Source organism: Deltaproteobacteria bacterium HGW-Deltaproteobacteria-6, from assembly GCA_002840435.1.
Taxonomy (GTDB): domain Bacteria; phylum Desulfobacterota; class Syntrophia; order Syntrophales; family Smithellaceae; genus UBA8904.
This window is the reverse complement of record PHAT01000005.1, coordinates 1-57,671: the sequence shown is the minus strand read 5'-3', so window position 1 is coordinate 57,671 and position 57,671 is coordinate 1. Positions and strand designations below refer to the sequence as shown.

The window sequence follows — 57,671 nt, the reverse complement described above, 5'->3', positions numbered from 1 at the left end:
GGATCGTTTTGACAGAGTCCTTTTGGAATCATGGTCGGATGATTTTGTGAACTTCAACAATGCGGTCGCTTCAATTATATCTGCTCAAGACGGCATCAGTCTGGAAGATGCCATGAATAATATTAAGAAGGGGTATCGAAAATATATTGCCCCCGTCTTAATAAATGACTTGTTGAAAGAAGTTGACAATAATTATGTGTTTGCTTCGGGTGCGGATCTTGTGCTGACAAAGCAGCATTACCCGTCTTACGCCTACAGAAGGATTAAATCGTATCTTGAACGGAAATGGAGGCAGAAAAAACTATATTCCGAGTTAATGAAAAATCAAGAGGTGCTGCGAGTTCGAGATTTCTTAATAAAAGGAAGGCCGGACTAATCATGTCCGGTTTGAAATGAAAGAAATAATGTCTTTTCAAATTCAAAAGAAAGAAATAAAGTATCCCTTCATCGGTATTTACGATTTTTCTTATGCGCCTTACGCGCTGGGAGATGCGTTTACCTGGCAGGTTAATGTGGCGATTGGAGCGCTGGATAAAGGCATCGATACTGTGATTCACAGCCTGGTTGTTGATCCGCGAAGGCCCTCCGGTCGTCTTCAACCACACATTAACCGGGAAAACTACAGGGACTATATATCCAATTTATTCCCGGCTTTTTTATGCAATCCGCTGGAGATGTCGTTGAAGCTGTTTGCCAACAGACACGCTTTTGACTATTATTTGTTGAAGAAAGTTTTAAGCGGGTTTCACACGTGGCCAAACCTGTTAATCCATACCATGGAGCAGCTGGATTACTATTCCCATAAAAAAATCGATAAATTCTTTCAGGAAAATCATTATATTCCCCGATTAAAAACACCGCGGGGTTATGAAAACAGCATGGATGATTTTCTGAAGGAGCACTGCAGCGGACGCTTTCTGGTCTCTGTAAACATCAGGCAGCGGGCAAATTATGCCGATTTAGGCTTTGCAGGGCAGGCGTCAGGGGTTATCCGCCGGGATTCGCCATTGCACGAATGGTATCGTTTCTTTAAAGTGGTCCGTAAAAAATATCCGGATGTGTTGTTCCTTGCTTTCGGTGGGTATGCGGAATGGGAAAAGGAATTATATACATTTGAAAATGTGTTGATTCCCAGAGCGATGGGATATAATCTCGCTCATGAAATTACGCTGTTTCATCAGACGGATCTTTTTATGGGCACATCCAGCGGCTTTTCCGCCCTGGCAACTTTCAGTGAAATTCCCTATATCATCACCAATTTTGACCATGCTGCGGCCAAGTATGTCGATCTGCCCATCGGAGCTCTGTCCTACCCATTTGCACTGGACAATCAGATTATCAGTTGGGAAAAAGAAACAGTTGAATTACTGCTGTCTTTATTTGAACCCACGTATCAGATGCTGAAAACACAATGAATATCTTTACAACAATAGTAACTACGAGCCGGAAATGGTGGCATCGGTTGCTGCAGACAGCCCGGGTAATCTATGTCGTTAGGCCGGGGGCTCTTCTGATAAAAAATTCCATCAGAACGGTTATTTCTATGATTTTGAGATTTGATGAAATCTCGAATCACCCGCTCCATACCGGAGAAATTTACATCATAAAGGACTCTCCGCAATGTGTCAGAGACGCAATGATCGCCTTAGACCAGATGATCGGCAGCCTTGGGTCTCCCGAAGCCATTCTGGATCAACTTCACATTTACCTTGGCGAGGAGAATCAATATCAGCAGTTTGCTGAGCTTTTTTCATGTCTACAGTTGTACCCGTCAGTCAGAGATATAGAATTTCACCGGATGCCGCTGCTGCTGATGCGTGAGCATGCGGAAAAGTTTATTCGAAAAGATAATATGAATGTTTCAGATGAATTACTGGTTGTCTTTGATCAAAAATTTCTTTATCGGCAGGACATAAAACGTATCCACGGGAACTGCACACGGCTTCATGTGAATTTGCGGGTCTGGGCGAAAAATATTATCAAAATGCATTCGCCCCTGACGTTCTTGGTGGCAATGGACATGGGTGGTTTCTCTGCTTTTTCATCATCTCAGTGGCGGGATTTTTTTCTGAAGGCGTGGCAGGACTTCCCTTGGATTCACTTTATCCTGTTTGACAAGGCAATTGCGGCTAAAGAAGATTTTCAAACCGGGCTGCCGAATATCACGGTGACAAAAAGCTTAGGATACAATTTCATTGAAGAGTACGCGCTTTGTCAATTATCCGACATGTATATGGGCTCTTTTAGCAAGTATGCCATGGCAGTGATCGGCCGCGAAAAACCTTTTTATATAACCGGAGAGAATGATCATGAAGCTGGTGCTGAGTATTGGAAGTCCGGTGCCATGATACGGATCGGGCAAAAAAATGATCCGCCTGGCCGTGTTCATGTGCCGGCGTCGGCGGATTTATATGAACAGTTCCGTCATTTTTATACATGTGTAAGAGCCTATGATCAAGAGCGTTCTTCGTAAGGTTGCAGGCCCCCTGGCGCGCCGCTCCGGGCGCCTGATGCGTTTTTGGGTATGGGCTGTTTCATCATGGCGGCTGTTTCGTTTCGTTGCCTGGGTCCTTCCCACGTCTCAGGAAGGCGAACGGAGATTATTGGTCGTTTATGATTTGTCCTACCAGCCATACAGCATCGGCGACATCATCCATGTCCAGGAAGCCGCGCTGGCGCTTCGCGAAACGCACGGCGTTGGGATGATCGATTTCGCGATGGTCTATGACCATCATAATCCGTCACCCGTTGATGAGGCTTACGCCGGCATCAACCGGGACAATGTCCATCACTATCTTTCTTCCCTGCTGCCGGTCCTTCAGGTCAATTCATTTCTCGGATCCGTCATGATTTTTAATTCACATGCGCAACTGGAAAAATATGTAGCGGACAATGAAAGTCGTTATGTGGTCTGGCCTTCGGCAGGGAAATACGCGTCCGGCATTTACTTGAATTACGTCATTTTTAATGAAGTGTTGTATGACTACTATCAAATCCATGGTTCTATCCCGCGGTTGGAGTGCCGACCCTTTTTGCGGGATGCGGCCCTTGATTTTTTCTATCATCACGTGTGGCCGGATATTCCGGTTACCGTCCAGATGCGCAATAATCCATCTTATGGTACCCATCGGAACGCGCACATAGACAGCTGGATAGAATTTTTTAACGGATGCCGGAACAGATATCCTGTAAAATTCGTTGTAATCTGTGCTCTTTCTGAAGTAGACAGCAGACTCCGCGAATGCTCAAATGTGATCATCGCCAAAGATCGGTACACGAATCTTGAACTGGAACTGGCCATGATTCACGAGTCGGCTCTGCACATGGGATCATCCTCCGGTATGGCCACGATGGCGGAATTCAACGACAAGCCCTATCTGATTGTGAATACGGACATCAATCTCGAACGATACAAAGAGATGGTCAGGGACGATAATTTTGTGCGGTTCTTTTTCGCCAGCCCCTTTCAACGGTTTTCTTTCGGGCAGGAGACATCGGAACTTCTTGCCGGGCAGTTTGAAAGGATGATGTCAACAATAGACACAGGGGAATGGTGGTCGCCGGAAACGATCGCGAAGCACAAAAAGCAAAATGTTTTGACATGATTAAAGGACGAAGTGTTTTGAATAATGGGGATAGGATGAAGGCTGCAAAATTAACGGTTGATTTTTATGGCGCAGTGTTTTTTCACGATTTCTCAGGGACCAGGCGCTGTTGGAACAGTAAGAAGCGCTGATTTTGCTTTTAGGAGATGAAAGATGTTTAAAGGTAAAAACATTCTGATCACCGGCGGCACCGGTTCATTTGGCAATGCTGTCTTAAAACGATTTCTCAACACCGATATTAAGGAAATCCGTGTTTTCAGTCGGGATGAGAAAAAACAGGAAGACATGCGTATTGAACTGAATAATCCGAAGGTGAAGTTTTATATCGGGGATGTCCGCCATTACGACAGCTTGAATTTTGCTATGGATGGCGTCGATTTTATTTTTCATGCCGCTGCCTTGAAGCAGGTTCCGTCCTGTGAATTTTATCCGATGGAAGCGGTCAGAACCAATATTCTGGGTGCGGAGAACGTTTTAAATGCCGCGCTGGCTAATCACGTAAAAAAAGTAATTGTGTTGAGCACGGATAAAGCGGTTTATCCGATTAATGCCATGGGGATCTCGAAAGCCATGATGGAAAAACTGATGGTGGCGAAAACCAGAACAATAGGCAACAACAAAACGGTATTTTGCGGCACGCGTTATGGAAATGTCATGGCATCCCGGGGGTCCATTATTCCGCTGTTCATCAAGCAAATCAAGGAGGGAAAGCCGCTGACCGTAACAGATCCTAAGATGACGAGATTTCTGATGTCTTTGGATGATGCGGTGGATTTGGTGGTATATGCTTTTCAGCATGCCCGGCAGGGTGATATATTTGTTCAAAAAGCCCCTGCCTGTACGATTCATGATCTGGCGATGGCGTTAAAAAAGATATTTAAAAGCGATAATGACATAAAGATTATCGGAACGCGGCATGGCGAAAAGCTTTATGAGACGCTGCTGACCCGGGAAGAGCTTGCCAAGGCCGAAGAACTTGAACATTATTTCAGAATTATTCCAGATGACCGCGATCTGAATTACAACAAATATTTTACCGAAGGTACGGAACAGATATCCAGGATGGACGATTATAATTCACATAATACGCACAGGCTTGCCGTTGATGAGGTGACGGAAAAATTGCTGAGATTAGATTATATTCAACAGGAACTTGCCTCATGGGATATCAAGTGAATAAGGCCGAACGCATACTGATTACAGGCGGGGGGGGGGCGCTCGGTCACAAGCTTTGGCAAAGACTGCCGGAAAAATTCCCCGATACCTATGTTTCCATACGAAAAGCAAAAACCTATTACGAAAATTGCAATTTGTTTTACGGGACCAATGTTATTGAATGTCTTGATCTTCGCGATTTTAAACAACTGGCAGCCGTCCTCAAAGACATTCGCCCCTCGGTCATTATAAATTGTGCCGGCGTAACGCTGCGGAGCCAAGAGGCGGATGATAAACTCTCTAATATTGCCGTCAACGCCTTGCTTCCGCATGTGCTGGCCAAATGGTGTGCTGAAAATGCCGCCCGGCTCATTCATTTCAGCACCGTCTGTGTTTTTGAAGGCAAGTCGGGAAATTATGACGAGAATAGTCCTCCGGATGCGCGGGATCTTTACGGGATGACAAAGGCGCTCGGTGACGTCCAATCACCTAACGCCCTGACGATCAGATCTTCTTTTATCGGCCGCGAAATCTTCGGCGGCACGGAACTTCTTGAATGGTTCCTGGCCAGGGAGGGCCAGCGGGTGAGCGGCTACAGTAAAGCGTTGTTTACCGGTCTTACCACGAACCGCCTTGCCGAGCTGGTGAGCGAACTGATAGAGAAATTTCCGGATCTGCATGGATTGTACCACGTTTCCAGCGAAACAGTTTCCAAATATGACCTGCTTCATCTGATGAAAGAAGCCTATAAAATTGACATTGAAATAGATCGTGACGATCAATTTGAATGCAAACGTAATCTCAACGGTGAAAAATTTGTCAGGGCCACGGGTTTTAAATGCCCATCCTGGCGCCGGATGATGTTGGACATGGCCGCCGATCAAACGCCCTACGAGCAATGGCAGTCTCACAACAAAAATGAAGTCCTGCCGGGATAATCAGGACGGCAGAATGCAAGGAGAATTTATATGGCTTTAAAAGTGATGACGATAGTCGGTACCCGGCCTGAGATCATAAAACTGAGCCGCGTGGTGTATGAATTGGAAAAACATCTGGAGCATATGCTGGTGCATACGGGGCAGAATTATGACTACGAATTAAACGAGATATTTTTCAAGGAGATGGGGATTCGCAAGCCCGACCATTTCCTTAATTCGGTAGGTAAAACGCTGGCACAGACGATCGGTAATATTATAGCGAAATCTGATGAGGTCATGGGAAAAGAAAAACCGGATGCCGTTTTGCTTTACGGTGATACCAACAGCTGCCTCTCAGTTATATCGGCCAAACGGCGCAAGATACCTATTTTCCATATGGAGGCGGGAAACCGATCCTTTGATCTGAGGGTGCCGGAAGAAATCAACCGGAAAATTGTTGACCACACCAGTGATATCAATATGACCAATACCGAGCATGCCCGCCGTTATCTGCTGGCGGAGGGGATAAAGCCGGAAACGGTGATTAAGAGCGGTTCCCCGATGAAGGAGGTGCTGGATTATTACCTGCCTCAAATTGAGTCCTCTGACGCGTTGAACAGACTCCAGGTAAAAAAAGGAGAATACTTTGTCGTAAGTGCACATCGCGAAGAAAACGTGGATAGCAAAGATAATTTTGCCAATCTTCTCGCCTCCCTGAATGCCATTGCGGCGAAATATGGCCGTCCCATCATCTTTTCCACTCATCCCCGTACGAGAAAGCGGCTGGAGGATATGGGTTCCGGCGGTTTTAACCCGCATATTCATTTTCTGAAACCGCTTGGATTCTTCGATTACGTGAAGTTGCAGATGAACGCCGCCTGCGTCATTTCCGACAGCGGCACCATTACCGAGGAGTCGACCATTCTTAATTTCCCGGCGGTTACCATTCGTCAGGCCCATGAGCGGCCCGAAGGGATGGATGAGGGGACCCTGATCATGTGCGGGTTGCAGGCTGAGTCGGTTATCGATGCGATTGATGTCGTAACCTGCCAGCAGGCGTTATCGTCCCGGCCATTCAGACTGGTGTCGGATTACGATACGGATAATGTCTCCCGGAAAGTTCTGCGGATCATCCTGAGCTATACCGACTATGTCAACCGGACGGTATGGAAGAAGCAGTGAATATGTAGTTGATGAAAATTCTGATAATATCCCAGTATTTCTGGCCGGAAAACTTTCGCATCAATGACTTGGGTGCCGGTCTGGTGGAAAGGGGCCACGAGGTGACGGTTCTTACCGGGATACCGAACTATCCTGACGGACACTTTTTCCCCGGCTACAGCCTGTTCAGGAACCTTCGACAGGATTACTGCGGTGTAAGAATAATACGCGTTCCATTAATAGCGCGCGGCGCAGGCGGCCGATTACGTTTGATGCTCAATTATGCGTCATTTGCTTTTTTCGCAAGCATGATGGCGCCTTTTTTTTGCCGCGGGAACTTCGATGTAATATTGGTTTATGAGCCTTCACCGGTAACCGTCGGTATTCCGGCGGTGGTACTGAAAAAGCTGAAGGGGATTCCCCTCTTTTTCTGGGTGCAGGATTTATGGCCGGAAAGTCTATCCGCTACGGGCGCTGTCCATTCGCGGACAATTCTTGATGGCGTCAAGAGGCTGGTAAGATTTATTTATGAACGCTGCGACAGGATATTGGTGCAATCCACTGCCTTTATCCCCATGATAGAAGAATATCGGGTTGCCCCCGGGAGGATTATCTACTTCCCCAACAGCGTTGAAAAAATATACAAACCGATGCCTGCAGAATCGGGTTTTGAGGGGCTGCAGCGATTACCTTCCGGCTTTCGAATCATGTTTGCCGGCAATATCGGCGCCGCTCAGGATTTTGAATCCATTCTTGCTGCTGCAGTAAAACTTCGGGAGTATAAAGACATCCAGTGGATTATTCTGGGTGACGGCCGTTCGCGACGTTGGGTAGAAGGGCAGATTGCAAAGCAGGGGATCTCCGATTGCTTCCATCTGCTGGGCAGACACCCGATGGAAACCATGCCCTATTATTTTTCATTTGCCGATGTTCTGTTGGTCACCCTGAAAAGAGATCCGATCTTTGCATTAACCATTCCCGCAAAAATTCAATCCTACATGGCTTGTGGGAAACCGATTATAGCCGCTCTTGACGGGGAAGGCGGCCGTCTGGTTTCGGAATCCGGCGCAGGTTTGTCTTCGCCTGCCGAGGATGCCGATGCCCTGGCCGCTGCTGTGCTTGCCATGTATCAAATGCCGAGGGACCAAAGAGAAAAAATGGGCAAATGCGGCATTCATTATTGTGTGGAAAATTTTGACAGAGACATGCTGATGACGAAATTGGAAGGCTGGATGCAGGACGTGGCCCACGGACGTAAAACCGGAAATTGACTTTTTGAGCAGATTCGATCAGCGCATGCAAAAAATCTTAGTAACGGGCGCCACGGGCGCCGTTGGCCCGCGCGTTGTCACTGCGTTGTGCAATGCGGGCTACCGCGTTCGCACCTTGTCGATTGATCCACCCCGGGTTGGTTTATGGCCCGAAGGTGTAGAAGTTGTTATTGGCGACGTAACGGATGCTGCGGCCGTTCAAGCCGTCGTTTGTGACATTGATTCGGTTATTCATCTGGCGGCTCTGCTGCATATTGTAAATCCGCCGCCCGCCCTGCAAAAGAAATACGAACGGATTAATGTGGGAGGGACGGCTACGGTCGTTGAGGCAGCTTTGCAGTCGCGAGTCAGGCGCATTATTTATTTCAGTACCATTGCCGTTTATGGATCCACGCACGGCCGGATTGTTACCGAAGAGACCCCGCCTCATCCGGATACTTTTTATTCACAGACCAAGCTTGCGGCGGAAAGAATTGTGCTGAATGCCAGAGATGTGGATGGCAGGCGGATGGGGACTGTTTTGCGTCTGGGTGCGATTTACGGTTCAGGAATTAAAGGGAATTATGAACGTCTTTTACAATCTCTGGCGAGAGGCCGTTTCCTGCCGGTCGGGGATGGTTCCAACAGACGCACATTGGTTTATGATGAGGATGTGGCGCGCGCTGCTGTGCTGGCTTTACAGCATTCCGCCGCCGCCGGAAAAATCTTCAACGTTTCTGACGGTGAATTTCACACTTTAAATGATATTATTTCCAGCATGTGTCAGGCTTTGGACAGGAAATTGCCCCGTCTGTCATTGCCGGTTGGTCCGGTGCGCTTTGCAGCCGGCCTTGTTGAAGATCTGGCGAAGATCGCCGGCATTAAACCGCCTATCGTGCGTGCGACTGTTGATAAATATACGGAGGATGTGGCGGTGGACAGCCGGCGCATTCAGTATGAACTTGGTTTTGTGCCGCAATATGATTTGTCGACCGGTTGGCAAAATGCTGTTCGGGAAATGAGACAGTCAGGAACGTTGCCGTGTTAAAAAGATTATTGGATATTGCGATAGCGTTTGTTGCCCTTTGTTTTTTTTCTCTGCCTCTGCTGGCTGTATCGTTTCTGGTAAAGTCTACCTCCAGGGGGCCCGTTATTTACTGGTCCGACAGGGTTGGCAAAGACAACGTGATATTCAGAATGCCCAAATTTCGCACCATGCGCACAGATACGCCTGCTGTAGCAACGCATCTTTTGAATGATCCTGATGTGTATCTGACGCCCATCGGCAAGTTTTTGCGAAAATCAAGTCTCGATGAATTGCCTCAATTATGGAGTGTCATCAAAGGAGACATGAGTTTTGTCGGGCCCCGCCCGGCATTGTTTAATCAGGATGATTTGATCGCGCTGCGAACTCAAAAAGGCGTGCATCGTTTAATGCCGGGTGTTACCGGATGGGCGCAAATTAACGGACGTGACAACCTTCCCATTCCGGTTAAGGTTGATTTTGATGTCCATTACCTTAATAATTGTTCAATGAAATTGGACTTAAAAATACTTTTTCTAACGCTGTTCAAGGTGTTGCGCCGTGAAGGGGTGACTCATTAATAATGATTTCATGTTGCGGGAGTTTTTGATTGCGGGGTTAAAGCATTCGGTCATGGCATCTGCCGCAGCTTTATGATCAGCGCATTTAAAACCTGTTCTTCCGTAATGTCCTTCATGCATTGTGTGGTTGAACATTTTTTCAGCAGGCAAGGACTGCACGACAGGCCGGAGCGAACAACGGAATGACCTGCCCCGTATGGCCCTGTTCTTGCCGGATCGGTCGGACCAAAAAGAGCGATGACCGGTGTGCCCACGGCCGCCGCCAGATGCATGGGGCCGGAATCGGTCGTGATAACCGCACAAGCGTTTTTATATATTTCAGCCAGCGTAAGCAGGCTGGTTTGCCCTCCCAGATTTATCCCTCCCTTTGTCATGCGCGACAGGATATCTGCCGCGTCTGCCTGGTTGCTTCCCGTAAAAACCACATCCAGTTTTAATTTCTCCTGAATCAAATCCGCGAGTCGTGCAAATTTTTCATTGTTCCAGAGTTTGGTTTCCCAGAAGGCAATGGGATTGACGGCGATGTATTGCTTTGCTTTCAGGCGGCAGGCATTCAGCAGCCGCTCTGCGTCCGACTTTGTTTTGTCCGTCAGCGGCAGTGTAAATTCGACTTGGTCCGTTTTTGCTCCAAGATACCGTGCAAAATCCAGGTACCGGTCAACGGCATGCTTATTCATATCTTCCGGAATTTTTTCGTTCAGAAACAATCCGCTCAGTTCCTGCCAAGAATCATAACCCAGTTTTCTTTTTCCTCGGCTCAAAAATACGATGACCGAACTTTTCAGCAGCCCGTGAAAATCGATGACGATATCATATTGACGTTGACGCAGTTGCTTCACGAAAGAACGGATTTCGCGCCAGGTTGACGGGAATTTCCCCGCTTTAATATCTTTGATCCAGCTTTTTCGCCGGGAAATCAAGACCTCATCCAGGCAGGGATGATGGATGACCAGATCGGACGCCGCTTCTTCCACCGCCCAGGTTATATGCGCGTCCGGGAAAAGACGACGCAATGCGGTCAGCGACGGCAGGGTATGAATGACGTCGCCGATGGCGCTCAGTTTGACAATCAGGATATTCATTGCCGGCTCCTCAATATCCAGCGGACCGCCTCAAGAATGTCCTCCGCAATAAACTCGGGTTTTCCCGCCGGTGTTTCCTCGTCGGGACCGGCGTTGGCGAGCACATCCGCACCATAGCCTGTTTTAACCAGCACGCCTTTTACCCCGGCCCGGTGAGCGGCCTCCATGTCGCGATACCGGTCACCAATCATGTAAGATGAGGATAAGTCGATGTTCATTTCTCGCGCCGCCTGCAATAGCAGCCCGGGCGCAGGCTTGCGGCAATCGCAAATTCTGCGGTAGGCGGAAGAACCTTCCGTCGGATGATGCGGGCAGTAATAGAACGCGTTGATGGCCGCGCCTTTTTGTTTGAGTTCCGTCTGCAAAAGCTCGTGCGTCTGCCCTACGAATGCTTCGGTTATGAGGCCTTTGGCAATCGCCGCCTGATTGGTGATGACGACGGCCTGCAACCCGCTGAGATTGATTAAACGGATCGCCTCAAAAGCGGCCGGAATGATTCTGAACTTATTCAGATTTTCAATATATCCGACTTCCTCATTAATGGTTCCGTCGCGGTCCAGAAATATGGCGATGCTTTTTCCCATAAAGGCTCAACTTTTCTTCACTAACGTGCTGGCCGCCGCGGCAACATCGTCGGCGGTGATCTCCGTCATGCAGCGGAAATCCGTCGGGCACGTTTCCTTCAAGCAGGGACTGCATGACACCGGCTTCCGCACCAGGACGGTCTTTTCGCCGGCGGGTGATGTGGTCACCGGATTGGTGGAACCGAAAATGGCAACGGTGGGAATATTCAGAGCGCCGGCCACATGCATTAACCCGGAATCATTGCTGATAAATAACCGGCATTGCGATATGAGATAAACCGCTTCGCGCAGAGTCGTTTTGCCGGCCAGATTCAGCATGCCGGTTTGTGACTGTTTCCGGACCTGTTCGGCCGTTTCCCAGTCGGGCTGGCCGCCGAAGAGGACGACTTGAGCGTTTAAATCCCGGCTGAGGCAATCCCCGGCCAGGGCAAATCTTTCCGGCAGCCATCGTTTGGCCGGTCCGTAAGTTGCCCCCGGTGCAATGCCCATAATGGTTTTGCCGCTTTCCGGCACATACTGCTGCAAAATTTCCTTCGCGGTTGCGGAAGAGATGCAGGTTTCCATGTGCATGGTGCGATCAACATTTGCACAACCAAGGGCCTTCACCATTTCCAGATAATAATCAATCTGATGAACCTTCAGGATTTCCCTGGTGCGGCGTATCGCGTGTGTCAGCAAAAGACCGCGTCCGTCGGAATTGTAGCCGGCGCGTACGCCGATGCCTGCAACCACGGCGATAATCGCCGCTTCAATGGCGTTTTGGAGCAGAATGGCAGCGTCAAACTTTTTTCGCCTGAGCTCATAAGCCAGACGAAGGACGCCCGGGAGATTCTGAAATTTCTGCTCATAAGGAATGATTTCATCGGCTGCTGAAAACAGTTTATAGATATCCGTCACTGGCGGTTTGGCGAGAATGGCCAGATGAGCCTTCGGATAGGCCGCGCGCACGGAGGCGACCGCAGGCAACGTCATGATGGCGTCTCCGATCCAGTTGGTGCCGCGGAGCAATATTCTGTCGAGGCCGCTCTTGGGTAATTTTTTTTTGTTTTTCAGTATCAAGGATTTTTCCCCGTATCTTGCATCTCGTGAATCGCAAACCACGACATACGCTTCATGAATTTCTTTCGGCCTGGCAGGGCTTTGTTTTCCATCGCTGATGCACCCAGAGCCATTGATGCGGGTATTGGCGAACATGATCTTCAATGACTTTCGTATAGTTTTGCGTGTTGATCCGGACGTCCTGATCCCGGTCGCCGGTGTTGACCGTTTCCACTTTCGGACCGATCTCGGTTACGTATTTGCCGTCGGGCATGCGGGTTGTGAATATTGGCAGAACCGCTGCGCCGGTATGCAGCGCTAGAAGGGCGATGCCTGTTGTCGTGCAGGCCGTTCGTCCGAAATAATCAACGAAGACCCCTTCATAGACGGCGACATTCTGATCGATCAGTAATTTAACGGCTTCTCCTTTTTTTAACAGGCGAAGCAGCGGCCGCATGGCGTTTTCCTTGTGGATATTGCCGATTCCCAGGGTGGCGCGCACATAAGTGCTGCCCTCCTCCAGAAAAGCGCTGTCCAGAATACGGGCCATGAAGACCGGCGGCTTGGATAATATCGCCAGCGCGGCGTTGCCGACTTCCCAACTGCCGAAATGAGCGCTGAAAAGCAAAACCCCTTTGCCTTCGCGGCAGGCTGCTTCGTAATGCTCCAGCCCCTTGATGGAGACCAGGCGATGAATATTGTCCTTATTCACGTTCAGCAGATCGGGAAATTCCAGCATGGACAAGATAAAGTTTTCGTTGGAGGCTTTGACGATATTCAGTATGTCGTCCAGCGATTTCTCGGGAAATGCCCTGATCAGATTATGAATCGCGATCAACCGGTGCTTGGGCGACAGATAATACATCAATCTGGACAACAAAAAAGCGGCAGATCGTTTGACCCAATGAGGCGTCAGGCGATTGGCGACAATTGCAATCTTTATGTTAAACGTTTTTTCTGGTTCCATTTGCCGGATCTATCCATTTTGAGCGACAGCGGTCAATCGCTCGGCTATAAAGTTTTCGAATGACTGCGAAGAAGGTTTTATTTCCATGTCCATGCGTAAAATGCAAATCATTTTTAAAAATTCAGGATGACTTTGAAGGCGCATGGCGTCCTTTTCCGTGGTTACCAGATAATCGGCCTGCAGGCGGATAAAATTGTTTTGCAAGTCCTCCAGATCATACCGGTTGTAGGAATAATGATCGGGAAACGGAATAAATGACAGGATTTGCGCTTCGGCGTTGTTCAACATTTTCTGAAAGGAATCCGGCCTGGCGATGCCGCAAAAGGCGCATACTGTCCTGCCTCGAAGTGCAACGGGCGGCCATGCGCTCTGATCAGGTTTAATTATTTCTCTGAACCGATGAACGGCCCGGAAAACGGGTATCCCGGATGATCGGGCGATCGAGGCGATGCCGGGATGTAACGGCTCCGTCTCATCCGCGCGCGTCAGAATCATGCAGCCGGCCCGGTTGAGCCCTCCCGGCGATTCGCGCAGTTCACCGCGCGGCAGGAGGTGCCCGTTGCCCAGCGGTTTTCTGCCATCGAGTAAAACGATATCCAGATCCCGGAAGATTTGCCGGTGTTGAAATGCGTCGTCGCAGATCAGCACATTGGCCCCGAATCGATCGATAGCCGCCTGTCCGGTAAGACGGCGCTTCGAGCCGGTGATGACCGGAATATCCGGCAGCGATCGGGCGATGAGCAGCGGCTCGTCACCGGCTTCTTCGGCATCAAGCAAGATGGTTTTGCCGTCGGAAACAACATTGACGGGCCGCGGGTTTTTACCGCCGTAACCGCGGCTGATGACGGCCGGGCGGAAACCGCGGCGCTGAATCATTCCGGCCAGTGCGATGACGCAGGGGGTTTTCCCCGTGCCGCCGACGGTGATGTTGCCGACACTGATCACCGGACAGGAAAGTTTGACGGACTTCAGAATGTGTTGATCATAGAGCCGGTTGCGCAAAAAGACAACCGGCCGGTAGAGCAGGGATAAAAGATAGAGAATTGCTCTTGTCGGACTGATGCGGCGAATTGAATCATCATTATTCCAGATCCTTTGCCAATCGCTCATTGCCATTTCCTTCATCTTTGAACTGCAAATTATACAACCGGTAATATTCGCCCCTTTTAGCCAGCAGGGTTTCGTGATTGCCTTCTTCCACGATCTTTCCGTTGACCAGGGCAATGATGCGGTCGGCATTGCGGATGGTGGAGAGACGATGCGCGATGACCAGCGTCGTGCGCCCTTTCATCAGATTGTCCAGCGCTTCCTGCACCTCGATTTCCGCTTCCGTGTCCAGAGAAGAGGTCGCTTCGTCCAGAATTAATATGGGCGCATTTTTCAGCAGCGCGCGGGCAATGGAGATTCTTTGCTTCTCTCCACCGGAGAGTTTGGTTCCCAGTTCGCCGATGTTGCTGTCGTATCCGTCAGGCAATTTGGTGATGAAATCGTGGGCGTTGGCTGCGCGGGCGGCGTTGATGATGTCTTCTTCGGTCCTTTCAATGTCACCATAAGCGATGTTGTTTTTCACCGTATCATTAAAAAGGATGGTCTGCTGGGTGACGATGGCGATCTGCCGGCGCAGGGATTGCAGCGTAACATCACGCACATCATGGCCGTCAATCATGACGCGCCCTTCGGAAACGTCGTAAAAGCGGGGAATCAGATTGACCAGCGACGTTTTTCCGCCGCCGCTCATGCCGACAAACGCGACCACCTCGCCCGCCCTGATGGTGAGATTGATGTTTTTCAGCACGGGTGTGGCTTCATAGCAAAAGGTTACATTTTCCATGTGAATACTTTTGCTGATGGGCGGCAGTATGGCGGCATCGGGTTTGTCTTCAATGTCCGGCACCCGGTCGATGATGCTGAAAATACGGTCGGCGCCGGCAATGCCCTGATTGATGGTATTATTGACATTGGTAAGCCGTTTAGCCGGTTCGTAAAGCATCAGCAGAGCGGCGATAAAAGAGAAGAAAGTGCCGGGCGTGGAATTGCCCTGCAGGACGCTGTATCCGCCGTAAAAAATTACGGCGGCAATTCCCATTCCGCCCAGAAAATCCATCAGGGGACTGGTAATGGAATTGACGGAAACGGCTTTAATGTAATGTTTGAACAGTCTCTCGTTTTCCGCGGCGAACCTTTTGTTTTCGTATTGTTCCATTCCGAATGCCTTGACAATGCGGGTTCCGGAAATGGTTTCCTGTAAAAGAGAATTCAGGGTTCCCATCGTGATTTGCGTGGATGTCGTCACTTTGCGCATTTTCCTGCCGAACAGGGTAATGGGATAGATGGCCAGCGGAAAAACGACCATCGCGATGAGTGCGAGTTTCCAGTCCGTGTAAAAGATTACGCCGATCAGACACACCAGCATAAAACTGTCCTTGACCAGGGCAGTCACGGCTTCCGATGACGCGGTTTGAACGGACTGAACATCATTCGTAATCCTCGACATCAAAAGGCCGGTGGAATGTCCGGAAAAAAAGGACAGGGATTGTTTCTGAATTTGCTCATAGAGTTTATTGCGCAGGTCCGCAACAATGCGCAGGCCGATGGAACTCATTAAAATGTTCTGTGCGTAGTTGCACAATCCCTTAAAGAAAAAAATGGCGATGACTGTAAAGGGGATCCATTTCAGCGCGGAAACATCCTTTTGGACGAATATCTCGTCAACCACCGGCTTGGCAATCAGCGGCAGAGCGGATTGCAGGCCTCCGGCGATCAACATGCAAATTGCGGCGAAGATAAAGCGCAAATAGTACTGCTTGGCCATTAACAACAATCGATTGAAAGTTTCCATTTTTGTTCCTATAGCATATCACAGGCGATTTGAGCTGCTCTTCCGGCTGCGCCCGGCTCACCCATTCTGGCGCGGATGTCCTGAAGCTCGGCGATCATTTCCTGTTTTTTTTCATGGTTTAATAAAATAGCCAGCGCCTCGGATGCCATGCGCTGACCGTTAACATCCGATTGAATCAACTCCGGTGCGATTGTTTTTCCCGCAATAATATTGACCAGCCCCATGTGCTGGATGCTGATAAACATCCTGGCGATCAACTCCGAAAAAAGCGAGACCTTGTAAATGATAATCATCGGGACACCCAGCAAGCCGGTTTCCAGCGTTGCCGTCCCCGATGCAACAATGGCCAGATCGGCGGAAGCAATAACATCGTAGGTTTTGCCGGCAATCACTTTAATTTTAACCGGAGAATTTTTGCCGATATCCAATATGATTTTTTCTTCGAGGGTATCAGCCAGCGGCAGAACAAATTGAACCCCCGGTATTTTTTGCGAAATGATTTCAGCGGCCAGCAGCATTTCCGGCAGCAGTTTGTTTACTTCCGCGAGCCGGCTGCCCGGCAAAAGCGCGATGGTTGTTTCGTTTGCAGAAACGCCAATGCTTTTTCTCGAATCCTGCTTTGTGCCGTGCGGTTTGACCATGTCGACTAAGGGATGACCGACATAATTGACGGTGTACCCGTGGGCTGCATAGGTATCGACTTCAAAGGGAAAGATGACGGCCATACGATCGACGAATTTTTTGATCTGCGCAATTCTCCCCCCGCGCCAGGCCCAGACCTTCGGGCTGATATAGTAGAAGACCTTTATGTCTTTCTTTTTCGCGGCCCTGGCCAAACGGAGATTAAAGTCGGCATAATCGATCAAAATGACCAGGTCAGGCCTGTTGCTGTCCAGGGCTTTCTTCATCATACTGAGCGTCTTTAAGATGCTGCCCAGTTTAGTGACGATCTCGGTTATTCCCATAACGGCCATCGAGGCATTATTGGCCAGAAGGGTGACTCCCGCTTTTTCCATCTGGCTGCCGCCGATGCCGTAAAAATGGAGCGAGGGATTAATTCCGGCCATTTCGCGGACAAGTGCCGCGCCATGCATGTCGCCGGACGCTTCGCCGGCAACAATCATGATCGTCTTTGTTTTCCTGCTTCCTGTGGTCTCCGCGGGGGATGGATTGATTTCTTTAGGAGGCATATTTTTTCACATCGGTCACTTCTTTTTTTAAATATCAGATGCCCGTCAGCGGGAAATGCCTCGTTTGGACTCCCTGATGAAATTAATAAAATACCGGACTTCCGGGCAGTCCTCAACTTCTGCTTCGGCCTTTTTCAGGGCTTCCGCCAAAAGCATGCCGGAACGGAAAATAATACGATACGCCTCTTTGAGCGCCTTGATGCTTTTTTCCGGGAATTTTCTTCTCTTCAAACCGATGAGATTCAAACCGTAAAGTTTAATCCGGTTGCCGGACGACATCGTATAAGGAGGCACATCCTTCGGAACGGCCGATGCGCCGCCAATGATACAGTGAGCGCCAATACGCGAGAATTGATGCACCCCTGTCAATCCGCCGATAATGGCAAAGTCTTCAACGTGAATGTGACCGGCAAGCGTTGCGGCATTGGCCAGAACGATATTGTTTCCCAGTTTGCAGTTGTGAGCAATATGGCAGTAAGCCATAATCAGATTATGATTGCCGATAAACGTCATGCCGATGTCCGCGGCGGTCCCGCGGTGAATCGTCACAAACTCCCGAATCGTATTGTGGTTGCCGATGATGACCCGGGTCTTTTCGCCGCCGAACTTCAAATCCTGGGGAGCCGCGCCAATCGAAGCAAATTGATAGATACGGCAGCCCTCTCCGATGTGCGTATAATCTTCAATAACGGCATGCGGGCCGATAATGGTATTTTTCCCGATTTTCACATCGCTTCCAATCACGGCGTACGGGCCGATTTCAACGCCTTCCTCAATTTGAGCATCAGGAGCGATAATTGCTGTGGGATGAATTTTCATTTTTAATCTTCACCTGCTTTGTTTATTTTTGCTTCAAGTTGCGCCACCTGTTTGACCAGATTTTGCAGTTTTACGCGCATGGCTGGGAGTTTAACCTTGCAGGACTCCACTTTCAGAAAATCTTTATAGGGAAGGAACGGTGTTCCTCCGCCAATTTCTCCGGCGGGGATATTCTTGTGAACGCCCGATGACGCGCCGATCATGACATGATCTCCGACGGAAATATGGCCGACGATGCCGACCTGTCCGCCGATGATGACACTTTGTCCTATTTTGGTGGATCCGGAAATGCCGGTTTGTGCGGCAATGGCGGAATTTTCCCCGATCACAACATTATGGGCGACCTGAACAAGATTATCAATCTTCACGTTGCGCTGAATCCAGGTCCTGCCCATGGTGGCCCGGTCAACGGTGGTATTGGCGCCTAATTCCACGTCGTCGTCGATTTGCACGATTCCGACCTGGGGAATTTTGGTGTTGCCCGCGCCGGGCGCGGCAAAGCCGAAGCCGTCCGCGCCGATCACGACACCCGAATGCAAAGTCACCCGTTTGCCGATGATGCAGTTGGCATAAACGCTGACATTGGCATAAAGGATTGAATCTTCACCGACCGAGGCTCCGCGGCCGATAAACACGCCGGGGTAGATAACGGCGCCTTTTTCAATCCTGGCGCCGCGGCCGATAAAAGCTCGGGGCAGGACGGTTGCCTCCGTCGAAACTGAGGCGCCTTCTTCGATATAAGCGTCAGGACTGATGCCGACCGGACCATGATCGACCGGATAAAACAATGCCAGAAGCTTCCCGAAGACCGTATAAGGTTCGGCCACGACGATCAGATTTTTGCCTGGTTCAACGGTTCCCGGTGGAACAAGGATTGCCGCTGCGCGGGTCGTTTTCAGCATCTTAAAATACTTCGGGTTCGCGATAAAGGTCAGATCATCAACGCCTGCGTCGTCAATGGGCCGGATATCGCTGATCATCGTCTTTTCATCGCCGATGACGGAGCCGCCGAACATGGCGGCTATTTCCTGAATGCTTTTTTTCATGCTATCTAATCACGTTTACTTTTTTGTATTCGCTTTGTTGTACTCATCGACGACTTTCTTGGTGATATCGCTGGCCTTGTCATGATAAGGCAGCGGCATGGTGCTGTAGTCCAGAATCAGAGTGTATTTATCTTTTTCCGCAATGCTGCGGACGACTTTCAATATTTCAGGAACCATTTTTTGTGAATATTCCTGATCCCGCTTCTGGAGTTCTTTGTTGGTGTCATCGACGAGGATCTGGTAATCGCGCAGCTTTCTTTGATAAGCGGCTTCTTTATCACTGCGTGCGCTGGCCGTCATGACGGAAGCCTGTTTGTCCAGTTCATCTTTTACTTTCTTGACGTCGTTTTCCATGGCCTGGATGGCGGCCTGTTTCTTTTCCACGATTTTTTTAAATTCTTCGGCTGCCTTTTTACCGGCGTTCGAGGTTTGAATGATCGTCTGCATATTGATAAACCCGATTTTATCGGCGGCAAAGGACGTGTTCGTCCAAACAAAAATAAGCAGAACCAATCCTGCAATCAGACAAATATTTTTTTTCATTTTAAAATCTCCTCTCGGTTAGTTAGTCTATTATCAATCAATGAAGTTCATTTCGTTGATCCATTACATCATCATGCCGATGCTGAATTCAAATCGGCCCACGCTGTCGTCGTTCAATCCTCTGCGATCCAGCACGTAGCCGTATTCCAGCCGCAAGGGTCCGATGGGCGAATACCAGCGGATACCCGCGCCGCAGGTTTGCCTCAAATCATCGAGGTAATAATTATTGTCCCAGGTATTGCCGGCGTCATAAAATATGACGCCTTTCATACCGGCGTCTTTGATCAGCGGGAATACTATTTCCGCCGTAAAGGTTACCATGGTTTTACCGCCGATGACATCGCTGGTCCCCGAATTGGTCGGACCGACATAGCGCAGCCCGCGCAAAGAATTCAAGCCCCCCAGAACATATCTTTCATAAAGGGGGAGTCTGTCGTCGCTTACGTCATTGTTTTGCAGATACCCGATTTTGCTTTTCCCGGCTAAAACAATATCCTTGAAGAGCGAGTAATAACCGACCAGGGCGCCCCCGTATTTCGTGAACTCTACGTTGCCGCCAAAAGGCACCCCGGCGTGCTGCACGGAAGTGCTTGCCTTGATTCCCTTGGTGGGGAACATGCTGTCGTCCGTGGTGTCATAAACAAGGCTGAAGGTCATGGCACTGGTATATCTTTCACCTTCCTGACGCTTGACATAGCTGGTGGCGGTTGCCTGATTAACATCCTTAATGGCGTCGATGCTGAACTTGTAGCCGACATAACCGGTAACCCTGTCCCAAATCGGATATCCCAGGGTTAATCCGGTTCCCTTTGTTTCAACGGTGTAGGAATCATATGAACTTTTGTAGTTCCAGAGATCCGCTTTACACCACAGCGGCAGATCAAAAAGCCATGGTTCGACAAAAGACAGTTCATAATTATTGGTTGTGGAGCCAAGCGATGCTTTCAGGCTTAACGTCTGTCCGTAACCCAGAAAATTCTGCTGGGAGATCTGCGCCATGATAATCGCCTTGTCAACGGCGCTGTACCCCGCGCCGATCATAAACATCCCCGTATTCTTTTCTTTCACCCGGATATTGATGTCCATCTTATTATCCGGTGCTTTTTCCGTCTGGAAATCAATCTCTTCAAAATACCGGAGATAGTTCAAGCCGGAATAACTTTTTTTCAGCTTGCTGGAGGAATACAAATCTCCCTCCACGATGGATAACTGCCGCCGGATGACTTTGTCGCGGGTGATGGTGTTTCCGGATATGCCGATGCGGGAAATATAAATGAGTTCGCCCTTGGTGAGCTGGAAGTTCAAATCCACCAGCTGCTCTTTTTCATGGGTGACGGTTTTCGGATTGACGTCGGCATATGCATAACCTTCATCGGTGGCGGCAAGCTGGATGGTTTCCATATCCTTTGTAATCGCTTCCCGATCATAATAGTTTCCTGTTTTTGATTTTAAAAGCGCGAATAGATCGTCTCTGGTTTTTGTCAGATAATCACCGGAAATTTCAACTTTTCCGATTTTGAATCGTTTGCCTTCCCTGACAATGATTTTGATATAGATGCCTTTGTCGTCATGCGTGATGACCGGTTCGGCGATCTGGGCGTTGACAAAACCGCTGTTGAAATAAAAAGCGGTTAATTTCTGAACATCCTGCTTGAGCTGATCCGTTTTCAGGATGCCTGAATCGGTAATGAAGCCCAGCAAGGTTCGCGTATTCGTGGTCATCATGTTGACCAGTTCTTTTGTGGAAAAAGAGTCGTTTCCTTCAAATGTGATGGAACGGATATAGACCCGGCTGTTCTCTTTAATTTCCAGAACCAGCACAATATCCTTTGTGCCTTCCTTTTCCAGGCGGTCGCTTATCTCGGCGTTGTAATAGCCTTTGGTGTCGTAAAGCTCCTTGATTTTCTGGATATCGCCTTTAATTTTTTCCTGATTGAGGCTCTGGCGGGTTTTGACGGTCATGGCGCCCAGAATGTCGTCGCGGTCCAATGCCTTGTTGCCAATCAGCCGGATTTCGGATATCAGCCCTTTTTCGGCAACGGTAAAGGTCAGTACTTTGCCCTCTGGTTCTGTTGTAACGCTGGCACTGACATCCAGGAAAAACCCCATTTTGTAAATCGTTTTAATATCGTCCGTGACATCCGCCTGATTCAAAGGTTTGCCGACTTTGCTTTTGATTTTCTCCGTGATGGCCGGCGCTCCGATTTTGCGATTTCCCGCAATATCGATCCGCACAATTTTCTCCAAGAGTCCCGTGCGGTCCAGAATTTCCGTTTTTAACTGACCGGCCAGCGCCTCGTAGCCTGCCGATCCCTTGCCCTGGACGGACACGGAAGGTAAGATTGTTCCGCGGGCAACATCGATAATTTGTGCGTCTACGTTCAGCGTCTCCCCGAACTGGGAGATGCTGCCTGTAACCACATAGTCCGCTCCGAGCGTTTTTCCGGCCCTGATGGCCTTTTCTTTATTGAGAACCACGTTGCTTTTGGCAAAATCACCCGCCGGTATCACTTGAATTTTCTTTTCCTGCTGCAATTCACCGATCAGGTGTTTGTAAACGGATTCCTGCAGGGCGCTGCTCCCGACGTTGGTGTGGACGTCAAAAGGCAGAATGCATATTTTCCTGGGATCCTGCGCCTGAGCTTCCACAAGAAAACAGAGAATGAAAAGAACCAGCGGGATGACTATTTGCAATGTTTTTTTATTAAAAATCATAAATTTCCCCGTCCCGCAGACCGATTCTGCCGGACATCCTGTCTGCCAGCAGTTTGTTGTGCGTGACAACGATCAGCGTTATTTTTTTCATGGTATTTAAATTAACCAGGATGTCTTCTATCTTTTTTCCTGTTTCCGTGTCAAGGTTTCCTGTCGGTTCGTCAGCGAGCAAAATTTCCGGTTCCATCACCAGCGCCCGGGCGATGGCCACGCGCTGTTGCTCTCCTCCGGAGAGTTCCCCCGGCTTATGCTTCAGGCGATGCTCCAGACCCACTTCCTGTAATAATTGTGAGGCTTTATCTATCGCCTGCTTTTTGGCGAGCCCGCTGATGAGCGCCGGCATCATGGTGTTTTCCAGCGCGGTAAACTCCGGCAGCAGATTATTAAATTGAAAAACAAAGCCAATCGTTTTATTGCGGAAAGCGGAAATTTTCTTCTCGCTCCACTCAAAAACATTATGGCCGGCCATGAAAAGTGTGCCCGAAGTCGGATGATCCAGCGTTCCGAGAATGTGAATCAGCGTACTTTTACCGGCCCCGGAAACGCCCACGACGGCCAGAGAGTCGCCTTTTTTTATTTCCAGATTTAAATTTCGCAAGACTTCAATTTTGTTGCCGTCTTTTACGAAAGTTTTGGATAAATTGGTCAGTATGATCATATCAGTCGTCGCTATTATTCGTATCTCAGGGCTTCCGCCGGATCCAGTTTGGAGGCTCGGAGCGCCGGGTAAATGGTTGATAGAAAACAAATCAGCAGGGTACCGATGACAATAACGACCACGTCGCCATAATTCACTTTCGAGGGAAGTTCGCTCAGGTAATACACATCACCGGGCAGAATTTTGAAGTTGAAAATTTTCTCCACCAGGAGAGAAATTTTCTGCAAATTCAGCGCGATGGTGAGGCCGGCAATGCAGCCCAGGAAAGTTCCGATCACGCCGACAATCAGTCCCTGATAGATAAATATCTTCATGATGGTGGCGGAGGTGGCGCCCATTGATTTCAAAATGGCGATATCCTTGTTTTTTTCCATAACAATCATGATGAGCGCGCTGATGATGTTAAAAGCGGCCACCAGCACTATTAAACTCAGGATGATAAACATCACGCGCTTTTCCAGTTTCAGGGCTGAAAACAGGTTTTTATTCATCTGCATCCAGTTTTGCGCGAAGTAGGGGAAGCCCAGTTTGTTTTGAAGGGTGCGGGAAATTACATCGGCTTTGTAGATGTCTTTGACGACGATATCAATGCCCGAAACGGCGTCGCCCATGTCCAGAAATTCCTGGGAGCTTTTGAGCGATAGAAAGGCCAGTTTGGAGTCATATTCATAAAATCCCGATTCGTAAATTCCGACCACGATAAATTTTTTCATGCGGGGAACCATGCCCATCGGGGTGGCAATGCCGCCGGACGGGGAAATGATCGTAATGGAATCATACAGGAAAATTCCCAGATTTCTTGCCATTTCCTTGCCGATCATGATTCCCGCGAGGTTTCTGTTTTCGGCGGCCAGATCCTTTAATACATCGGCGGGAATTTTATTGAGGTATTCGATATTGCCCTGCCTGATTTTCCCCAGATTAATTACTTTAGGTGCGCTTTCGGTATCCATGCCGCGGATGATAACGCCGGTGACGCCGTTTTGACTGCGCATCATGGCCTCCGTGTAAATAAAAGGCGTGGAAGCGACGACGCCCGGTGTTTTATCGATTTCTTCGCGAAGAGCCGGGTAATTTTTCATGATGCCGGTCATATCCGCTGTTACTTCAATGTGTGAGCGAATGCCCAGAATTTTGGAACGCAGATCTTCTTCAAAGCCGTTCATGACGGCAAGAACAACAATCAGTGCCGCCACGCCCAGGAAAATACCGAAAATCGATATAAAGGTAATGATCGAAACAAAAACCTGTTTGCGTTTCGCCCTCATATACCGTCTGCTGATAAAGAATTCGTAAGGCATTAATCAATATCCTGTCGGGAAACAGTTGATTTTACCGCTTCGTAAAAATCGGGTGTGCAGTTCATTCCTGCCTGGTTCTTAAAAGCGGGAACAATATCACGTCCCGGATAGACGCGGAATCGGTAAAAAGCATGATCAGCCGGTCGATGCCGATTCCTTCCCCCGCTGTCGGCGGCATGCCGTATTCCAGCGTGTGAATATAATCTTCATCCATTTCGTGGGCTTCATCATCGCCTGCTTCCCGCTCTTTGAGCTGCTGGACGAATCGACTGCGCTGATCGGCAGGATCATTTAACTCGGAAAAAGCGTTGGCAAATTCCCGGCCGCAAATGTAGAGTTCAAAACGGTCAACAAGCTCCGGATCGGAGTTATTCCTTCGGGACAGGGGGGATACCGCAACCGGATAATCGGTCACAAAGGTCGGCTGGATGAGCTTTTTTTCGACCACTTCGTCGAAAATGGCCATCTGAATTTTCCCCAGAGGGTCGGTTTCCTTAACATCACAGCCGAGTTTTCGGGCAAAAGCGATGGTTTTGGCCGGATCCGTCAGGTCGGCAGGCGTCATGCCGGCTATTTGTAAAAGAGCATCTTTGACGGAAAGCCTTCTCCAGGGCGGCGTCAAATCGATTTCGGTGCCCTGATATGTGAACCGGAGTCCTTCGAAAATATGGTTGGCGATAAATCCGAATAACTCTTCCGTGTAAGTCATTAAATCCTCGTAAGTCGCATAGCTCCAGTAAAACTCCATCATGGTGAATTCAGGATTATGGAAGGTGTCAATCCCTTCATTGCGAAAGCTGCGGTTGATCTCATAGACTCTTTCCAGCCCGCCGGTTACGAGACGTTTTAAGTATAGCTCAGGGGCGATGCGCAGAAACAAATCCATGTCGAGCGCATTATGATGCGTTTTGAAAGGGCGGGCAACGGCGCCGCCTGCGCGCGATTGCATCATGGGTGTTTCCACTTCCAGAAAGTCATGCTGGTCCATGAATTGCCGCATCAGTTTGATGATCAGGCTGCGCCGGTAAAAAACTTCTTTGACGGCAGGGCTGGATATTAAATCCAGATGCCGCTGGCGATAGCGGGTTTCAATGTCCGTCAGGCCATGCCATTTTTCCGGCAGGGGGTGAATGGATTTGGCCATCAGGCGCAACGATTCAACTTCGATGGTCAACTCATTGGTCTTGGTCCGGAAAAGCTTTCCTGAAACGTAAATAATGTCGCCGATATCCATCTTTTTAAAGATGGAAAAATCCTGTTCGCTCAAGATGTTTTTAGCAATATAGCATTGCATCTGACCTTTACGGTCCTGCATCTTGACGAAGGCCGCTTTACCGAAGCTGCGGATGGCCATCAGCCGCCCGGCAACCGAAAATTTCTGTGTCAATTGTGCCAGGGCTTCGCCATCGGTGTTACCGAACTCGGCCATGATCTGAGCGGTTGTATTTTGGGGCTTTGCATCATTGGGATATAAATCCACGCCGGCTGCTTTTAAGGCCGCGATTTTTTCCAGGCGAACCTTTAAAAGATCATTGTCTTCCATAATTTCTCCACTTTTTTAAAGTCAATCTGACTATATTTTTTTTAATGATTAGTCAAGCATGATTGTCGTTTTGGCGCACGGCGCATTCGGCAGCACGGGAACGAAAAATGTGTTTGCCTATAGGGCGGTTGTTATGTATGATGCAGCGAATTTATAAGCAGGGGGGAGAATAAATGATCAACAAGGCGATATTGATCGGCAGGCTGGGCAAAGACCCGGAAGTTCGATATACACCGGACGGGACAATGGTTACCAATTTCAATCTGGCAACCGATGAGCAGTGGAAGGATAAAAACGGGGAAAAAGTTCAGAAAACAGAATGGCATCGTATTGTTACATTCGGCAAACTGGCCGAAATATGCGGCAATTATCTGGTGAAAGGCAAACTGGTTTTTATCGAAGGCCGTATTCAAACCCGCTCATGGGAGGATAAGGACGGTGTAAAACGCTTCACGACGGAAATCGTGGCCAGCGACATGAAGATGCTTGATTCCAAGGGGCAAGGCAAGGCTGACGACATGGCGTCTTCCGCGCAAAGCGGCGGCACGCCGATGGAAGATGTTCCTTTTTAATATCTACCTAAATAAAATTTGTTAACTAATGCCCGTAAGATATTAACCTTACGGGCATTTTTTATTAACATGTATGAAATATATGATGTTGTGTTTATCCAGTAATGTGTACCTATCGCAAAGTGTAAACTGTGAACTCATATTTTCTCTTGATGCCAATCAATATGTGTTGTAAAACGTAAGAAAGATCGACACAGGGAATTGACGCTAATGGAGGACGCTGAATAGCTTTCAATGAAAGCTATTTTTGCGTCCTTTTTTTGTGCCCTTTTTAAAATAACACAAGGGGGTGACAATGAAGCGGAGATATCAAATAAGAATGGTAGTGTTATCATCAGGTGAGCGATTGCCGATGTTTTTGGATTTCGAGGGAATGCCGTTATTTGATGTTACAGTGTATTCCCTTACGCAATTGCGAGCGAGAAATCGTGCAGCAAATACGATAGAAAGCTCTTTGAGATCGATAATGGTTCTCTATATTTACCTCGATATTCATAAGATAAATATAATAGAGAGGTTACAGCAGGGAGAATTGCTATCGTTGGTAGAAATAGAGTCATTGGTTGAATTTTGCCATTTGCCAATGGCCGAGATATCATCACGCCTTTATGTTGAGAGTAAGGGCGTGTTGCCATCACCGGTCACAACTTCACTGGAAAAATACAGAAAAAGATTTGATCAAACTAGCAGGAAGGAGGTTTTACCGGCATCAGCAGCCAATCGACTTCGCATAGTACGTGACTACCTTGTCTGGTTGTCACTAGTCCGTTCATCACAGCAGAAAAAACAAAGCTGCCATGTTGAGTCTCTTCGCGAGGCTCAACAGCTGATTGTAAAGGCTATTAACTCCATGATGCCTGATGTATGCACCTCGGATTGCCTTGATGATCGCGAAGGGCTGGATCAGAAAAGCCGGGAAAAATTATTGGAGGTAATTGAGCCTGATTCAGAAGATAACCCTTGGATGGAGGAATATTCCAGATATCGAAATGCTCTCATCATGCATTGGCTGTATTATCATGGGTTGCGCAGGGGAGAATTGCTGGGCATCAGGATCTCGGATATCAATTTTCAAGAAAGTACGGTTGTTGTGGCAAGGCGCGCGGATGATCCTCAGGATCCACGCCGGAATCAGCCGAACGCTAAGACCAGAGCGCGTAAAATTCGGTTGTCTCCAGGATTGCGTGATATGACTGAAGCCTACATCATGTCTCACCGAATAGCATTGCCCGGTGCGAGAAAGCATAATTTCCTTTTTGTCGCTTCAAATTCCGGTAAGCCCATGTCAATTTCATCATTGAACAAAGTTTTTACAGTGTTGAGCATGAAATGCCCGGAATTGCCTAAACTTTATCCACATATCATGCGGCATACTTGGAATGAGCGATTTTCAGAAAAGATGGATAAAAAGAAAATTAACGAAGGAAAAGAAAAGAAAATGCGTTCATATTTGATGGGTTGGCTGGACACATCGGGAACAGCAGCTATATATACACGCCGTCATGTTCGCGAAGCAGCTAATAAGATATCTCTGGAAATGCAAAAAAACATGCTTGGAGAGGACAAAAACGATGAATAGTCTAACACTACATCATAAATCATCGAAAATTGGCAATTTAAACTTACCATCACAAGTCCGGACGCGTGGAGGTGCGGAATTTGACCCTCAATTGGATATATGGAATTGTTGCGAAAGCTCTAAAATCGTAAATCTTGATTTTGGCAAGTTACCGATAACCACGGAAATGAAATTGGCGCTCAAGAAAACATTTATTTGGTTTTTGAGAAATAAATCAATTTTTTACGCAGAAAATCAATTTTTTTATTTAAAAAGATTTTTAAAATTTATTCATTCAGAACAGGCAACAATTGTTTCATCGATTACAGGGCATCAAATTATTAACTACTATTCAACATTAAGCAAAAAAAATCAATATTATCTAGGTTATATGTCTGGTTTCCTGAAAAGATGGCACGAGATGAGTTATCCGGGGATCGAAGACGATGCAGTAGCAATTCTGAAGCAATTCAGAATAAAAGGGAATGTAAAGGGAGAGGCAGTTCTCACAATGGATCCGGTGAATGGCCCTTACTCCGATCTTGAGCTTCAGGGCATTCTGTCTGTTTTGAAGGCAGCTTTTCAGGACAAAGTCATTAGTCTTGGTGAATATGTGTTGGTTTGGCTCTTCTTGGCATTGGGACAGCGCCCTATCCAGTATTCCCTCCTCAAAGTCAGTGATGTGGGGAGCGGGCAGTCAAAAAGTGGATCGGTAGTTTATACTCTTCGTGTCCCCCGCGTTAAGCAACGGAACAAGCTTGCACGATCTGAATTTAAGGATCGCCTTTTGATTGAGCATATTGGTGAAAAGCTTCTTCTGCACGCCGCCGAAGTGAAAGAACGCTTTAAAGGTATACTGGGGGATCCTGATCAAGCCCCCTTGTTCCCAGAAAAAATAACACGCAGAAGGGTACCTCCTGGTTTTGAGTTTCACCGAACCTCCAACAGCCTTTTGCAGACTTTAAGGGGAATCATCGACCGGTTGCATGTGATGTCAGAGCGTACCGGCAAGCCTCTTCATATTAATGCTTATCGCTTCCGTCGGACTGTGGGTACCAGGGCCGCCGTTGAGGGCCATGGTGAGTTAGAAATTGCCGAACTTTTGGATCACTCGGATACGCAAAATGTTGGTGTTTATGTCGAGGCTGACCCGGCGATTATCAGACGAATCGACCGTGCAGTTGCATTTCGTTTGGCGCCGCTTGCGCAGGCATTTGCTGGTGTCATAATCGCCGATGAATCTGAGGCTCCCTATGCAGGAGATCCTTCGCATCGGGTTTGTGATCCGCGTTTCGATCCCACAATGAAACCGATTGGCAGTTGTGGAAAACATGGCTTCTGCGGATCGATGGCGCCTATTGCCTGCTATACGTGTCGGAGTTTCCGTCCCTGGCTAGATGCCCCTCATGAAATGGTGTTGAATTACCTGATTGCTGAACGTGAACGGCTGTTGATTTCCAGTGATTTGCGCATTTCTTCAATTAATGATCGGACAATTGTAGCTGTGGCGGAAGTTGTTAGGCAGTGTCAGATTATTCGCGATAGTCGGGGAGATGAGAATGGCTGATATTTTTTACTTTAAGCCGCAGGCTGAACTTGATGCCGGGAGTAATTTAAAAGGCTTTATCGACCTCTGTCGAAACAAATTGACCGTCTTTGGTTCTGAACTACAATTTGATGATAATAGTTGGGATATAACAGATTATCTCAATATTAAGGGGTTTGGAAACAAACGGCATAGGCTTGTGTTTAGTAGACTGGAAAGTGTAAACGACGGATTACCTACATCAATGCCTGAACCATTTTTGTCTTTTGCAAAATCATATATGAGGTATATGCACGGAGTTCACCCCATTATGGATTACGCGAAACGTTTGACTGGCCTTAGGGCTGTAAATGATGCTTTGTCGGAAAATGCTGGCTGCCCCGATCCTGTTAGAATCGATGCTTTGATACTAAATCGTGCGGCACAAATAGTAGGTAAAAAATACACGGAAGTTGTTGCATACCGTGTTGGCGGCCATCTTGAAATGTTTGCCAAGTTTTTGACTGAAAACCGACTGACTATCGTGCCTGTTCTATGGAGAAACTTTTTGAAACGGCCCAGTGATACGGTGAGGGTAGGGAAAGAATTCGACAAACGAAGGCAATCAAAGCTGCCGTCAGAGGCCGCGCTGGACGCCTTGCCTAAGGTTTTTTGCCTGGCCACTGAACCAGTGGATGTAATAGTCTCATCAGTGGTGGCAATTCTGTTATCATCTCCCTCTCGGATAAGTGAAGTTCTCATGTTGCCGGAAAATTGTGAAGTCTGCCAGAAACAGAGAGACAATGAAGATGAAGCTTACGGATTGCGGTGGTCGGCCGCCAAAGGTGCTGGTCCTATGGTGAAATGGATACTGCCCTCATGGATTAGTGTAGTGAAAGAGGCAATAAGTAAGATAAAAACTATTACAACCGAAGCTCGGCGCGTAGCGAAATGGTATGAGGATAATCCGGGATGCATCTATCTTTCAGGCGATCTGGAAAATATTCGTGGCCAGGAATGGCTATCGATGGCTGAAGTTAGAAAGATAATCGGTTTAAAAGGTGAGGCTGGAGCTTACCGATGGTGTTCAGGTCTTAAACTTAAAAGAAATGCATCAAGACATGTACGATTTGAAGATGTTCAAAATGCTGTAGTTAATATGCTTCCAAAAGGTTTTCCTGTCTTGGATCCGGACACGGGACTGAAGTACAGTGATGCTCTATTTATTTGCAGAACTGATGAATTAGGGAAAAGAAAAGCCTCATACAATTGGATGATTGAGCCAATTAGCATTGACCAGATCAATGATGGTCTGGGAGGACGATCTGCTTATGGGTTTGCATCCATTTTTTCCCGCCTTGGGTTTGCTGAACCAGATGGCAGTCCAATAAAAATTACAACCCACCAGTTCAGACACTATCTCAACACACTTGCTCAAAGTGGGTGCATGAGCCAGCTAGACGTCGCAAAATGGTCGGGTCGCCAGGATATCCGCCAGAACGCTGCCTATGATCATGTAACTGCTGACGACATGCTCATGCTAATACGAGATGCTGTCGGAAACGAAAGCAAGTTTTTCGGTCCTCTGGCAAAAATACCCAAAAGGGTTCTCATCCTGCGTGATGAATTCGCACGTCTAATGGTTCCGACAGCCCATACAACGGACTTCGGTTTCTGTCTCCATGACTACACCATGTCACCCTGTCAGGTTTGTATGGATTGTATCCATTGCGTTGAATTGATTTGTCTCAAAGGTGATGAAGAGAAGACTGAACGTCTGAAAAAACGACTGGACGAATCTATTGAGCTATTGAAAAGAGCTGAAAATGCAGTCGGAGAGGGGTATGCGGGGAGCGATAGGTGGCTGGAACACCACCGTTCCGCGGTTAAGCGTTTGACGGAACTATGCTCAATTATGAATAATCCTGATGTGCCAGTTGGTTCTATAATCCAGTTGGCTTCGCCAAAGAGTAGTACGAAGCGATTAAATGAATCAATAAAAGTCCCGAATGCTCACAATTCTGCAGTCATTTCAAAGGCGGTTAATGATGATATTGAAAGAAAAGAGAATTGAAATGAAAAAAAGACGAGCTAAAAATTTATCGGATGCTGACATCAAGCAGATAGTTGAAATTCTCGATGGTTGGCTCGGAAAACTTACATGGGGATTATTGATTAATGCGATAGAATTGAGTTTATTTTATCGCTATACACGGCAGACGCTTTTCAAACATGAGCGAATTCGTAATGCGTTTGAAGTCCAAAAGAAAAATTTATCAAGGGTTGGCGGTCAGATTGTTATATCTTCACCAGAACTAAAGGTTGCACTGGAAACCATTGAACGATTAAAAAAAGAAAACATACGTTTGGAATCGGAAAATCAGCGACTACTTGAGCAATTCGCGGCGTGGGCTTACAACGCCCATGCGCGTGGCTTAGATTATGAATTTTTAAGCCATCCACTACCAGGTGTTAACCGGGGACAGACTATTTTATCTAAAAAGCTTGATTAAGAATAGTCGCCGATGGACTGCATGATCACAGAAGGTGTAGGGTGTCCCCCGAGCTTGACCGGACAGACAGTGTCTAATCAAGTCTGGGGCTCAGATACCAGCAATGGAAAAGGCAAAGCAAAAGCTTGGCTGAAGGAAAATGGACAATTAATCGAACAGTAGCTTTAATATTATCTGCTCAAAAAGCATTATTATCTTTTTATTCTTTTGTCAGAATTTTCTGGTAAATCGTTTTATGGTCAGTTAGGTTAAGTTCATCGTCAATATTTTCAAGTAGAGAACCTATATATGTTCTTCCGTTTTTACAGCGCAGAACATGAGCAATCTTGCCTGTTTTGTCTTTAGCCTCAATGATTTCTACCAAATCAGAAATTCCATATTCACCTTTGTTATCGCGACGTGTAGATATAAGAGCTATTTTGCTATCCTTTATTCCAGGTTGATTAATAAAATTCAGGGTGTCAATAACTGAACCTAAAATATATCTGTTCACAAGAGTTTCACCGTCTTCTAATTCAATTTCTGCATCAATGAGAAATATATTTCCATTTGTACTAATTTCGACGAGCAGATAATTTAGTATTTCCGTGCCTCCCAAATGGAATTTATTAATTTCCCAATTCTTTTGAACCTCAAAAAAAATTTTCATTTTTTCTCCTACTTATGCTTTTTTATATACTGGTTATTTACAGTTCAACCTACGGTATCGATTTTTATATTTAGCCCTGGCATTCAGTGTATTGAATCGAAGACCTACCATGTTTATTATGTGTTTATATTTTAAAGACTACTATTGGTGTTATGTAAAGATAAATTAACACCATTATAGGGTTTATCATGAATAAAAGACCTTCTATAGTTCCTAAATGGAAAATAAACGAAATAATAAAAGATCACTTCTTGGCCGGAGGATTCGCGAGATAAGAATTTCGAAAAGCTTGACTCAGGAAAAGTTAGGTTCAAAAGCAGACATCAGTTATAAATTTGTGGGTGAAATTGAACGCGGTCTGCAAAATCCTTCTTTTGAAACACTGGAAAAAATTGCTGAAGCACTGGATGTTGAACTTTATGAGTTGTTCCGTTTTGAACATGAATCTACAAATCGAAAAGATATTGAAGCCCGAATGACGAAAATTGTAAAAGGTATATCAGAGGATGACCTGCGACAATTATTCTTTGTCCTTCGGGGACTTTATCCGCATATTTAATAAACTTCGAAATGCTACATAATCTGTTCGAGTGAGCGTCCTTACTAACTGGAATACTTGTATGCCTCTATCTTTCAGCCCCAACGTCTACACGGGTAAAATAAAAGCTACTGATTGAGACAGCCACAGTGTTACATGCGAAAAAAACTGCCTGCAATACTTTTAATCCCATTAGGCCAATGTAAAACGGTGTATAGAGACTGCAACAAAGATGGTATTGGCGATGTTTGTGACCCAAAACCATGCAGCTGATGCAATGGTAAAATGAGATTATTCCTTCGGCGCCGATTATTTAAACACAAGCTAATTTAGTTTGAAGTAATCTCAGTTTTTGCTATAATACAGAAAATTAATGCAGCAAGAGGATTTAACATGGATATTACTCATGTGATGAAAAGATGCGAAGAAGTTTTTGAAGATCCCAATGCCTGCACAGAATGGCTTAACTCGGAAGTCATAGCCCTTGGCGGCAAGACACCCATGGAAATGATGAAAACCGATATCGGTATTGATTTGGTCTTGACGGAACTTGTACGAATCGAGCACGGTATCGTATCTTGATGGTTTATAGCGCCCCTGGCAGTACGCTTACCCAACTTATTCAGGGTATGTCCGAGCCTAGGGGCTTTTTTCAAGGTGAGGATTCCAGGTTCATTATCCACCCCTAAAAGTCGGCGTTCTTAACGTTTCAAACGCAGCATACTTGTAAGTATTCAATATCATATGTGATTATGTAGTTTTATGCAATCTGCAAGTTCAAAATTCAGATTGCATAAAAAGCGCAATGAAGGAGAAATAAATGGGGAAAAAAGGAAAGGTTTCACAAGATGAACTATTGCTTGAAGCCATCGCATACGCCCCGCCGCCGACCGTATGGCCCTGTTGCAATGGGCGATTTTCAACTTCCTGATTGGCAACGCCGATGCACACGCCAAGAATCTGGCCATGATATTTACTGACCGAGGCCCGCGCCTCGCGCCCTTTTACGATCTGATCTGCACACAGGTCTATCCGGATTTGGCTGAGAAGTCGGCAATGAGGATAGGCGGCGAGAACAGGCCGTCCTGGATACGGCAGAAACACTGGGAGAAACTGGGTGAAGCCGTCGCTATCAAATCAAGTCTTGTTTTAAAAACATTGAAGGAAATGTCCGGCGACATCATTCCGGCCGCGCAAGTCCTGATGGACGATTTCAAAAAAGCGCACGGAAGCTTCGGAATCATTGAAAAGATAATGGCCGTCATTGAGAAACGCGCAGGTGCAGTCTGAAAATTATCCTGTGCCGGCAAACACGGTTGTAAAAGCGGCAGGATGTTTAACTTTCAAAGGGGAACTGGTGGAAATCATCCACCGGTTCATAAGCAACACTCCCCGATTTCGGCGCGCCGAAAATGATCATGAATATACTCCCCATTCTATACGGCCTAGAAGATCTTCGACCTCCTGCGCTCCAACATCACTTTCTGAATATTCAAGGGGCGTTTTTCCGCCAAGTGCTTTTTGGGGAGAAGAAAACCATTGCTTTGCTTTTTCTTCGTCACCAAAAACATCGATGGCTCTCTGTAACAGCCTTTCATAATTAAGATCGTCTTTATTCATATTAATCATATAGCATAATCCAACTGGCCTTACCCGGAAATATGTATCAAGTCCAAATTGAGTCTTTGCTCCTTGTAGCAAAATTGCCGCATTCACCTATGAGTAAACGCCTTTGATTGTCCTGAGAGATTATCCATTATTTATTGAAGTGAACAAGCGAGGTTGATGTTTTTTTGTCGCAGAGTTCAACCGGTACTACTTAAGAAAATAACCTGCACTGGCTATCGTGTCCACCTACCACTGTTTGATGGTTAGCATTTATAAAAGTTGATGATTATGATTTGAGAAAATAGTATTCTCTCTTTCAGGAAGAACATTACGGAAAAAGTCATCATCGATGTTTTTTTCCGTATCGGTCTTATTTACATCATTCACCTACCTAACAAACGACATTGAAAAGTCAAGACGTTACAAATTGAGTATCCATCTTATTTGAGCCAAATTTATCAATCATAGCCTGAAGGATGAGAGTCTCAAAAGGTCACCGTTATGTTTAAGGTTTCCGCTACCGTTGATGTATTGATTTACCTCAGTAACAAGCAGTGCCGAATCAGTCCCTGAAATGGGAGAAACCTCGGATATGCGCTTGAAGCCTAGGGATTTAACGGAAGTACCTATTCGGAGTCCGCCATTTTCAGACAACCACCATCGATCATGAATTGGGTGTTGACCTGTCGGAACTTTGCCAATCATAATAATAGTCACCTCACCGGGGTCGGAATCGGAAACAGTCATACGCCAATACGATTGATATGTATCATCCCATGCTTGCTGGATACGGGTATCCTGTTGATGTTTCCGGCTTGTAAGGATGAAGATTGGAACAGCTAAATTTACTCCGCGAATCAATTTAACCAACTCCAATTCTTCGAGGCCGAAGTAAGGATCGGTGATCTTGATAAAATTAGTTGCTTTGGATGCAAAAGCTTCGAGAATAGCCAATGCCTTTTCCCGTTCTCCATAGTGGATCAGATTATTACCCGATGCTTCTGTATGACGCGCTGCTGAAATTCCTGAATCAATGTTTGACCTTACACGAGCCGCGATCCTGAAGGCAAGTTCAGCCGACAGGCGTGAAGCTTCGTAGAGAGGTCGTATCAAAGTACTTGCCTGATCAGTATCTGAATATCGGCGGACAGCATTTTCAATTACCCAAGAGAGCACCTCAAAAGCGCCGGACAGTTCCATTTGACTAGCTTGTTTAATATACTGTCTTGTAAAGTCAATATGAAAAGGATTGATCCGATTTGAGTTAAGCCCAGCCAACATCATCTTTGCAAATTCTATATGCTGTGCACTATTTTCTTCTGGTTTCAAGGCATCGTGTTCACCTGAAACAACCTGCTCACGCCGTTTAAGAAGTTCAATGCGCTGCTTGGTCTGTTCCCGTGCAAACTCCCGTCCAGGATCATCATCGGTTTCTGATGCTAAACTACTTGCGAATTCTGGGTCTATTCTGTGAGCAAAATCAATAATACGGCGTCGAGTTTCTGGAAGTTCTGTTGCATCCATTGGCAATGTCTCGTTCCATGCTTCCCTTAGGCAATCTTTGCTTAGAGGCTTATCAATGTCCGCACATAATTTGGCTAGTGTTTCATAGTGATTACAGCGATCCTCAAAAGTAGATATTTGGGAGATTAAAGCTTTTGCCTCCGTAAACAAAGCAATGGCTTTAATCAGTTCTTTCGCTGACATTGCCTCACCGATGCCCATCAGGACAAGAGCACTGTCCGCTATATTGGGAATTAATCTCGCCCTCGACGATAAAGCCTCCCATGGATTCTTGTCGCGTTCCAATCGTGCGATTTGGGCCTCGGCCAGAATTTTATAACCCTCGTGTTTAATGTAGTCGGGATTTTGAAACTTCACGTCGACGAGATTTCGAAGTTTTTGCATAATCTCGGAAATCTGAGTTTTACTGAATTCACTCCGCAAACGTTTTTGGATGTTATCAACTAAAGACTTTAAGTACCAGTATATTACATCGTCCGCCTCCATGTGTTGCAGAACTTCATAAACATCTATAAAGGTTAAATAATTGACCTTAAATATAGGTTTACTTGCTGAATCATAACGCTCGGAAGGTAATTTGTTCTCAATAAGAAATGAACAGATATCTCCATAAGCAGCGTCCCGGTAAGGCATGGGTAGGTTGTCAATTAATTGTATTGCTGAACTATGGTGTGCGTTGTATAGTGCCACTGCAACAGTGGTGACAGTCCGCCAGCGAATCTCTTCATTTTCAAGCACGTCAAAATCAAAGATGGGGCGAACCCGCTCTGATACGATTTTTTGCCCATGTTCCATGTCATGCGCGACGAAAAACTTTAACGCAATGTCACTCCAAACAACCGCGCGAATAGCGAGAGATGGTATGTTATCTATGATTACCTGAAGATCTGCAAAGTCTTCGTCAATATAAACTTTACGCTTAATCAAGCCTCCAAAACAGCGAATAGTAAGCTGGACGCAGCTAATGTAACTAATTGCCATGTTATTTGAATCCAAAATAATATCATTTCGCGCCTTCATAGTATTGGCCAGAAAATTACGGCTTATTTCTTGAGAAAACTTCGCCATTATAGAGACAATCTTGAAACCAGATTCTACCTTAGACCAACCCTCGTCAATCTTGTCCCAAGTATCACTAAGTTCTTTTAGGAGTGTATCCCGTAATGAATCAGTAGCATTCTTATTATAGAAGAGAATATCAAAAAACATGCATATTGTCTGGCACTTCTTCTCGGCATCCGGAATATCCGTAACCCATTTATGCAGTGAGATGATCTCATGAATAAATGAGTCCAATTCATTCTTTCGACTTAGCAATCCGCGTATTGTTACACGGGTTGCTTTTGTCCGTAGGAGAGAAGTCTTGATCTTGCCATAAGCTTCCTTTAGGGCAGCAAAGTTTGCGTTAGAAGGAGACTCAGTTGCCATCGCTTTCATAAATCTGACAAGCGCGGCCTCCCTTCGTGGCAATGTGTTTAATCTGTCAATAACTTCCAAGGCAATTTTTGTATCGCTACGTGTCAACGCCTCAATTGCTGGACGGATAGCTTTATAATGATCTGCTGTCTTCGTTAAAATTTCTTCAACAATGGCCTTTAACCCGTCAAGCACAGCGGCATGTATACCGCTTTCCACCTCGAGCAGTTTGTGCTCGTCGATTATCTTTAAAGTTCGGGATAAAACAGCAAATGCAACTAGTTTTGTGCTAGGCTCTGTCAGAGCATCTACGTAGACGAATAAATCTAGTAGACGATCAATGGCAGTATGTTTGTCATAACGTGCCTCGGCCTCTGCCAACGTACCCTGAAGTTTAACATATTCCACCGTTGGACCGGCCGATTGAATGAGGCCTTTCAATCCGTCGAGCCTGCCAATGATCGCTTTCACTCGTTCAAGGTCAGAAATATATATTAATGGCAAAGCCAGTTCTTGGTAGACTTTGGCATTAGCAGTGTACGTTGTTGTTTGAAGTATGGTGTTCAGCGCATATTCTATAACTGTTACAGAATCTTGTCGTTTTACGTTGGTGACCGCCCATGTCCTTAATACAAAAATACGGTCGGCGGCCTTCTCCCACTTATCGACATCGGCTATTACGCCTTCAGCACTGTATTCACCAAATAAGATTGATATCGTATTAATAAACTTTTGAATCTTTGGATCTTTCACCTTCGCGCGGAGGGCATCTTGAGTTGATGCCATTCCAGACATACCACTACCTTTTTCCACAAACGCCCTGAAAGAAAGCATACCCAATGCAAGATCAATATTGTCCTCAGTATTCCCCTTATTAGTGCACTTTTGAACAAGTTCAACAGCCAATTCTGGGTGTGTATAAAGCAAGTCTGAAGCAATTTCGATACCGCGATCACCTAGACTTCCGCAGTCAATCATGCGGTAGAGTTGCTCTATCTGGTCATTCAACTCTATCTCAATCGGCAATTTCTTGATTTTCTTTGCTCTGGCAATTACTGATAGTAATTGAAGACGATCCTCTTTCGTAACCATTCGCTGTACTAACGCATATGCTGCTGAAAAATCATCAAGTGCAACATATGCTTCGATCTCAGAACGCCACGACTCAGAACTCTCGATGCTCGCAATCGTAGCTCGCTGAAGGCCAAACCTTAGTAAGTCGCCGTCGCGGTCCAGGCTAAAGGCAGTCTCTACACCAAGCTCGGCTTTCTGATGAAGTGGTATCCAAGAATCCCCGCAATCAATTAAATTGCCAATATGCTCCGGAGACAGATAATTCAGCAACTCGTCATAGCGTCCTGCCTGTTGTAGAAAACCGGGCAAGTGTGTCAAGGCATCATCACTTTCCGGCGTGTTCAATAAGTCCGAGATAACTATATCGAAGATAGTTCGTCTCAGTGAGGACAAACGGTTTGCAGCGAAACGCTTAAACACATCATGAACGAACTCGACCTGCTGTCCATTGTTTCTCCGTTCAACAAAAGTACAGCGGGTTAATTTTTTATCCAGCTCCGCAGGTTCTGTTTTACAGAGATGAGAAAGTGAGGCTATTGAATGATAACGTCGATCAAAAGCAAGGATGGCAAGTGCCTGGCGTAGCAAATAATCTTCGTTCTCTACCACCCGCCATTCAACCTCAAACCAATCTGGCGGATGATCAGGAAATTCATCCAGCAATTGCTCTATGGCTGTACCTGCCTTCAGCAAACGACGGACACTCGCTAGATTTCCTGGCACCATTTTACAGATCTTGTGAATCACTTCTAATGTTGAACGTTCTGTTACAAAATCGTTCAAGAATTGACGGGTTTCCTCAAAATTGAACCCAACTAATCTGAAAGGACTAATTCTGCGGATTTTGTTTGTAAGATTATTCAGAGACTCCTGTGGACCAGATAGGATGAAACGGAAACGCGGGATTCCGAACGGCAAAAGTTTAAGGATCATGTCGCGCTCATGGCAATCCTCTTGAGGAATCTCTTCCAATCCGTCAATTAGAAAGTAATACGTTGAGCGTTCATAGTTCGCGTGCCGCTGTAGATCATAGAGACGTGTATTTAATAACTGGGTAGGATCAACTTCCTTCTCAGCACGATAATTCTCCTTCTTGAGAACCCAGCCAATCTGGTCGCAAAGGTCTCGCATAAGCATTCCCGAGTCGTAAGCATAACGACTGCACGAACGTATGAAAATGCTAAAAGTGTGATCAGGATATTCACGAGCAAACTGGGCAAGTAACGTTGTCTTACCAATGCCATCGGGACCATCAACAATAATCACCTCAGTATCAGCGCTAAGCATTTCTGCAAGCGTAGAGATAATGTTTTCTCGCCGGATGCTTGGATTCTCAATTTGTGGCAAAGTAGAAGCAATCTTAGTCAGATCCATAAGCTCTGTATTTTGAGCGTTGTTTGCCTCATGTGGGGAAATTAGAGACAGGCCATGCGACTTGACAGGTTCCATATGCACCTTCTTCCTTTTTTCAACCAGCGTTGCGTTTATAAGTAGAGGTTCTATATGATTATCTTCTGTTATTTCATTAAAGTCTTCGCCATTTTATATTTTAATATGATTTTTCAATCATTGAACCAAAGCATTGTGTTCAATGATGTCTGTCCATTGAAAGTACCTAGGTATATTTTGCTCTAGTGATACATAAAATAAAGCATTTTCTAGGCAGCACCTATGCTACATTTGAAAATGCATGTCTTGTTTAAGACATATAGGACCGGACGATCTCATATGTCAATGGAAAATTGGCTGCAAAATGTGAGTTTTCGTACCGGTGTGCTTGGCGGTCTTGAATTGTGTTTATTTCAAGAATTTTCGTCAAGATTGTCAATTTGTGAATAAACTAAGAAGGAAGTCGGACCTCCCTTATTGACTTCAGGAAGACATCAGGCCAGCGCCTTTCCAGAGACGCACTTTAAAAAATCTGCGTCTTACAACCAGTTATCAATAAAATAATCTTATTAACGAAGGTGAATACTTGTATTTGAAGTTGTGCAGGCGCAATAAGAAAAAAGAAATTCGTCAGAACTCTGATCCACTTACAAATGTTCGGTGGCAAGCATGTAAATCCGCCAAGAATTACGGGAAGAAATCTTTAAAAATGGTTCCTTAGAAGTTACCATACATTTTCCCAATGCTATTTCTTACCATGATCTTGCTGGACTATCCGGAAAAACTTTGGTAATTACAGTGAAAATCCGAGTCCACAAAGTAGCTCTATTCATAACGCCGTTGCCCTGGCTCCGAAAGGGAAAATGAAATGAATACAATGAGAATGAAAAGAAATAACCAGTCTATTAAATTTTTTTTTATATTTGTAATGACCATAAGTTTCGTCTTTCCCTTAAATGGTCTTAGTTTCCAAAATCAGAGCAATGATATTATAAGAATAGGTACGCCGTACATTACATGTTCATCTGGTGTTTGTATTACTAACAGACCGGTGATGCTAAGAGTAACGTATTCATGTGATAGCAATCCAAACAAACGTTTCTATATTGATCGTGAGGCTAATCAAATAAAGAATAAATGGGGTGAATGGGTTACAAATGATTACTATATTCGCAAAGAAATCGTAGTGAAACTATGTCAGGAAGAAAAACGAGATGAAGAAATACGGAAAAAGGTAATTGAAAAAGAAGAAGAAAGAATAGTTAAAGAAAAAGAAAGAATAGCTAAAGAAGAAGAAAGATTACTCAAAGAAGAAGCGAATCTTGGACGAGAATGGATTGCTTATGAAAGGGATGATAGTGGTAAATACTCTTACGATAATAAACATATAAAGATGCTCGATTCCAATGTTATACAAGTTTGGAGTAAACAGGAAATTAACTTTGGCAAAGTAAAATGGTTATTATTGAATGAAATAAACTGTTCTAAGAAAACTAATAAAATAGTAAGAAATATTTTCTATAAAGCCGAATATAATCCATATGAAAACACGATTGATACGAATATTGTACCTACGAACGTAAAAGATAGGTCAGCGGAGATGATTTTACTAAAAAAAGTCTGCTCAAAAGAAAAAATCGAGGAAGTAATAAGGGAACAAGCAAAAAGTGAACATCAAAGACAACAAGAAGAAAAAGAACGGATAAGAAAAGAGCAAGAAAAAAAAGAACTTATGAGGAAACAGCAAGATGAATTGAGAAAACAGCAAGATGAAATTCAACGAATAGAAAAACAAAAAAAAGAAATTCAAAGTAAAAAAATAGCAGATGAAAACTGGGAACGTTATAAAAGACAGCAAGAAGAAAAGGAACGCCTAAAAAAACAGTAAGAACAAAAGGAACATAGCAGGAATCCTTTTAAGAATTTTCTAGAAAAACTAACACTTGATCTAGAGGAAAATTAAACAATTGAAGAAAGGGTATAAGGTATACGTCGCATTTAATGTCGGACTACATCGCACGCCTCAAAGTCAAGAGACAGAACTTTAAAGAAGAATTAAAGACATCCCCATGTTATTTGAGAGGATTCCCGTGAAAGAAAATATTCAAGAAATACGAAAATAAAAAAAAGGAAGGCCGCTCCGGCCTTCCTTCAGCAGCCCACTCACAAAGGACAATTGCATATGATGCGGCAAATACCTAATCTTGGCGTTCTCAACATTGCGGACTCTTTTTATGAAGCAGCTCAAGCCTTGAATAAATTCTCAGACTCACGGATGTCGGTCCCAACCATTGTAAATGCCACGTTTGCCCTTGAAATATTCCTCAAGTCTTTAAACATTAAGTTTAGTTGTGAGGAACCTACCGAAATCATGCCCGGTCTTACCGCTTTTGGTCGTGTTCGAGAGGTGCCGCTGGAGACCGGCCATATGCCTTCAAAGCTTTTTTGCGCCCTAGACGCAAACATTAAAAATGGACTGGAGAACTGTTTCGCCCAAGAACAATATCGGAACAAACCAAAGACATTGATCGAGGCGTTGCAGGCATATGATGGCGACTTTCAGAATTGGAGGTACATCTTTGAGGGGAAAGCTAAGTCCTTTGATATTCAACTCTTGCTTGAGTTGTTGCGTTTTCTCTCTGCGACGATCCATGGGTTATCTTCCAAGTGGGCCTAGCTCTGCAATCAATCGTTCTTCGTGGCTTTTATGTAGGCCGATTGATTTGAAAGTGCTCTCTTCCCATCCGTAATCATCAATCCCGACAACTGCACGCCATTAAACATTTGTTAGTGAACGTAACGCCCAATACAGGACATTCAAAAGGCCGGATAAAACCGGACTTATTTTTTTCCGGTCACCTTACCTCTTTCCATTTGAACTGTTGAATATCCGGGAAAGACTCAATAATAACTACTTCAGGAAGACATCAGGCCAGCGCCTTTCCAGAGACGCACTTTAAAAAATCTGCGCCTTACATCCCGTTATCAATAAAATAAGCTTATTAACGAAGGTTAATACTTGTATTTGAAGTTGTGCTGGCGCAATTAAGAAAAGAAATTTGTCAGAACGCTGATCCACCTACAACAACTCAGCCGGATTCATTCATCAATTCTGCGGATTAAGGTTAAAAGGGACGTCTTGCTTGATGCGCGCCAACGCCGTTCTTAGGGCCGCCGTTGGTTGGCGTGTGTGCCTTAAGGGCATGATCGCTAATGGCTGGTTTCACCAAAAGCGGTCACGCGCCTAATACGCCACCCGGTGCCTTCAATGCATTTCGCGCAGCCGCGGTTACGGTTTGTGCCGCGAGGGTCCATGACACCTTCGGTGCGAGGGCCTTACGAAGATCATCAGCCTCAATAAGCGCTTTTTCTGGGTTAGTCAGAATTGTCTTTAGTCGATCAAACCATTTATCAAGCACATCATCGCCATCCGGTTCGACATCCAAGACCGCATCCATTGCGATGCGTTCAAGGTCTCCCGAGAAGTTTTTTGCATGTCTCGCCAGCAATTGCGCCAGGCCACTGGCTGCGCTCGCTATCATAGGTATACCGGCTGAAATGGCATCGAGACCTGTAAGACCAAAACCTTCAACTTTTGAAGGCATGAGAAACGCTGTCGCAGATTTAAGTTCGTCCAGAAGGGCTTTCTCGTCCGTCGTAAATTCTCTAGCGAAGATGTTGTAAGGCTTCGCGCCGCACTGCTTTTGTAGCTCCTCGACAGTGGAATTCATAGTTTCTGCGGAGAACCCTCGCATTATGAAACGAACGCCCTTAATCGTAGATTGCATTTGGAATGAGCCAGCAATCTTTACGAATAGCTCAGTTCCTTTAACCCCTATTTCGTCGAGCCGTCCTGAAAGTAGGCAGTGCAACTGAAATCCGTCGTCTTGCGGACGCGAAAATGTCAAAAGATCGGGGTTTAGCCCCGGTATGACCTCAATAACGTTTGCTGCGCCATTCCCACCAACTAAGGCGGTCCTCATGTGGCGGTACAAACATGGGCCTACAGCAAGTACCACATCTGATGATAACGATACGGATTTTTGAAGCTCCCTCTTCTTACTGGCTTTCAGGTAATCGACACTTCCAGCCATGCTCTTCACGGGCTCAAGCTCTTCAGGTGACGAATGGATGAAGTGCAAGTAAGGACAATTGAACCGCCTCCGCGCAAGTGCGAGTGCCTCCGAGCCCGTTACTTGATCATGGCCGATGACGACATCAGGAGGCGGCGATAAGTTTCCATTTGGCCCAATGGCGAGAAGCTGAGGAACAGTCAGTCCAGGTGATTTCAACGCGGCAACAATTTCGACGCCATATTTCTTCGCTTGGTCAATTTCGATGTCCTTTGCTTCCGGGATAAAGCAAACGACTCGGTGACCCAACTTTGCGAGAGCGATGCACAAGTGACGATTGAACGTAGAAACTCCACCATGGCCGGAGAACCATTCATCGTTTACCACGAGGAAAGTGAGCAGTGGTTCGGGTTGCTGCGGACTAGGTCCCTTTGGCTCAGGCATTGGCACAACCGACGGCAAGGAACTGACGACGTTTAAAATCGGCGCCGTGCCCTCGGGACTGACATCCTCCGCCTTCTCAAAAAGCTTTTCTTTATCACTGCTCGGTTGCGCCTCAATCGTTTCGCGTCGTATTCGTTCCAGAACGGCCTTAGGAGCCAGCGGCGCCCACCCGAGTCGCCGCTGATTTTCCTTTGTGTCTTCAAGGCTCCATTTCAACCAGCCGACGCTCGGTAGTTGTTCAGTAATCCAGGCTATGGCTTTAACGGACTCATTCGTGCTGGATGCTGTAAGCACACGCAAGCAAGCACTCTGAAAATTGAAGACCTCGTCGATGGGTGTTACCCAATGCGCACCTTTCTCCTTCGGTGTGCGCGTGAATAAGTGTTCGATCCATACGTACATTTCGCCTTGCTGCATGGGCGTCGGGAGAGCCTCTTCACTTCCATCTCGATCTCTTCTCCAGTCAGAGCCAAAAGCAGTTATAAGCTTACGGGCAATATCTGGCTGGGCCGAGACTATTTCGCGCAGCCGACCCCAATGTTCGCGAGGGTTCGTTCTGAGCAGCTCGGCGGCGGCGGTTATAGCTAACTCGTCCGAGTCAGGACTCAAGCCTTCAAGCGCAGCTTTTGCCGCTTCGAGCGCCGGGAGATAATTTGGCAGAAGCTGCGATAAAACCCTTTCGAAAATACTCTTATCGACTTTGGCCGTCTTGAGCGCGGACCAAACGATATCGAAAACCGATGTGTTCGGCCAGTCTTCAATTAAGTTGGTAACTTGATAAAAATCGCTGGAGTTTTTTAAATAAGCCGAGAGTGCCGAGAGGAACGCCGCCGGTGCATGCTTGCAGCAATCTTGAGCGATCCGCTGCTGGTTTTTGCGCTCACTGTTGCTGTCGTTGGACGAAAGACTGATGATCGGTAAAGCCCATTTCGCCCAGGTGTCGGCTGCGATTGCACTATAGGCGTCAATGTTTTCGGAGAGTAGTAAGCGTAAAGCGCGATACCCTGCTGCCGCAGGTCTATAATGGGTGTTTGGGGCAAAATAGTTTTGCGTTAGCGGATAAGAATTGAGATAAGAGATTGCCGCTGCAACCACCCGCTGCTTTTCACCGGCCTCCAACGTCGGCCAAATAGCTCCAGAGGTTAGCACGCCGGTGAACTCATCGACCTGACCATTCTCATTTTTGAGAAGGACAAGGTTTAAACGCCAAAACGCATCAAGGTCACCCCCCTCGACCTGGTTGAGCAATTCTCGGGCGACTGTCTTTGCGTCGCGTTCGGGTTTGGCTTTCGCTCGTTCCCTGCTTCGCTTACTATCTTCCTGTTGCAATTTCGCGTAGTCGGAATCAAGAGAGATTGCCGAAATCGCACTGAGTGCTTCTTTTAGGCCTTGGTGCTTCTCGGAAGCATCCCATACGAATTCAATTTCATTGAAATGTTGCCAGTCGATTAACGCGACGATTAGTTCGATGACATGTTTTTGCTTATCCTCATCACCAGTTATCTGTAGCAAGTCGTCTACGAGCCAAGTTAGATCCGACCTAACAACCATTTGCCAAGGCAAAAAAGTGAGCACTCGCGCGCCACTCCAGTTTTGGGGCGCGCGAGCTAAAACCTCTTTCACTAGTCTTTGACGACGCTTTGGCTCTGCTGTTAGATACTCATCTTGAAATCTTTTAAGTTCGGTCTCATGGCGAAGTAATGATCGAGTGTGCTCGTTGCTCAATATAAATCCTGCCAAGCGCGCTAAAACACTATCATCATCGCTGTTTCGCCACACCTCACTTAGGGCTTTTGGAATAAGCTTCCTAAACGAGTGGTATATGTTCTTCTTGAGGTCCTGGCCTTCTATCCACTGGAGCGCTGCCAGTGCGCCCTCTGGGTTCAGCTGGCCGAAATCGAGGTGATATAGAAAGAATGCGTAACTGCCTATTAACGACTCATTTTGGGGTTTAGTAAGCGCCTCAAACAACTCGTGTGCTGAAAGATGTTTCGGCCAAGTGCTTTGAAGCGCCCAGCCTTTGATTTCATCATCAGGATCATTTTGCGGATTCATTGCCAGCGGAACAAGCTCGTGCCGCTCCTGATCACTCAAGATTTTTGCTAATGCATGAGTGGCTCGAGCTCTAATGTGGGCGTTATCGGATTCATCAAACGCGACCCGACGCAGTTGCGGTAATAGATCTCTTCTAAGGCAAGCTTCCGCGATGTCAATGACGGTTCGTCGTAAAATGATATTTCCGGAACGCGCTGTGATAACGGAGCCGATCTGTTCAGCCAATCTGGGGTGGTCGAGGCGAGAATAGTAGTCCCGCCACTCAGATTTGTCGTAAGCGTCACCTCTGTCGAGTCTCTCGATCAAATGCGCAACGAGAGCGAAGCGATCCATATCTGATTCTAAGGCAATGTCGCTCGAAAGGAGTGTATCCGGTTCAGTTTCGACCAATATACGGAAAAGGTCGTGATTGGAGGCGCATAGCCATGCAGCTACTTCCCTTAGTTGTGGAACGATCCGATCATTGCCCGGGAGGCCAGAGCGTATGAGCGCAAGCTGTTCGGCGGTTGTAAGTTTGCCAGCGCGAATGTATTGCGCTGCAAGGAATTCGGCGAATGATTTATGGCTCCAGTCGAACGTGTCCTCAGAGACCGGCCGAAATAGCGCGGTTTTCAGTGTTTCTCGAATGTGCTTCGAGCTTGCATTGACTTTCTCGCCAAGTGTTTGCTCGACTCCGCCTGATAGTTCAGAAACCGTGACAGCGTTGGCCGGAATCGGGTCGCAATATAGGCCGTCCCAAATTAGGGTTTTTGTCGAGAGCACGGATGCGGCGGCTATACGACACGAGAGGGCAAATCGCATGTCGGCGTCCAACTCGCCATAAATACCGAGTTTGCGTCGTGCGAGATTTGATTCATCGAGGAGGGCAAGGATTCCTCTGCGATATAAGGAAATCTTGTCTTGCGCTAAGGAACCTTGCTGTAGGAAGCCGGCCAGCAACATTCGTAGCGTGATAGGACGGCTTGCGAAAGGAGTGGCACCGCTTTCCTGGACAGCCTCCCAGAACCTGTCCGCGCTGGGCGTCGTGGCAGTGACGTAAGCCTGTACCTGCGATTCCGTGAATGGCGTCAGTTCGAAGACTTCGACGCCTTCCCGGCTCCACAACTCACGCAATTGATCTTCAAATTGGGAAGACCAGTCTGCCGTTCTGACACTCATTCGTGGCAGCAAGGTGCCAGGCGATCGTTCTTGTGCCCAAGTGAATGTCTGTAACAGCCACTGCTGCGCAACCGGCATTGAAACTGGACTTTCATCAAGCCCGTCGAGAAACCACAGCGTCCGGCCTTTTGTTGTGTCTAATAAGGACTGGGCAATTGTGCGCAAGTCATCAAACGTTGATATGCCGCGAAGCGGTGTTTGTGCAATAGAACAATTGATTGAAGTGGCATTCTGAACAGCTCGATCGAATTCTGTTGACTTGCCAATACCGGGAGGACCTAGTAGAACTATGCACGGAATATCAGGATTGAGACCTCTGAGGTAAGTTTGTGGTGTAACACCAGCGGCGACCTCTTCTGACTCGAAGAAATCGTGGCTGAATTCAATCTTAGCGCCTCTCGGAATCCATATGCGATCAACAACGAAAGGATTATTGGACATGGTTCGGCACTCCAGTGGACCGATTTGCCAACGGCGTAGCCCTTCATCCCGGTAAGCCCGTCAGACATGGTGAAACGTGTAGTTGCTTTTCTAATTGGTGTGACACTTATCATCATTTTCGATTGAAGTCCAGTATGTCAATAAGATCAATAGGGTTATCGATTTCAGGAAGACACAAATACCTCGTTATCCTGAAAATACCGGACTTAAACATATGCACGTTTCAACCCGTTATCATTAATCCGCTCAGATCACCTAAATTCTCCATTTGTATTTGAAATTGCACGGGTGCGATAAAAAAATGAAATTTGAACGGAAGTTGAAGTCACTTACAAAGCGTTGATGACGGTAGGTTATCAAAAGTGGGCATTACGGATCGTGATCTAGTAACACCTTGCCGTTTAGCGTTGAGACGTGAGCGCGCCGCCGGATCACTTCCGGAAGTCTGCTTGAATGCCACGGATGCTCTCCTTGCTGACATCCCATCCAAAGAGCTCAAATAGGGAGATCACCGGTGGCACTGCGAGAGACCTCGTTTCAGCGAGTAGGGCGGTTGCGGAGTATGACTCCGAGAATGTCCATTCCTGAACGGAGCAGACGTGGGGATGCATAAATGGAACACGGTTCGGCCCTAGGCCGAGGGCTCGGTCGGTGAGCCCTTGCAGCTTCATATCGATGGTAAGTCTTCCTGTGAGCCCTAGAGCCGTTGACCAGCGTGCCGCGAATTCATAGATCTCAACGGCACGAAACACGGTGTCTTCTACACCGAGCAGAGTTCCACTCTTCCACGTACAGTCGGGTGGCCAGAACGTGGACTTATCTCGCCAGTCATTCCACAGGCCGCACAGTGACACAAACTGGCCACTTCGGTATGCCCGCCAGAGTTCCAAGTAGTGTTGCCAATCAAATGGCTGTTCGATGTGATTGGGCGCTCGGATTGGCGATTTATGGGTATCGATGTGCGGAAAATCCCATCCGCGGATGGCGACGGAGCTGTTTTTGACAGCCGCTTCAAGCACCTGCAGTGTAAACGGAGTCTTTTCGGGATACTCCTCCGGTATAATGCGTACAACCCAGTAGCCACGAGTCTTGACCATGTCGGCGACGCTCACAGCAGATCCTCAACTTCCCTATCGAATTTCTGACGTGCGCTACCTGACGCCGAGGGTTCGAGGTACGGCTGAAGGCGAGTCGCAGTCCTGACCATCTTACGCGCAACAAGCTCGGCGGCGCGCTCGATGACTTCCCGCATCTCAATGTGAGAAGGAATCTCCACGCTTTCATTCTTACCATAGCGGCGTACATAGAGCGCCCCGTTTCGGAGTATGCCCGAATAGTCCTTCTTGCACAGGATCGGAAGCTCGGAGAACCCCGAGACGGTGATCGCGATAAATTCGTGGCCATCCAGACTTACGACGTTCACGTCCATGTCAACTGCTGGGTCTGCATAGTTCGTGACACTTGACTGCAGGTCATCATACCGCCAGGTTGCCACTTGGGTCTGTGTGAGGCCGGTAGGAGTTAGAGATTCCCCGTCATCATCCACACCAATAACGACAACACCACCATCAGACCGGTTTGCCATGGCCAGCACGGCGCGGACGACCTTTGCCAGAAACGGTTTGTCGCTCCGCGCTCCAGGGCCCTTGAATTCAGTATTCCGCTGCTCCCTGCCGAGCGCGATAGCTGTGCGCAGTTGCTCTGAGGTCACGACTTCCTCTCTCAGCCATATTATTCTTGGAAACGTGCCGAAGCGAAAATCACAGTGATGTGATATTTTTTTGTCTTCTTAAATTTAAGAAGTATTGTTCAAAAGCCACAACATCCTGTTGTCAATAAAATAAGCTTTTTTAAAAAAAGTGTAAACAAAAATTGCTTGAGAAAGCATTTTTAAATGCAGAAGTTTACAAAAAAACAAATTGGTCATGATTTATTTTAGGCAATTATGAACAAATTCAAGGCTATTACTGGATGTATACAATTTATAGGTAAACATAACCGTTCTAGCGACTGCCTGAATGGTTTTACATGCAAAAGCCCGGCAGCTTTGATTCTGCCGGGCTTTTTTCTTGTTTGCTTTTTGAACATTCGGGTTGTTCTGTCAGGTCGGCAGAAAACAATGGCCGGTGCCGGTCTTGGCGATAGATTCTCTCCTGAAGTTATTAATCTTTATCGAAAACTATTAATAAAAACAGGGATTACTTGTCTTCTTCCTTTTTCACCGGAGTGCCGGTAGTGTCGGGATTATCGGAAACGGATTTCTTGAAATTTTTTATTCCTTTACCCAATGCCGAACCGATTTCGGGAAGTTTTCCGACGCCGAAAATAATGAGGATGATAACCAATATAATCAATAGTTCCGGTATTCCTATTCCAAACATAATATTACCTCTTTCATCTTAAATGTTTTATGGTAAGCGCAGGTGGATGACCTGTCCCGTCTTGCCTAAATTTTCTATGGTTTTTCCATCAATCTGTATCCTGACTCCGGCGGCATTACCGATATCCATGTTAAAACGAGCCGCTTTGCGTGATATGGTTTCTCCGGGGTTCAGTAAAACCTGAAAAGATTCCTGGTTGTCGGCCTGAATCCGCAGCCATGTTTTTTCCGTGGCGTGAACAACGAGGACGGACGATTCTTCATCCTCCGAGAGTGCCGCTGTTTTGGCTTTGCTGTTTTTGGGCGCGGCCGCGGGCGCCGGAGCGTCGGATTTCTGCACTTCCGTTCCCTTCGGCGCCGGTTGTGTTTGCCCGTCGCTTGTCTGGCTTGCCGTGATTAAATTTTCGGGCCTGGGCAGATTGACGTCGATGGGAAGATTATCCGGCAGCGTTTTGTCCTGGGCCGGTGATTCGGTAATCACGGCTTTGGGGGCAGTTTCGCTTTTTAGAGGCGCTTCCAGAGACGGCTTATTATAAATGCTTACAAAAAAGGATATGGCGGCAACGACAATGACGATGCATACAACCCACAGATAGGCTTTGTACCGTGCAAGAATGACGATCAGAGGCGCGTCATGGGGTTGTTCAATGATCTCTTCTCTTTCCCTTACTTGCAGCGCTTGCAGATACTCTTCGTAGCGCCGCAAAACGGATTTTCCATCCACGCCTAGAGCATCGGCATAAGTTTTAATGAAGTTTCGCGTGTATATCGGGACAGGCAGTAAATGATAATCGCCATTTTCGATGGCTTCAAGATTGACCACACTGATTCTTGTACGCTCAAATAACTCTTTCAGGGTCAACCCTGATTTTTCGCGAGCTGCTTTTAAATCAATTATTAAGGAATCAGCATTTTGTTCTGTCGTCATTAACCTATCACAAATAATCATTATTTTTGTTTTGTTTAGCACTATTTTTTATACAGCGCAACTTCTAAGATTATGCTTACTTTTTGGCCTGCTTTATGGTTTAACCCCTGAAATAAATATTGACAGGGAGTTTGCATTTCATGACGGAGTTCATGGACTTTGCCCAAAAAATGGCGCGTGAGGCAGGAAAATTGCTCGCCTCGAAATTAACTGAGCAGCATCAGGTCCATTACAAAGGAACGATCGATCTGGTGACGGAAGCTGATAAAATGTCAGAAGAGCTGATTCTTACGGAAATCAGCCGCCTATACCCCGATCATGGAATTTTATCCGAGGAATCGGCCGTAAAAAATGAGCAGGCAAAAATGCGCTGGATTATTGATCCGCTGGACGGGACGACCAATTACGCACATGGATTCCCTTTTTTTTGCGTTTCCATTGCTTTGGAGAAGGAAGGCGCTGTGGTGCTTGGTGTTATTTACGATCCGGTCAGAGATGAATTGTTTGCGGCCTCGCGGGCTTGTGGCGCTTATCTCAATGGCAAAAAACTGCGGGTCTCCATTGTCAATGATCTGTCGCGCAGCCTTCTGGCTACCGGTTTTCCTTATGACATCCGCGTTAGCCCGGACAACAACCTTAATTTTTTCAGTGCAATGGCCGTAAAGGCGCAGGCGATCCGGCGGCCGGGTGCGGCGGCTCTCGACCTGGCTTATCTGGCTTGCGGGCGGATTGACGGATTCTGGGAATTGAAGCTCAAACCGTGGGATACCGCCGCGGGCAGTCTTCTGGTTACGGAAGCGGGCGGTACTATTTCCGATATGAGGGGCGGACCGTGGCGGTTGAAATCACCCGATCTTCTGGCCAGCAATGGTCTGATTCAGGAGCAGATGATGGAGGTTTTTAAAGAGGCTGAAGGCTGAAGGCTGAAGACCGAAGGCATAACTCAAGGTTTGTTTATATTACCCTGCAATACACTAAGGGTACGGAGATAAAGGCACTTGGTAAAAATCAGTAATACCATCGCTTCACGCGTCACGTAAAAACTTTACAATCACTTTCCTCGTTCTCGGGCCGTCGAATTCACAGAAGAAGATCGATTGCCACGTGCCTAAAACCAGACGGCCGTTTTCGATGATGACCATCTCTGATGCGCCGACCAGCGATGATTTGACATGCGCGGCGGAGTTTCCTTCCGAGTGCCGGTAGTTTGCGGAAAGCGGGACAGCGTGGTCCAGCGCCGCCAGGATATCACGCGGCACATCCGGGTCGGCGTTTTCATTGATGGTCACGGCCGCGGTGGTATGGGGCGCGTAAACCAGGCAAATGCCTGATTCGATTTTTTCTTCGCGGATCGCTTTTTGGATTGCCGCCGTGATGTCCAGCATTTCAAAGCGCGAATGGGTTTGGATGGAAATTTCCTTCATGGAGACCCCGGTGTTGATTGGACGGTTTTTTTAACAGCCGCGTAAATATCACTGATGATCTCGCGGGAGATGATTTCCATGGCCCTGCTGGCAGCTTGGCAATAGCCCCTGGGCGACGACTCTTTCAGCGGTTCTTCCCGGAAATATTTCTTCTGAAACATCATCCTCTTGCCGGTTTCTTTTTCCCGCGAGTCCTGCATGGATATGGAGATGCCGATGACCGCCTTGTTATTGCCGTTGTCCGTCCTCAGATAAAATTCTTCAATGCCGCCCGAAATGATAAACCGGCTTTCATCTGTTTCATGCCGGGAAAAGACCGCGAGGAATTGGCCGCTTGCTCTCATGTCGCGAAGAAGGTTGTCGCCGGTCATGTCGGCGGGGTTGACCGCCCAGCGGGAGTAATTGAAGGAATCAATGCTGTAAGCGTCGCTGCGAAAAAACATATGAGTGGAATTATAGGCGGCGGCGATGGAAAACCGGTTCAGTTTAACGGACGCGGCAAGCTTTTCGGGTTTGGTCCAGGAAGGGGCCGGATAATTCAACAGGTAGTTTTCCACATTATATTGCGGCTTGCTGCTTGTGGCGCATCCGGCGATCAGTAGGAGAAAAGCAGCCAACATGAGGAAACAAAAGCCCGGCCGCCGTTTACGGAAAAATCGTGGTTGTAATAAAATATTTTTCATAGCTTGATTCCTTTCACTATTCCATGGGTTTTCGCGGCGGCGGCGGTTTGGTGAAAATCAGATCCGATGGATCTCTGTTTAAGCTTTCGGAAAGCTTTTGCAGATTTTCCGAGGTGACCCGCAGATTTTCCGAGATGTCCTGAAGATCGCCGGTAATGGTGTTTGTTTTTTTGGCGACATCTTTAAGAAGAATATCAGTTTGTTCTGCCTTTTCACGCAGTTTCAGGCTGTCGATTTCACTTTTTGCCTGTCCGACCAGCTTGCGGGCATCAGCTAATATGCCCAGTGATTCTGTTACGGCCCGATCCACTTTGCCTTCGGAAACCATTTTGTTGACTGCGGCAATGGTATGGTCCAGATTGGCGGAGGTGGATTCCAGATTAGCCATGATATGGTTGATCCGCTTGCCCTTCACAAATCCTTCTATGGCTTGAGAGGTGTTTTTCGTTTGATCGGAAATGCCCTTGAAATCGATAGCCTTGATGCTTTCCATGATCACGCTGGTGTCCGCCAGAAACTTGCTGATTTCCGACTTGCGGGATGGAATAACCGGATAATCCGGTTGAAAGGTAAGTTTCGGCGAATTGGCTGATTCGCCGGCCTTGATCCGGTCAAGTTCAATGAAGACGATTCCCGTAATTCCCGCTGTTTTCAGCGAGGCGATGGTCTGGTTTTGCAGATCGCCTTCCAGATCGATTTTCATATTGACTTCAATCAGACGGTAGTCCGGCGCCACGTCGATGCTCTGGACCTTCCCGATTTCCACACCTCTGTATTTAATGGCCGAATCCACCTGTAATCCCTGGACGGACTCATCAAAATATACCGTGTAGAGAGAGCCCTTGACAAACAATTTTGCCGCGCCCACCCAGATGATGATTCCCGCGCAGATCAATAAGCCGACAATGACAAAAAGACCGATTAAAAATTTTGAGCTTTTAGCTGACATAAAGCCTCTGTTCATCATGATCTACAGGCAGTTGGCGTAAAAAGAAGCTTTTCACCCGCGGGTCTGCAGAGTATTCTTTCAATTCCAAAGGTTTGCCTTCGGCAATCATTCCCCTGGCCTCCTTATCCAACATTAACACCCGATGGGCAATTTTGTAAATAGATTCCAATTCGTGACTGACGATCACCATGGTTGTCCTCAGGGCTTCATTGGTTTTGATGATCAGGTCGTCGAGTTCCACCGCGGTGATCGGGTCAAGGCCCGCAGACAGTTCGTCCAGAAAAAGCACGCGCGGATCGAGCGCCATCGCGCGGGCGATGCCCGCTCTTTTTTTCATGCCGCCGGAAAGTTCGGATGGATAATGATCTTCGTACCCGGCTAGGTTGACCATGCCCAGTTTCATTTTGATAATATTGTCAATAGTTCCCGGATCAAGATCGGTGTATTCAGAAAGCGGCAACGCGATGTTTTCTTTAATCGTCATCGAACTGAACAAGGCGCTGGATTGAAAGAGCACACCGATATTCTGCCGGTAATCGTTCAAGTCCTCATCGGATGCCCGGGTAATGTCCATTCCCTGATACAAAACCTGCCCGGCATAAGGTTTTTGCAGGCCGATCATGATTTTCAGCAACGTTGATTTGCCGCAACCGCTGCCGCCCACAATCACCAGAACTTCCCCCTTGTAGACCTCAAAGCTCACATCTTCGAAAACGGTGTTATTGCCAAACCGCTGAGTCAGGTTCTTTACAATGATGATGGGTTGATGTTCCGATGGTTCCAAAACGGGAACTCCTTTATTAATTTTTAATGTAGTACAGCATAACGGCGAAAATGGAATCGGTTAGCACGATCAGAAAAATCGACGTGACAACGGCGGATGTGGTGAATTTACCGACATCCTGAGCTCCCGCCCGCACCTGAAATCCCCGCTGGCAGCCGATGGCGGAAATGAGGCCCGCAAATACGGCGGCCTTGATCAAACTGGCGACAACATCGAACGCCTGGATGGTTTTGATCGACTGGCTGATGTAGGTTTTTAACGTCAGGTCCAGGCTGGTGATGCCGATGATCATACCGCCGATTATGCCCGACAAGTCGGCGTATATGGTCAGGATCGGCACTACAATGACGGCCGCCAGAACTTTGGGAACAGCCAGAAAGCGAATCGGATCAAAGCCCATGGTGTGCAGCGCGTCGACTTCTTCATTAACCACCATGGTGCCGATTTCCGCTGCAAAAGCGGAGCCGGAACGTCCCGCGACCAGAATGGCCGTCATGATAGGTCCCAGTTCTTTGATCATGGCAAAACTGACCAGGGTGGGAACATAAATGTTCGCGCCGAATTGTTTAAACTGCAGATAAGACATGAAGGCCATGATTAATCCCATCAGGGCGCCGATCATGGCCACAATCGGCAGACCGTCCACGCCTGCCCGCTGAACATAAAAAAGGACATCCTGCCCCCGCAAGGTTTTAGGATGCCGGAAGGTATAGAAAAGAGCAACCAGCAATTCACCGATAAATGTAACGAAATTTCTGAATTCACCGGCAATAGCCAAGGACGATTGACCAACCTGGCGTATAAATGCGGCATATGGTTTAGCCGATTGTAAAGGCCCGCCCCGCCTTTCAAACAATCTGTATGTCAAACGGTCTTGCGTCTTATCCGGTTTTGAAGATGATTTGCGCCGGTCCACCAATGAGTATCCGGAACGATCCGGCGGTTTATCCGGTTTCGAAGGCAGATCAGTCAGCGCGACTTTGTGGATGACACTGAAAATTCCCCTCGATTCGTCATTTAAGTTGATCAGACGGCACTGAATGTTTTTACCGTTTGCCCACTTTTCAATTTGAACAAAGGCCAGAGCCGCCGCGCTGTCCAGATAACAGACTTGTGTGAAGTCGATGGTGATGTTTTTCAAATATTGACTGGAGAGTTGACAGCTCATATCGTTTGTGAAAACGGTCAGATTTTTAAGGCCGAACTCTCCCGCCAGAAAAATCAGGAGATTCGATTCCTCTAATTTATAAGAAATCTGATAAGAGTCCGGGCAATTTTCCTTTAATGCTGTTGTCATCGCCATGTCTTTTATTTGTTTGGCTGAAAGCGTCCATAAAGAAAATCATTAATTTATGTCGGGTATTTAAGCCGGATGCCGGATGCTTGTCAATGAAAATTGAAGATCATGAATATTAAATTGCTTTTCATATTTCGTTCAAGCCGATTGAACATTTCATTGAAAGAAAGATGGAAGTAACTGATTTATGGCGTGGGGCAGCCAGTGGGATAATCGTTAAATAATGATGAGTATCCGATATTTACAATTATCTTTCGTGTGCCGTTAAAAGATGGCACGGTCTTTTCATTAGTATAAAGGCAACCACGGGCTTTCAGCCCTCCGCTTTGCGGGATAAGTTAAACTAACAAATTCCAAAAAAGCGGCGCTTTTTTAAAATTGAAGTTTAACTAAACAAACAACGGGTGCAAACCCTAAACAAACACAGGAGGCAGCAGATCATGAAAAAGACATTAGGAACCATCGTAGCGGCAGCGGCAGTTGTTCTTTTAACAGCAACATTCGGTTTTGCGGAATACGCGGCGGCGGGAGCGGCGAATTTCCCGTATTTTCAACTGGGATGCCTGATCGTGGGCGGATTGATCCTGGTTTCTTTAAAGCGGAAGTATGACAAGATGTACACGGCGGAAGTGGTCGGCGCCTTTGCCCTTTACACCATGCTGATGGCGCTG

The 57,671-nt window shown here is 46.8% G+C and carries 49 protein-coding genes (1 of these 49 running past the window's edge); 22 read left to right on the top strand and 27 right to left on the bottom strand.

From position 1 onward, the window contains the following. From CVU71_10495 to CVU71_10450, 10 genes are all read left to right on the top strand, one after another. Positions 1 to 376 carry the final stretch of a hypothetical protein gene (locus CVU71_10495; protein PKN17949.1) on the top strand. It extends 731 nt beyond the left edge of the window, so the window shows 376 of its 1,107 coding nt (coding positions 732–1,107); its start codon lies beyond the left edge, outside the window; its stop codon occupies positions 374 to 376. Between the two features lie 16 nt (positions 377 to 392). Then, entirely contained in the window at positions 393 to 1,415 is a 1,023-nt protein-coding gene (locus CVU71_10490; protein PKN17948.1) for a hypothetical protein, read from the top strand. A 47-nt stretch (positions 1,416 to 1,462) separates the two neighbouring features. Continuing rightward, positions 1,463 to 2,473, top strand: coding sequence for a hypothetical protein (locus CVU71_10485; protein PKN17947.1), 1,011 nt, complete (start codon positions 1,463 to 1,465; stop codon positions 2,471 to 2,473). Continuing rightward, positions 2,451 to 3,605, top strand: coding sequence for a hypothetical protein (locus CVU71_10480; GenBank protein PKN17946.1), 1,155 nt, complete (start codon positions 2,451 to 2,453; stop codon positions 3,603 to 3,605). The genes CVU71_10485 and CVU71_10480 overlap by 23 nt, the downstream gene beginning before the upstream one ends. 153 nt (positions 3,606 to 3,758) lie before the next feature. Then, positions 3,759 to 4,781 carry a UDP-glucose 4-epimerase gene (locus tag CVU71_10475; GenBank protein ID PKN17945.1) on the top strand — a complete coding sequence of 341 codons (1,023 nt, stop codon included), beginning with the start codon at positions 3,759 to 3,761 and terminating at the stop codon, positions 4,779 to 4,781. Next, positions 4,766 to 5,698, top strand: coding sequence for an NAD(P)-dependent oxidoreductase (locus CVU71_10470; protein ID PKN17944.1), 933 nt, complete (start codon positions 4,766 to 4,768; stop codon positions 5,696 to 5,698). Before CVU71_10475 ends, CVU71_10470 begins: the two co-directional genes overlap by 16 nt. 30 nt (positions 5,699 to 5,728) lie before the next feature. Continuing rightward, positions 5,729 to 6,859 carry a UDP-N-acetylglucosamine 2-epimerase (non-hydrolyzing) gene (locus tag CVU71_10465; GenBank protein PKN17943.1) on the top strand — a complete coding sequence of 377 codons (1,131 nt, stop codon included), beginning with the start codon at positions 5,729 to 5,731 and terminating at the stop codon, positions 6,857 to 6,859. A gap of 11 nt (positions 6,860 to 6,870) precedes the next feature. Beyond that, positions 6,871 to 8,109, top strand: coding sequence for a glycosyltransferase WbuB (locus CVU71_10460; GenBank protein ID PKN17942.1), 1,239 nt, complete (start codon positions 6,871 to 6,873; stop codon positions 8,107 to 8,109). A gap of 25 nt (positions 8,110 to 8,134) precedes the next feature. Further along, a complete protein-coding gene (locus CVU71_10455) occupies positions 8,135 to 9,136 on the top strand; it encodes a UDP-glucose 4-epimerase (GenBank protein ID PKN18687.1) in 1,002 nt (333 codons plus the stop codon). Beyond that, positions 9,130 to 9,693 (top strand): lipid carrier--UDP-N-acetylgalactosaminyltransferase, encoded by a 564-nt coding sequence (locus tag CVU71_10450; protein PKN17941.1) that lies wholly within the window; start codon positions 9,130 to 9,132, stop codon positions 9,691 to 9,693. The genes CVU71_10455 and CVU71_10450 overlap by 7 nt, the downstream gene beginning before the upstream one ends. A gap of 50 nt (positions 9,694 to 9,743) precedes the next feature. Here the strand turns inward: CVU71_10450 and waaC are convergent, their stop codons facing one another. From waaC to lysS, 14 genes are all read right to left on the bottom strand, one after another. After that, complete coding sequence (waaC, locus tag CVU71_10445; protein ID PKN17940.1) at positions 9,744 to 10,775, bottom strand: lipopolysaccharide heptosyltransferase I; 1,032 nt, start codon at positions 10,773 to 10,775, stop codon at positions 9,744 to 9,746. After that, the gene (locus tag CVU71_10440; GenBank protein PKN17939.1) at positions 10,772 to 11,359 is read right to left on the bottom strand and encodes a D,D-heptose 1,7-bisphosphate phosphatase; all 588 of its coding nucleotides are present in this window, start codon (positions 11,357 to 11,359) and stop codon (positions 10,772 to 10,774) included. The genes waaC and CVU71_10440 overlap by 4 nt, the downstream gene beginning before the upstream one ends. A 6-nt stretch (positions 11,360 to 11,365) precedes the next feature. Beyond that, positions 11,366 to 12,553, bottom strand: a complete 1,188-nt coding sequence (gene waaF, locus CVU71_10435; protein ID PKN17938.1) for a lipopolysaccharide heptosyltransferase II — start codon at positions 12,551 to 12,553, stop codon at positions 11,366 to 11,368. Next, positions 12,471 to 13,364 (bottom strand): hypothetical protein, encoded by an 894-nt coding sequence (locus tag CVU71_10430; protein ID PKN17937.1) that lies wholly within the window; start codon positions 13,362 to 13,364, stop codon positions 12,471 to 12,473. Before CVU71_10430 ends, waaF begins: the two co-directional genes overlap by 83 nt. Positions 13,365 to 13,373: 9 nt before the next feature. Beyond that, positions 13,374 to 14,489 carry a tetraacyldisaccharide 4'-kinase gene (gene lpxK, locus CVU71_10425; GenBank protein PKN17936.1) on the bottom strand — a complete coding sequence of 372 codons (1,116 nt, stop codon included), beginning with the start codon at positions 14,487 to 14,489 and terminating at the stop codon, positions 13,374 to 13,376. Further along, positions 14,446 to 16,203 (bottom strand): lipid A export permease/ATP-binding protein MsbA, encoded by a 1,758-nt coding sequence (gene msbA / locus CVU71_10420; protein ID PKN17935.1) that lies wholly within the window; start codon positions 16,201 to 16,203, stop codon positions 14,446 to 14,448. Before msbA ends, lpxK begins: the two co-directional genes overlap by 44 nt. Positions 16,204 to 16,211: 8 nt before the next feature. Beyond that, positions 16,212 to 17,393, bottom strand: coding sequence for a lipid-A-disaccharide synthase (locus CVU71_10415; GenBank protein ID PKN17934.1), 1,182 nt, complete (start codon positions 17,391 to 17,393; stop codon positions 16,212 to 16,214). 45 nt (positions 17,394 to 17,438) lie between these two features. Then, complete coding sequence (locus tag CVU71_10410; protein PKN17933.1) at positions 17,439 to 18,212, bottom strand: acyl-[acyl-carrier-protein]--UDP-N-acetylglucosamine O-acyltransferase; 774 nt, start codon at positions 18,210 to 18,212, stop codon at positions 17,439 to 17,441. 2 nt (positions 18,213 to 18,214) lie between these two features. After that, entirely contained in the window at positions 18,215 to 19,258 is a 1,044-nt protein-coding gene (gene lpxD, locus CVU71_10405; protein PKN17932.1) for a UDP-3-O-(3-hydroxymyristoyl)glucosamine N-acyltransferase, read from the bottom strand. 15 nt (positions 19,259 to 19,273) lie between these two features. Then, a complete protein-coding gene (locus tag CVU71_10400; protein ID PKN17931.1) occupies positions 19,274 to 19,801 on the bottom strand; it encodes a hypothetical protein in 528 nt (175 codons plus the stop codon). Between the two features lie 63 nt (positions 19,802 to 19,864). Further along, entirely contained in the window at positions 19,865 to 22,516 is a 2,652-nt protein-coding gene (gene bamA / locus CVU71_10395; protein ID PKN17930.1) for an outer membrane protein assembly factor BamA, read from the bottom strand. Continuing rightward, positions 22,506 to 23,174 carry a lipoprotein-releasing system ATP-binding protein LolD gene (locus CVU71_10390; protein ID PKN17929.1) on the bottom strand — a complete coding sequence of 223 codons (669 nt, stop codon included), beginning with the start codon at positions 23,172 to 23,174 and terminating at the stop codon, positions 22,506 to 22,508. Before CVU71_10390 ends, bamA begins: the two co-directional genes overlap by 11 nt. A 14-nt stretch (positions 23,175 to 23,188) precedes the next feature. After that, on the bottom strand, positions 23,189 to 24,475 hold the full coding sequence (locus CVU71_10385; GenBank protein PKN17928.1) for a lipoprotein-releasing system transmembrane subunit LolC: 1,287 nt from the start codon (positions 24,473 to 24,475) through the stop codon (positions 23,189 to 23,191). Between the two features lie 61 nt (positions 24,476 to 24,536). Beyond that, positions 24,537 to 26,018: a lysine--tRNA ligase gene (gene lysS / locus CVU71_10380; protein ID PKN17927.1), complete on the bottom strand. Its 1,482-nt coding sequence runs from the start codon at positions 26,016 to 26,018 to the stop codon at positions 24,537 to 24,539. 173 nt (positions 26,019 to 26,191) lie between these two features. Here lysS and CVU71_10375 point away from each other — a divergent pair, with 173 nt between their 5' ends. The 5 genes from CVU71_10375 (at position 26,192) to CVU71_10355 (ending at position 32,186) form a co-directional block, all read left to right on the top strand. Next, on the top strand, positions 26,192 to 26,590 hold the full coding sequence (locus CVU71_10375) for a single-stranded DNA-binding protein (protein PKN17926.1): 399 nt from the start codon (positions 26,192 to 26,194) through the stop codon (positions 26,588 to 26,590). A gap of 295 nt (positions 26,591 to 26,885) precedes the next feature. After that, positions 26,886 to 28,169 carry an integrase gene (locus CVU71_10370; GenBank protein ID PKN17925.1) on the top strand — a complete coding sequence of 428 codons (1,284 nt, stop codon included), beginning with the start codon at positions 26,886 to 26,888 and terminating at the stop codon, positions 28,167 to 28,169. 166 nt (positions 28,170 to 28,335) lie between these two features. Beyond that, complete coding sequence (locus tag CVU71_10365; protein PKN18686.1) at positions 28,336 to 29,715, top strand: integrase; 1,380 nt, start codon at positions 28,336 to 28,338, stop codon at positions 29,713 to 29,715. After that, complete coding sequence (locus tag CVU71_10360; GenBank protein PKN17924.1) at positions 29,708 to 31,747, top strand: integrase; 2,040 nt, start codon at positions 29,708 to 29,710, stop codon at positions 31,745 to 31,747. The genes CVU71_10365 and CVU71_10360 overlap by 8 nt, the downstream gene beginning before the upstream one ends. A gap of 1 nt (position 31,748) precedes the next feature. Then, on the top strand, positions 31,749 to 32,186 hold the full coding sequence (locus CVU71_10355) for a hypothetical protein (protein ID PKN18685.1): 438 nt from the start codon (positions 31,749 to 31,751) through the stop codon (positions 32,184 to 32,186). Between the two features lie 199 nt (positions 32,187 to 32,385). On the opposite strand, the gene CVU71_10350 is transcribed toward CVU71_10355, so the two are convergent. Then, positions 32,386 to 32,835: a hypothetical protein gene (locus CVU71_10350; GenBank protein PKN17923.1), complete on the bottom strand. Its 450-nt coding sequence runs from the start codon at positions 32,833 to 32,835 to the stop codon at positions 32,386 to 32,388. Between the two features lie 217 nt (positions 32,836 to 33,052). Here CVU71_10350 and CVU71_10345 point away from each other — a divergent pair, with 217 nt between their 5' ends. The 3 genes from CVU71_10345 to CVU71_10335 all read left to right on the top strand — a co-directional run bounded on the left by CVU71_10345 (position 33,053) and on the right by CVU71_10335 (position 34,663). Next, the gene (locus CVU71_10345; GenBank protein ID PKN17922.1) at positions 33,053 to 33,394 is read left to right on the top strand and encodes a transcriptional regulator; all 342 of its coding nucleotides are present in this window, start codon (positions 33,053 to 33,055) and stop codon (positions 33,392 to 33,394) included. Positions 33,395 to 33,766: 372 nt separating this feature from the next. Continuing rightward, positions 33,767 to 33,955, top strand: a complete 189-nt coding sequence (locus CVU71_10340) for a hypothetical protein (protein PKN17921.1) — start codon at positions 33,767 to 33,769, stop codon at positions 33,953 to 33,955. A gap of 312 nt (positions 33,956 to 34,267) precedes the next feature. Continuing rightward, complete coding sequence (locus CVU71_10335; protein ID PKN17920.1) at positions 34,268 to 34,663, top strand: hypothetical protein; 396 nt, start codon at positions 34,268 to 34,270, stop codon at positions 34,661 to 34,663. Positions 34,664 to 34,789: 126 nt separating this feature from the next. On the opposite strand, the gene CVU71_10330 is transcribed toward CVU71_10335, so the two are convergent. Further along, positions 34,790 to 35,089, bottom strand: coding sequence for a hypothetical protein (locus CVU71_10330; GenBank protein PKN17919.1), 300 nt, complete (start codon positions 35,087 to 35,089; stop codon positions 34,790 to 34,792). A gap of 354 nt (positions 35,090 to 35,443) precedes the next feature. Continuing rightward, positions 35,444 to 40,444, bottom strand: coding sequence for a hypothetical protein (locus tag CVU71_10325; protein PKN17918.1), 5,001 nt, complete (start codon positions 40,442 to 40,444; stop codon positions 35,444 to 35,446). A gap of 808 nt (positions 40,445 to 41,252) precedes the next feature. On the opposite strand from CVU71_10325, the gene CVU71_10320 reads away from it, so the two are divergent. Together CVU71_10320 and CVU71_10315 are read left to right on the top strand one after the other, a co-directional pair. Further along, a complete protein-coding gene (locus CVU71_10320; GenBank protein ID PKN17917.1) occupies positions 41,253 to 42,272 on the top strand; it encodes a hypothetical protein in 1,020 nt (339 codons plus the stop codon). 294 nt (positions 42,273 to 42,566) lie between these two features. Further along, complete coding sequence (locus tag CVU71_10315) at positions 42,567 to 43,061, top strand: hypothetical protein (protein PKN17916.1); 495 nt, start codon at positions 42,567 to 42,569, stop codon at positions 43,059 to 43,061. Positions 43,062 to 43,620: 559 nt separating this feature from the next. Here the strand turns inward: CVU71_10315 and CVU71_10310 are convergent. The 5 genes from CVU71_10310 to CVU71_10290 all read right to left on the bottom strand — a co-directional run bounded on the left by CVU71_10310 (position 43,621) and on the right by CVU71_10290 (position 51,884). After that, positions 43,621 to 48,555 (bottom strand): hypothetical protein, encoded by a 4,935-nt coding sequence (locus tag CVU71_10310; GenBank protein PKN17915.1) that lies wholly within the window; start codon positions 48,553 to 48,555, stop codon positions 43,621 to 43,623. A gap of 431 nt (positions 48,556 to 48,986) precedes the next feature. Beyond that, positions 48,987 to 49,667, bottom strand: coding sequence for a hypothetical protein (locus tag CVU71_10305; protein PKN17914.1), 681 nt, complete (start codon positions 49,665 to 49,667; stop codon positions 48,987 to 48,989). After that, entirely contained in the window at positions 49,664 to 50,332 is a 669-nt protein-coding gene (locus CVU71_10300) for a hypothetical protein (GenBank protein PKN17913.1), read from the bottom strand. The genes CVU71_10305 and CVU71_10300 overlap by 4 nt, the downstream gene beginning before the upstream one ends. Before the next feature lie 421 nt (positions 50,333 to 50,753). Continuing rightward, positions 50,754 to 50,936 carry a twin-arginine translocase TatA/TatE family subunit gene (locus CVU71_10295; GenBank protein PKN17912.1) on the bottom strand — a complete coding sequence of 61 codons (183 nt, stop codon included), beginning with the start codon at positions 50,934 to 50,936 and terminating at the stop codon, positions 50,754 to 50,756. A gap of 27 nt (positions 50,937 to 50,963) precedes the next feature. After that, positions 50,964 to 51,884, bottom strand: a complete 921-nt coding sequence (locus tag CVU71_10290; protein ID PKN17911.1) for a hypothetical protein — start codon at positions 51,882 to 51,884, stop codon at positions 50,964 to 50,966. 119 nt (positions 51,885 to 52,003) lie between these two features. Here CVU71_10290 and CVU71_10285 point away from each other — a divergent pair, with 119 nt between their 5' ends. After that, positions 52,004 to 52,783: an inositol monophosphatase gene (locus CVU71_10285; GenBank protein ID PKN17910.1), complete on the top strand. Its 780-nt coding sequence runs from the start codon at positions 52,004 to 52,006 to the stop codon at positions 52,781 to 52,783. Positions 52,784 to 52,888: 105 nt separating this feature from the next. Here the strand turns inward: CVU71_10285 and CVU71_10280 are convergent, their stop codons facing one another. Genes CVU71_10280 through CVU71_10260 form a run of 5 tightly spaced genes read right to left on the bottom strand, consistent with a single transcriptional unit; the run spans position 52,889 to position 56,871 of the window. Continuing rightward, positions 52,889 to 53,287: a hypothetical protein gene (locus tag CVU71_10280; GenBank protein PKN17909.1), complete on the bottom strand. Its 399-nt coding sequence runs from the start codon at positions 53,285 to 53,287 to the stop codon at positions 52,889 to 52,891. Then, positions 53,284 to 53,970 carry a hypothetical protein gene (locus CVU71_10275; GenBank protein PKN17908.1) on the bottom strand — a complete coding sequence of 229 codons (687 nt, stop codon included), beginning with the start codon at positions 53,968 to 53,970 and terminating at the stop codon, positions 53,284 to 53,286. Before CVU71_10275 ends, CVU71_10280 begins: the two co-directional genes overlap by 4 nt. A gap of 16 nt (positions 53,971 to 53,986) precedes the next feature. Further along, positions 53,987 to 54,937, bottom strand: coding sequence for a hypothetical protein (locus CVU71_10270; GenBank protein ID PKN17907.1), 951 nt, complete (start codon positions 54,935 to 54,937; stop codon positions 53,987 to 53,989). Then, positions 54,909 to 55,724, bottom strand: coding sequence for a polyamine ABC transporter ATP-binding protein (locus CVU71_10265; GenBank protein PKN17906.1), 816 nt, complete (start codon positions 55,722 to 55,724; stop codon positions 54,909 to 54,911). The genes CVU71_10270 and CVU71_10265 overlap by 29 nt, the downstream gene beginning before the upstream one ends. Next, on the bottom strand, positions 55,720 to 56,871 hold the full coding sequence (locus CVU71_10260) for a hypothetical protein (GenBank protein ID PKN18684.1): 1,152 nt from the start codon (positions 56,869 to 56,871) through the stop codon (positions 55,720 to 55,722). Before CVU71_10260 ends, CVU71_10265 begins: the two co-directional genes overlap by 5 nt. 569 nt (positions 56,872 to 57,440) lie before the next feature. Here CVU71_10260 and CVU71_10255 point away from each other — a divergent pair. Then, positions 57,441 to 57,671 (top strand): hypothetical protein (locus CVU71_10255; GenBank protein ID PKN17905.1); only part of this gene is annotated, 231 nt, incomplete at its 3' end.

What these genes read in the sequence shown, in the direction of transcription:
- CVU71_10465 (PKN17943.1), top strand. Translation starts at nt 5,729, where the DNA reads ATGGCTTTAAAAGTGATGACGATAGTCGGTACCCGGCCTGAGATCATA.
- CVU71_10415 (PKN17934.1), bottom strand. Translation starts at nt 17,393, where the DNA reads ATGCCTCCTAAAGAAATCAATCCATCCCCCGCGGAGACCACAGGAAGC.
- CVU71_10260 (PKN18684.1), bottom strand. Translation starts at nt 56,871, where the DNA reads ATGAGCTGTCAACTCTCCAGTCAATATTTGAAAAACATCACCATCGAC.
- CVU71_10275 (PKN17908.1), bottom strand. Translation starts at nt 53,970, where the DNA reads ATGAAAAATATTTTATTACAACCACGATTTTTCCGTAAACGGCGGCCG.
- CVU71_10290 (PKN17911.1), bottom strand. Translation starts at nt 51,884, where the DNA reads ATGATTATTTGTGATAGGTTAATGACGACAGAACAAAATGCTGATTCC.
- CVU71_10410 (PKN17933.1), bottom strand. Translation starts at nt 18,212, where the DNA reads ATGAAAATTCATCCCACAGCAATTATCGCTCCTGATGCTCAAATTGAG.
- CVU71_10340 (PKN17921.1), top strand. Translation starts at nt 33,767, where the DNA reads ATGGATATTACTCATGTGATGAAAAGATGCGAAGAAGTTTTTGAAGAT.
- CVU71_10315 (PKN17916.1), top strand. Translation starts at nt 42,567, where the DNA reads ATGATGCGGCAAATACCTAATCTTGGCGTTCTCAACATTGCGGACTCT.
- lpxD (PKN17932.1), bottom strand. Translation starts at nt 19,258, where the DNA reads ATGAAAAAAAGCATTCAGGAAATAGCCGCCATGTTCGGCGGCTCCGTC.
- CVU71_10270 (PKN17907.1), bottom strand. Translation starts at nt 54,937, where the DNA reads ATGATGAACAGAGGCTTTATGTCAGCTAAAAGCTCAAAATTTTTAATC.
- CVU71_10440 (PKN17939.1), bottom strand. Translation starts at nt 11,359, where the DNA reads ATGGGAAAAAGCATCGCCATATTTCTGGACCGCGACGGAACCATTAAT.
- CVU71_10310 (PKN17915.1), bottom strand. Translation starts at nt 48,555, where the DNA reads ATGTCCAATAATCCTTTCGTTGTTGATCGCATATGGATTCCGAGAGGC.
- CVU71_10280 (PKN17909.1), bottom strand. Translation starts at nt 53,287, where the DNA reads ATGAAGGAAATTTCCATCCAAACCCATTCGCGCTTTGAAATGCTGGAC.
- CVU71_10475 (PKN17945.1), top strand. Translation starts at nt 3,759, where the DNA reads ATGTTTAAAGGTAAAAACATTCTGATCACCGGCGGCACCGGTTCATTT.
- CVU71_10390 (PKN17929.1), bottom strand. Translation starts at nt 23,174, where the DNA reads ATGATCATACTGACCAATTTATCCAAAACTTTCGTAAAAGACGGCAAC.
- waaF (PKN17938.1), bottom strand. Translation starts at nt 12,553, where the DNA reads ATGTTCGCCAATACCCGCATCAATGGCTCTGGGTGCATCAGCGATGGA.
- CVU71_10320 (PKN17917.1), top strand. Translation starts at nt 41,253, where the DNA reads ATGAATACAATGAGAATGAAAAGAAATAACCAGTCTATTAAATTTTTT.
- CVU71_10285 (PKN17910.1), top strand. Translation starts at nt 52,004, where the DNA reads ATGACGGAGTTCATGGACTTTGCCCAAAAAATGGCGCGTGAGGCAGGA.
- CVU71_10385 (PKN17928.1), bottom strand. Translation starts at nt 24,475, where the DNA reads ATGCCTTACGAATTCTTTATCAGCAGACGGTATATGAGGGCGAAACGC.
- CVU71_10470 (PKN17944.1), top strand. Translation starts at nt 4,766, where the DNA reads ATGGGATATCAAGTGAATAAGGCCGAACGCATACTGATTACAGGCGGG.
- CVU71_10365 (PKN18686.1), top strand. Translation starts at nt 28,336, where the DNA reads ATGAAATTGGCGCTCAAGAAAACATTTATTTGGTTTTTGAGAAATAAA.
- waaC (PKN17940.1), bottom strand. Translation starts at nt 10,775, where the DNA reads ATGAATATCCTGATTGTCAAACTGAGCGCCATCGGCGACGTCATTCAT.
- CVU71_10295 (PKN17912.1), bottom strand. Translation starts at nt 50,936, where the DNA reads ATGTTTGGAATAGGAATACCGGAACTATTGATTATATTGGTTATCATC.
- CVU71_10335 (PKN17920.1), top strand. Translation starts at nt 34,268, where the DNA reads ATGGCCCTGTTGCAATGGGCGATTTTCAACTTCCTGATTGGCAACGCC.
- CVU71_10490 (PKN17948.1), top strand. Translation starts at nt 393, where the DNA reads ATGAAAGAAATAATGTCTTTTCAAATTCAAAAGAAAGAAATAAAGTAT.
- CVU71_10370 (PKN17925.1), top strand. Translation starts at nt 26,886, where the DNA reads ATGAAGCGGAGATATCAAATAAGAATGGTAGTGTTATCATCAGGTGAG.
- CVU71_10460 (PKN17942.1), top strand. Translation starts at nt 6,871, where the DNA reads ATGAAAATTCTGATAATATCCCAGTATTTCTGGCCGGAAAACTTTCGC.
- bamA (PKN17930.1), bottom strand. Translation starts at nt 22,516, where the DNA reads ATGATTTTTAATAAAAAAACATTGCAAATAGTCATCCCGCTGGTTCTT.
- CVU71_10430 (PKN17937.1), bottom strand. Translation starts at nt 13,364, where the DNA reads ATGGAACCAGAAAAAACGTTTAACATAAAGATTGCAATTGTCGCCAAT.
- CVU71_10355 (PKN18685.1), top strand. Translation starts at nt 31,749, where the DNA reads ATGAAAAAAAGACGAGCTAAAAATTTATCGGATGCTGACATCAAGCAG.
- msbA (PKN17935.1), bottom strand. Translation starts at nt 16,203, where the DNA reads ATGGAAACTTTCAATCGATTGTTGTTAATGGCCAAGCAGTACTATTTG.
- CVU71_10375 (PKN17926.1), top strand. Translation starts at nt 26,192, where the DNA reads ATGATCAACAAGGCGATATTGATCGGCAGGCTGGGCAAAGACCCGGAA.
- lpxK (PKN17936.1), bottom strand. Translation starts at nt 14,489, where the DNA reads ATGAAGGAAATGGCAATGAGCGATTGGCAAAGGATCTGGAATAATGAT.
- lysS (PKN17927.1), bottom strand. Translation starts at nt 26,018, where the DNA reads ATGGAAGACAATGATCTTTTAAAGGTTCGCCTGGAAAAAATCGCGGCC.
- CVU71_10350 (PKN17923.1), bottom strand. Translation starts at nt 32,835, where the DNA reads ATGAAAATTTTTTTTGAGGTTCAAAAGAATTGGGAAATTAATAAATTC.
- CVU71_10325 (PKN17918.1), bottom strand. Translation starts at nt 40,444, where the DNA reads ATGGAACCTGTCAAGTCGCATGGCCTGTCTCTAATTTCCCCACATGAG.
- CVU71_10360 (PKN17924.1), top strand. Translation starts at nt 29,708, where the DNA reads ATGGCTGATATTTTTTACTTTAAGCCGCAGGCTGAACTTGATGCCGGG.
- CVU71_10480 (PKN17946.1), top strand. Translation starts at nt 2,451, where the DNA reads ATGATCAAGAGCGTTCTTCGTAAGGTTGCAGGCCCCCTGGCGCGCCGC.
- CVU71_10455 (PKN18687.1), top strand. Translation starts at nt 8,135, where the DNA reads ATGCAAAAAATCTTAGTAACGGGCGCCACGGGCGCCGTTGGCCCGCGC.
- CVU71_10345 (PKN17922.1), top strand. Translation starts at nt 33,053, where the DNA reads ATGGAAAATAAACGAAATAATAAAAGATCACTTCTTGGCCGGAGGATT.
- CVU71_10400 (PKN17931.1), bottom strand. Translation starts at nt 19,801, where the DNA reads ATGAAAAAAAATATTTGTCTGATTGCAGGATTGGTTCTGCTTATTTTT.